Source organism: Streptomyces sp. 8L, from assembly GCF_020176795.1.
In the GTDB taxonomy this organism is placed as follows: domain Bacteria; phylum Actinomycetota; class Actinomycetes; order Streptomycetales; family Streptomycetaceae; genus Streptomyces.
This window is the reverse complement of sequence record NZ_JAIUKE010000033.1, coordinates 1-47,299: the sequence shown is the minus strand read 5'-3', so window position 1 is coordinate 47,299 and position 47,299 is coordinate 1. Positions and strand designations below refer to the sequence as shown.

Sequence of the window (47,299 nt, the reverse complement as noted above, 5' to 3'; positions counted from 1 at the left end):
GGCCGGGGCGGGCAGCAGGGAGGACAGGAACGCGTAGCGGCGCAGGCCGTCCGGGTCCTGGCCGCCGTCGTTCTGCGCGTAGTTCCACCAGGCCGCGACCTCGTCCCAGCCGGGCGCCGACAGGGAGCCGCCGAACTCCTGGACCGAGAGCGCCGCCGTGAGGCCGCCGAAAGCGAGCCGGTCGGCCAGGGGCCAGTCCGCGAGGGTGCCGGTGATGAAGCCCGCCATGAAGACGTCCCCCGCGCCGGTCGGGTCGAGCGCCTCGACCGCGATGGCGGGCACCTGCGCGGTCTCGCCGGTGCGTCCGTCCACGGCGTAGGCGCCGTCGGAGCCGAGCGTGACGACGGCGACCGGGACGTGCTCCGTCAGGGCGCGGGCGGCGGCACGCGGGCAGTCGGTGCGCGTGTAGCGCATCGCCTCGGCCGCGTTGGGCAGGAACGCCTCGCAGTGCTCCAGGTCGGCGAGGGCGCCCAGGTCCCACACCCCGGTGTCGTCCCAGCCGACGTCGGCGAACAGGCGGGCGCCGTTCGCGGCGGCGGTGGCGATCCACTCCTGCCGCCTGCCGGGGGTCAGGGACGCGACGGCGGCCCGCGCGCGGGGCGGGCACTCGGGCAGCGCGCCCTCGGGCGGCGGCGCCTCGTGGCCGTGCGAGACCATCGTGCGCTCGCCCTCGTACGCCATGGAGACGGTGACCGGGGAGTGCCAGCCGGGGACCGTGCGCGAGCGCGACAGGTCGATGCCCTCGCCGTGCGCGAGCGCGTCCCAGCAGTACTCGCCGTAGTGGTCGTCCCCGAACGCGGCGGACAGCGAGGTCCGCAGGCCGAGCCTGGCCAGCGCGGACGCCATGTTCGCGACGCCGCCCGGGCTCGATCCCATGCCGCGCGCCCAGGACTCGGTGCCGCGTACGGGCGCGGTCGCGAGGCCGGTGAAGATGATGTCAAGGAAGACGGTGCCGGTCAGGTACACGTCGCAGTCCGGGTCGCCGTGCGCGCGCCGCGCGCCCAGCGGGTCGATGCGCGGCTCCTCGCCTCCTCGCGCCGTCCGTGCGGCCGGGGCCGCCGGTGCGGTTGGGGCTGCCGGCGCTGGGGTTTCTCCGGTGCGTTCACGTGGGATCACGGCATGCTCCTGATTGCGTGCGTTCCCGCCAGTCTGCCCGATCCCGCTATCTGCGCCGGGGCAGCGGCACGCGCGTCAGGTCGGCCGCGACCGTGAGGTCTCCGGTGAAGCCCGCCGCGCGCGCCTGCCGCCCGAAGACGCCCGGGTCGTCGTAGCGCTGCGAGAAGTGCGTCAGGACGAGGTGGCGTACGCCGGCGTCGCGGGCGAGCGCGCCGGCCTGCCCGGCCGTCATGTGGCCGAAATCGACCGCCAGGGCCTCGTCCTCGTCGAGGAACGTCGACTCCGCGACCAGCAGGTCGCACCCGTCGGCGAGTACGTACGCGCCGTCGCACACCCGGGTGTCCATGACGAACGCGAACCGCTGGCCGCGCCGGGGCCTGCTGACGTCCGCCAGCCGTACGCCCCGCACCTCGCCCTCGCGCTGGAGCCGCCCGATGTCCGGGCCCTCGATGCCGTGCTCCGCCAGCAGGGCGGGGAGCATGGTGCGGCCGTCGGGCTCGGTGAGCCGGTAGCCGTACGCCTCGACGGGGTGCGAGAGCCGGTGCGCCGCGAGCGTGTACGCGGGTGTCGCGGCGAGCGTCACGAGGCCGTCGCCCGCGGCCGGCGCCTCCGCGATCGCGACGTTCTCGCGGTAGGACGTCGCGTACTTGAGCCGCTCGTAGAAGTGCTGCCCGCTCGCCGGATAGTGCGCGGTGACCGGGTGCGGTACGCGGTCGAGGTTGATCCGCTGGATCACCCCGGCGAGGCCGAGCGCGTGGTCGCCGTGGAAGTGCGTCACGCACAGCCGGTCGATGTCGTGGGCGGCGACCCCGGCGCGCAGCATCTGGCGCTGGGTGCCCTCGCCGGGGTCGAACAGCAGCCCCTGGCCGTCCCAGAGCAGCAGGTAGCCGTTCTGGTTGCGGCGGCGCGTGGGGACCTGGCTCGCGGTGCCGAGGACGACGAGTTCCCGCACGGACACGGTGTCCGCGCCCCGCTTATCCGGGCGGCCAGTTGAGGCCGCGCCCGCCGAGGACGTGGGCGTGCGCGTGGAAGACGGTCTGGCCCGCGCCGCTGCCCGTGTTGAAGACGACGCGGTAGCCGCCCGCGTCGATCTTGTCGCCGGCCGCGACGGCGCCGGCCTCGCGGAGCACGTCGGCCGCGATCTCCGGCTGCTCGGCGGCGAGGGTGGCGGCGTCCGGGTAGTGCGCCCTGGGGATGACGAGGACGTGCGTCGGCGCCTGCGGGTTGATGTCCCGGAAGGCGACCGTGGTGGCGCTCTCGCGCACGACCGTGGCGGGCACGTCCCCCGCGACGATCTTGCAGAACAGGCAGTCGGCCTGTGGTTCTCCCGCCATGATCCGGGCCCTCATCTCCTTCGCTCCGTATCCCCGGCATCGTATCGGGCCCGGCCGCGGGGCGTGTCCCCCGCCCGCGCGCGGCAGCGGTACGCCGAGCCCGACGGTCGCAGGCTCTGCGCTGCGCCCCGCCCGCGCGCGGCAGCGGCCTCAGGACCAGCGGCCGGTGCGGGTCAGCAGCAGGGCCAGCGCCGCCGTGCCTGCCGTGGAGGTGCGCAGGACACTGCCGCCGAGCCGGTACGGCCCGGCTCCCGCGGCGGCGAACACGTCGAGTTCCTCCGGTGACACGCCGCCCTCCGGGCCGACGACGAGCACCAGGTGCCCTATGGGCGGCAGTTCGGCCGTGGCGAGGGGCGTCGCGATGCCGCCGTCCTCGTGCAGGACGGCGGCGAAGTCGGCGCCGGCCAGCAGCCGGGCCACCTCGCGCGTCGTCGCGGGCTCCGCGACCTCGGGGAAGCGCAGGCGGCGCGACTGCTTGCCCGCCTCGCGTGCGGTGGCCCGCCATTTGGCGAGAGACTTGGCGCCGCGCTCGCCCTTCCACCGCGTGACGCAGCGGGCGGCGGCCCAGGGCACGACGGCGTCCACGCCGGTCTCGGTCATCGTCTCGACGGCGAGTTCGCCGCGGTCGCCCTTCGGCAGCGCCTGGACGACGGTGACGCGCGGCGCGGGCTCCTCCTCGGTGCGGATCTCGGTGACGTCGACGTCCAGCCGGTCCTTGCCCGCGACGGCCGCGACCGTGCCGTACGCGCCGGTGCCCGCGCCGTCGGTCAGGACGACCTCCTCGCCGACGCGCAGCCGCCGTACGGACACGGCGTGGCGGCCCTCGGGCCCTTCGAGCACGACCGTCCCCCGGCCCAGCGGGACGCCGTCCCCGACCACGAACACCGGCGCCGTCATGCCGTACTCCCCAGGCTCATCGCGGCGCGCGCCGCTTCCGTCTCCGCCGCGAGCACCTCGACGAGCCGCCCTGCGGGCATGGCCCGCGCCATCCGGTGTCCCTGGCCCGCCCACAGCGCCATGGCCTGCGGGTCCCCGGCCTTCGCCGCAGCCTTGCGCAGCGGCGAGGTCAGGTGGTGCACCTCGGGGTAGGCCTGCGGGGCGTACGGGCCGTGCTCGCGCATGAAGCGGTTCACCAGGCCGCGCGCGGGGCGGCCGGAGAAGGCGCGCGTCAGTTCCGTGCGGGCGAACAGCGGGTTCGTCATGGCCTGCTTGTGCGGCTCGGGGGCGGCGGACTCGTCCGTGACGAGGAAGGCCGTGCCGAACTGGGCGGCCTCCGCGCCGAGGGCGAGGACCGCGGCGGCCTGCGAGCCGCGCATGAGGCCGCCCGCCGCCACGATCGGCAGCGTCACCGCGTCCTTGACCTGGACGACGAGCGACAGCAGCCCGATGCCGGCGCCGTCCGTCGCGGGGTCGTCCTTGTGCGTGCCCTGGTGGCCGCCCGCCTCGATGCCCTGGGCGCAGACCGCGTCCGCGCCGGCCCACTGGGCGGCGCGCGCCTCCTCGGCGGTCGTGACCGTCACGATCGTGTACGTACCGGCGCGGTGGAAGCGGTCGAACACCATCCGGGGCGGGCAGCCGAAGGTGAACGACACGACGGGCACCGGATCGTCGAGCAGTATGGCGAGCTTGGCCTCGTAGCCGTCGTCCCAGCCGGTCTCCGGGTCGCCGAGCGGCGTGTCGTACCAGTTCGACTCACCGGCGAGCTGGCTGCGGTACAGGTCGACGGCCGCGCGGTCGGCGTGCCGGGTCTGCGGCATGAAGACGTTCACGCCGAAGGGCGCGCCCGTGAGCCCGCGCAGGTGCTTGATCTCCTCGTACATGCCGTCCGCCGTCTTGTAGCCGGCGGCCAGGAAGCCGAGGCCGCCCGCGTCGGACACGGTGGCGGCCAGCGGGGGGCAGGAAGCACCGCCTGCCATGGGGGCCTGCACGATCGGACACCGAAAGAGATCGGTCAGCGTGGAGGACATGCACGCATGGTGCCATGCCCGTACCAGACCGCCGAATCGCCCTCGCATCCGGCATATGCCGACGGAAGAGCCACCGGTCGAGGCCGTGCGTCACGACGGAAACGTCACATTTGCCGGAAGGGCACGGCACGGGACCACGGGCGGTGGGCGGGCCGGGTGGCGTGTCCGGGAACAGACCCCGCAAGCGGGCGCGGAACGGGGCGGAGAACCGGCGGTGCCGGACGGAAAACCACCGGGGGGGCGGCCCGTTCGGGCACGCGCGCCGGTGGTCTGCCTTCTGATTCGGCCCTCACAGGGACCCGCTGAGCCCCGGCGGGCCCAGCTGTCCCGGCAGCCTCAGCGGCCCCGGTGGACCTGGCAGCCTCAGCAGACCTGACGGCCCCATTGGGCCCAACTGTCCCGACGGCCCCACCGGGCCCAGTCGGACCCGGTAAACCCGGTGGGCCTAGCGGCCGTTGAAGGCGTCCTTCAGACGGGAGAACAGGCCCTGCTGGCCGGGCTGGAACTGGCCCGTCGGGCGCTCCTCCCCGCGCAGCTTGGACAGTTCGCGCAGGAGGTGCTCCTGCTCCGCGTCCAGCTTCGTCGGTGTCGTGACCTCGACATGGACGATCAGGTCGCCGCGCCCGCCGCCGCGCAGATGGGTCACGCCGCGGCCGTGCAGCGGAACGGACTGGCCGGACTGCGTCCCCGGCCGTACGTCGACCTCCTCCACGCCGTCCAGCGTCTCCAGCGGGCACTTGGTGCCGAGGGCCGCGGCCGTCATGGGGATCGTCACCGTGCAGTGCAGGTCGTCGCCGCGCCGCTGGAAGACCGAGTGCGGCAGTTCGCGGATCTCCACGAACAGGTCGCCCGCCGGGCCGCCGCCGGGGCCGACCTCTCCCTCGCCGGCGAGCTGGATCTTGGTGCCGTCGTCGACGCCCGCCGGGATCTTGACCGTGAGCGTACGGCGCGAGCGCACCCGCCCGTCGCCGGCGCACTCGGGGCACGGGTTCGGCACGACGGTGCCGAAGCCCTGGCACTGCGGGCACGGCCGCGAGGTCATGACCTGGCCGAGGAACGACCGGGTCACCTGCGAGACCTCACCGCGGCCGCGGCACATGTCACAGGTCTGGGCGGACGTACCGGGCGCCGCGCCCTCGCCGTTGCACGTGGTGCAGACGACGGCCGTGTCGACCTGGATCTCCTTGGTCGTGCCGAAGGCCGCCTCGCTGAGCTCGATCTCCAGCCGGATCATGGCGTCCTGGCCGCGGCGCGTGCGCGAGCGGGGCCCGCGCTGCGACGCCGTACCGAAGAACGCGTCCATGATGTCCGAGAAGTTGCCGAAGCCGCCGGCGCCGAAGCCGCCCGCCCCGCCGCCTCCGCCGTTGCCGGACAGGGGGTCGCCGCCGAGGTCGTAGACCTGCTTCTTCTGCGGGTCCGACAGGACCTCGTAGGCGGCGTTGATCTCCTTGAAGCGCTCCTGCGTCTTGGGATCGGGGTTGACATCCGGGTGCAGCTCGCGCGCGAGCCGCCGGAATGCCTTCTTGATCTCGTCCTGGGACGCGTCGCGGCGCACGCCGAGTACGGCGTAGTAGTCCGTGGCCACTTACGACTCCGCCAGGATCTGTCCGACGTAACGTGCCACTGCGCGTACCGCTCCCATCGTTCCGGGGTAGTCCATGCGGGTCGGTCCGACCACGCCGAGTTTGGCGACTGCCTCGTCGCCCGAACCGTAGCCGACGGCTACGACAGATGTGGAAGTGAGGCCCTCGTGGGCGTTCTCGTGCCCGATCCGTACCGTCATGCCCGGCTGGCCCGCCTCGCCGAGCAGCTTCAGGAGCACCACATGCTCCTCAAGTGCCTCCAGCACCGGCGCGATCACCAGGGGGAAGTCGTGCCCGAAGCGGGTGAGGTTCGCCGTGCCGCCGATCAGCAGGCGCTCCTCGGTCTCCTCGACCAGGTTCTCCAGCAGCGTCGCGAGGACAGTGCTGACCGTGGGCCGGTCCTCCGCCTCGAACGCATCGGGCAGGTCCTGCACCAGGCGCGGCACGTCGGAGAAGCGCCGGCCCACGACCCGGCTGTTCAGCCGGGCCCGCAGGTCCGCGAGCGCCACCTCGCCGAACGGCGCCGGGCAGTCGATCATGCGCTGCTCGACCCGTCCCGTGTCCGTGATGAGGACGAGCATCAGCCGCGCGGGCGCCAGCGAGAGCAGCTCCACGTGGCGCACCGTCGAACGCGTCAGGGACGGGTACTGCACCACGGCGACCTGCCGGGTCAGCTGCGCCAGCAGCCGCACCGTACGGCCCACGACGTCGTCCAGGTCGACGGCGCCCTCGAGGAAGTTCTGGATGGCGCGGCGCTCGGGCGACGACAGCGGCTTGACGCCCGCCAGCTTGTCCACGAACAGCCGGTAGCCCTTGTCGGTGGGGATGCGGCCCGCGCTCGTGTGCGGCTGGGCGATGTAGCCCTCTTCTTCGAGGACGGCCATGTCGTTGCGGATCGTCGCGGGCGAGACCCCGAGCCGGTGTCGCTCCGTGAGCGCCTTGGAGCCGACGGGCTCCTCCGTGCCGACGTAGTCCTGGACGATGGCGCGCAGCACTTCGAGTCTGCGTTCGCTGAGCACGGCGCACACCTCCAGCGGTCGTCGTTCGTCGTCCCTCGTCGCGCCCTGCGACCCCGTTTGGCACTCGATCCGGCGGAGTGCCAGCTCCTTCCGGGCCAGTGTACGGCCGAGGGGTGCACGCCTAGCAAGGCAGTGTTCCACGGGACCGTGCCACGGGTTCCCGCCGGGGCGTGAGAGGTTCCGTCCTGGACGTTCCGTACGGGGCGTACGAAGCGTACGGACCGGCGCGTGAGCCGACAGACGAAAGGGGAACGGCGCATGGGTGGCGCGCACGCGTCGGGCGGGGTCGCGGACGGCCGGCTCGCGAACGGCCGGCTCGCGGACGGCTGGGAGGAGCTGGCGCCGGGCGTCAGCCGGTGCAGGCTGCCGGGCTGGGACTGTACGGCGGGCCTGGTGGCGGGGCCCGCGGGGGTGCTGCTGGTGGACGCGGGCAGCACGCTGCGCGAGGGCGCGGCGCTGCGCGCGGCGGCGCACCGCCTCACCGGGGGCGCCCACGTGACCCATCTCGCACTCACGCATCCGCACTTCGATCATGTCCTCGGCGCGGGCGCGCTCATCGGCGCCGAGGTGGCCGGGGCCGCGGGCCTGGCGCGGGAGCTGGGCGGGGCCGCGGGCCGCGCGGCCCTGTACGCGGACGCGGTGCGCCACGGCGTGGCCGGGGACGAGGCGCGGGCCGCCGTGGAGGCGCTGGCCGCGGTGCCCTGGGCGCCGTCGCCGGGGCTTCCGGCAACCTCGCGGGCACCGCGCGTCCGCGAGGTCGCGGCCGGCGACCCGTACGAGCTGGACCTGGGCGGCGGCGTCCTCGCGCTGCTGGTGAACGCGGGCCCCGGCCACACGGCGTCCGACCTCGCCGTGCTGGTACGCGGGCCGGCCGGTCCCCCCGTGCTCTTCTGCGGCGATCTGGTGGAGGAGTCGGGCCCGCCGCAGGCCGGCCCCGACGCGCTGCCGGACCGCTGGCCCGCCGCGCTCGACGGCCTGCTGCGGCTCGGCGGCGAGGACGCGCTCTATGTGCCGGGCCACGGCGCGGTGGTGGACGCGGCGTTCGTCCGCGCCCAACGCCGGGACATCGCCGGGTGATCGGCATAGGGTCGGCCCGTGCGGAGTTACAGCCCTGATCTGACGCCCCCGTGGAAGCGTTCCACGCCCCTTCCCGAGGTTGCGGCCGAGGCCGACCTGGTCGTCGAGGAGGTGTCGACCGGATTCTGCGGCGCGGTGATCCGCTGCGAGAAGACCGCGCAGGGCCCGACGGTGACCCTGGAGGACCGCTTCGGCAAGCACCGCGTCTTCCCCATGGAGCCCGGCGCGTTCCTGCTGGAGGGCAGGCCGGTCACCCTCGTACGCCCGGGGACCGGCGCGGGCGCGGGCCCGAAGGCGCCGTCCAGGACCGCGTCCGGCTCACTCGCGGTGCCGGGCGCCCGCGCGCGGGTGGCCCGAGCGGGCCGCATCTACGTCGAGGGGCGGCACGACGCGGAGCTGGTCGAGCAGGTCTGGGGCGACGACCTGCGCGTGGAGGGCGTGGTCGTGGAGTACCTGGGCGGCGTGGACGACCTGCCCGCCGTGGTCACCGACTTCGCCCCCGGGCCCGACGCGCGCCTCGGTGTGCTGGTCGACCACCTGGTGCCCGGCACGAAGGAGTCCCGGATCGCGGCGGAGGCGTCCGGGGACGACGTGCTCGTGGTGGGCCATCCGTACATCGACGTCTGGGAGGCGGTGAAGCCGTCGTCGGTGGGCATCGCCGCGTGGCCGCGCGTTCCGCGGGGCCAGGACTGGAAGACGGGTGTCTGCCGCGCCCTCGGCTGGCCGGAGAACACCGGGGCCGCCTGGCAGCGCATCCTCGCCTCGGTCCACTCCTACCGCGATCTGGAACCGGAACTGCTCGGCCGGGTCGAGGAGTTGATCGACTTCGTCACGATCGGCGGCCCGGAGGGCCCGTGAGCGACGGCGGGGCGGGTCTCCGCGGCAGCGCGGGTCTCTACGGCAGCCCGGGTCTCCATGGGCCGGGTCGTCGCGCGCGTGCCGCGCCTGGCCCTCGCGTACCGACCGCGCGTCAGTCGACCAGGTCCCTGATCACCGCGTCGGCCAGCAGCCGGCCGCGCAGGGTGAGGACCGCGCGGCCCGCCTCGTGCGGGGCGGCCTCCAGCAGGCCGTCGCCGACCGCGCGGGCCGCCGCGCGCAGGCCGTCCTCGTGCAGGAGGCCGAGCGGGACGCCCTCGCGCAGCCGCAGTTCGAGCATGACGCGCTCCACGCGCCGGTCCTCGGCGGTCAGCAGCTCCCGGCCCGCGCCCGGCGCCCGGCCCCCGGCGAGCGCCGCCGCGTACGCGCCGGGGTGCTTCACGTTCCACCAGCGGACGCCGCCGACGTGGCTGTGGGCGCCGGGGCCCGCGCCCCACCAGTCGGCGCCGCGCCAGTACAGCTCGTTGTGCCGGCAGCGCCCGGCCCCTGTGGTGGCCCAGTTGGACACCTCGTACCAGGAGAAGCCGGCGGCGGACAGCGTCTCGTCCGCGATCAGGTAGCGGTCGGCGTGCTCGTCGTCGTCCGTCATCGGGATCTCGCCGCGCCGGATCTGGCGCGCGAGCCGCGTGCCCTCCTCCACGATCAGCGCGTACGCCGACACGTGGTCGGGGCCCGCGCCGATCGCCGCGTCGAGCGACGCGCGCCAGTCGTCGTCGCTCTCCCCCGGGGTGCCGTAGATCAGGTCGAGGTTGACGTGGTCGAAGCCGGCCGCGTGGGCCTCGGCGACGCACGCCTCGGGGCGGCCGGGGGTGTGGTTGCGGTCGAGGACGCGCAGCACGTCCTGTCGGGCGCTCTGCATGCCGAACGAGACGCGGTTGAAGCCGCCCTCGCGCAGGGCCGCCAGATAGGCCGGGTCCACGGACTCCGGGTTGGCCTCGGTCGTGATCTCCGCGTCGTCCGCGAGGCCGAACTCGTCGCGGATCGCCGCGAGCATCCGTACGAGGTCGGCGGCGTCCAGCAGCGTGGGCGTACCGCCCCCGACGAAGACGGTCTCGACGGGGCGGGGGTCGTCGCCCAGGACCTTGCGGGCGAGGCGGACCTCGTCGGTCAGGATGCCCGCGTAGTTGTCGCGCGAGGCGAGCACGCCGCCGGAGCCGCGCAGCTCGGTCGCGGTGTACGTGTTGAAGTCGCAGTAGCCGCAGCGGCTCGCGCAGTACGGGACGTGCAGGTAGAAGCCGAGGGGCCGGCCGGCCGCGCCGTCGAGTGCGGACGGGGGCAGCTCGCCGGTCTCGGGCACGGGGTCGCCGTCGGGCAGTGCGGAGGGCATGCCCTCCATTGTCCCGTACGCCCGCGCGTTCCCCTGCCGCTTCGCCTGGCTGCGGGGCCGGCCGCCCGGGCCGGCGGGCGCGCTGTGGTCCGGGTCACTCGGCCTGGAACACCAGCAGTGCCAGGTCGTCGTCCGGCGGCGCGCCGTCGAAGGCGTGCACCACCTCCCGGATGCGGTCGGCCACGGCCTGGGCCGTGAGCCCCGTGCATCCGGCGAGGGCCCGGGCCAGCCCGTCGGCGTCGTCCAGCATCCGCCCGCCGGAGCGGCGCTCGGTCACCCCGTCGGTGACGCAGAGCAGCGTGTCACCGGGCTCCAGGTCGAAGGTCTGGCTCTCGTACGGGGAGTTCTCGGCGATCCCCAGCAGCAGCTGCGGTTCCGCGGCGGGCCGTACGGTCCCGTCCGGACGCAGCAGGAGCGGCAGCGGATGCCCGGCGCTGGCCACCGTGCAGCGGGCGCCGCCCGCGGGGAGCGGCACGAGTTCCCCGTACAGCAGCGAGAGGAAGCGCGGGTGGTAGCCCTCCGAGGCGCCGACGGCGGGCAGTTCGCTCAGCGGGAGTTCGCTCAGCGGCAGCCCGGCCGCCGCCGCCTCGCCCGCAGCCATGGTCTCCGCCGCGCTGGCGGCGGCCATCGCGGACGCGGCCTCCGCGGCCTCCGTCGCGTCGTCGAGCAGCAGCCGGTTGAGCCGGTCGAGCACCTCGCCGACCTGGTAGCCCTCGCGTCCCAGCAGGCGCAGCCACGGCCGGGCGAGGCCCGTCACGACGGCCGCCTCGGGGCCGCTGCCCTGCACGTCGCCGAGCATGAAGCACCAGCGGTCCTCGGGGCAGTGGAACACGTCGTAGAAGTCGCCGCCCGCGAGCCCCTCGTCTCTCGGCTCGTACACCAGGCCGCTGGCGACGCCGGGGATTCTGGCGACCTGGCTGGGCAGCAGGGCGCGCTGGAGGACGCGGCTGATGGTGGCCTGCCGGGTGTAGCGGCGCGCGGCGCCGATCGCGAGGGCCACCCGGCGCGCGAAGTCCTCGACCAGCTCGATGATCTCGTCGGGGACGGGCGCCTTGCCGGGTCTGCCCAGCAGCAGGGTGCCGACGGGTCTGCCGTTGGTGACGAGCCGGCAGGACAGTGTCACGGCCGGGGCGTCCGCGGCTGCCGCGGAGCCGGGCCCTGCCGGCACCGCGTCGACGGATGCCGCTCGGGTGGCGGGCGCCACTCCTGTGCCGGAACCGGGGCCGGGGCCTCCCCTGTGGGCGGCGCGTGCCGAGTTCCCCGCTTCGGGGGCCGGGACCTCCACAGGGCCCGGGTACGGCGGGTCCGCGGGTCTGGGCGGCTGCTTCTCCAGCAGCGCCCGCAGCGCGTCGAGCCGCGTCTCGTCCGCGTGCCACACGCCCGCGAGCCGGGCCGACGTCCCGGAGCCGTCCAGCCAGACCGCGCACCACTCCGCGAGCCTCGGCACCAGCAGCTGCCCGGCCAGCGCCGCGACCATCTCCTCGTCCAGCTGCCCCGCCAGCAGGTCGGACGTCTCCGCGAGGAACGACAGGGCGCCGTGCCCGCGCCAGTCGGTCTCGGTGTGCGCCCGCGGGCCCGGCTCGTCGTCCCGGCCCTCCTCGTCGACCCGGACGGGCAGCCTGCCCGAGGTGCCGGTGCCGTCGAGCGCGATCCTGGCCCAGACCGTCTTGAGCCCCGTCCGGTACGTCACGCCCCACCGCTCCGCGAGCGACGCCACGATCTGGAGGCCGCGGCCGTACTCGGCCGTGTAGGGCCCGGAGCGCCCGTACGGCGTTCCGGGGTCCGCGGGCGCCCGCGAGGGGTGGTGGTCGGAGACCTCGACCAGCAGCCCCGGCGGTTCCTCCTCGGCGCCGAGCGCGGCGGCCCAGCCCGCGGGGGGCCGCTCCGTCAGCCGGCAGCGCACCTCCACGGTCGTACCGGCGTGCACGACGGCGTTGGTGACGAGTTCGTCGGCGATCAGCGCGGCGTCGTCGGCGATCAGGTCCGTGCTGTGCCCGCCGGGCGGGCACAGGGCCCGGTGGACGGGGGGCCCCCCCCCCGCCCCGGGGGGGGGCCGCGGGGGTTCCGGGGGGGGGGGGCGCCGGGCGCCGCCGCCCCGCGCGGGGCGGCGGGCCGCCGAGGCGCCGGGGGGCCCCCGGGGGGCCCCCCCCCGGGCCCGGTGGACGGCCGCCACCGGCCCGGACGCGTCGGGGCCCGTGGCGGTGTCGGTGTCGGTGTCCGTGTCGTTGGGAGCGGGTGGCTGGGCGTCCGTGGGAGCGGAGGCGCCCGCGCACTCCCCCGCGGCCCCGGTCTCGCCCGCGCCGCCCGCGGGCGCGCCGCAGAAGGCGCAGGCGCCGAGCAGACCGAGCCCGGTCCACTCGGCGAGGGCGGCGCGTACCAGCCGCCGCGCCTCCGCCGGGGCGACCGGGTCGCTCTCCAGGCTGATGCGGACGAAGGGCGGCGGCGCGCCCGCGCCTGGTCCTGTCCCGTGCGAGGCGTCGGGGTCGGTCGCACGCTGGATCGGAATGGGCCCCACTGCGGCTCCCGCGTCCGGTTGTCTGCTGCGTGTTCGATGCACCGGTCACGGCACGCCGTGTCGGTTGATTCGGCAAGGGTCGCAGACGGAGCGGCGCCGTGCACGGCAAGTCATCGAAAACGGGCGGGACAAGGGCAGAGATTACGTACCGGGCGGCCATCGGAAGGCCCCCGCCCCCGGGCCCGGCGCGCCCGTGGGCGTCCGAAGCCCGAGGGAGCCGCCGGGCGGCCCTCCTGCACGTCATGCCTCGCGGGTCCCCGCGGATACCTCACGCCTCGCGGGTCCCCGCGAACACCTCACACCGCACGGGTTCCCGCGTACATCTCACGCCTCGCGGGTTCCCGCGTACATCTCCTCGATGAGGTCGTTGTACTCGCGCTCCACCACGGGCCGCTTGAGCTTGAGGCTCGGGGTCAGTTCCCCGTGTTCGATGTCCAGGTCGCGCGGCAGGAGACGGAACTTCCTGATGGCCTGCCAGCGCTGGAGCCCGTCGTTGAGGCGCTGGACGTAGCCGTCGATCAGCCGCTGCGTCTCGGGCGCCGCCATGACATCGGCGTACGGCTTCCCGCCGAGGCCGTGCTCGGCGGCCCAGTCCATGATCGTGGGCTCCTCCAGCGTGATGAGGGCGCTGCAGAAGTTGCGGCCGCCGCCGATCACCAGGATGTTCGAGACGAACGGACAGACCGCCTTGAACTGGGTCTCCACCTCGGCGGGCGAGATGTACTTGCCGCCGGACGTCTTGATGAGGTCCTTCTTGCGGTCGGTGATCTTCAGGTACCCGTCGGTCGACAGCTCACCGATGTCGCCCGTGTGGAACCAGCCGTCGGCCTCCAGGACTTCGGCGGTCTTGTCCGGCAGCCCGTGGTAGCCGACCATCACCGCCGGGTTGCGGATCAGGATCTCGCCGTCGTCCGCGATGCGTACCTCGGTGCCCGGCATGGGTTTGCCGACCGTGCCGGTGCGCAACGCGACGCCCGGGTTGACGAAGCAGGCCGCACTGGTCTCGGTCAGCCCGTACCCCTCCAGGACCGGCACACCCGCGCCGGAGAAGAAGTAGCTGATGTCGGGTGCCAGGGCCGCCGAACCGGAGACCGCGGCCCGCAGCCGGCCGCCGAAGGCCTCCCGGATCTTCGCGAACACGAGGGCGTCCGCGACCTTGTGCTTGGCGGCCAGGGCGAAGGGCAGCGAGTCGTTGCCGGTCCGCTGGAAGTTCTCCTGCGAGACCTTCGCCGACTCGCGGGCGACCCCGGCCGCCCACTGGAAGATCTTGTACTTGGCGGCACCGCCGGAACGCGCCTTCGCCGCGACGCCGTTGTAGACCTTCTCGAAGATCCGCGGCACGGCCGCCATGTACGTGGGCCGCACGGCGGGCAGGTTCTCGATGATCTTGTCGACGCGGCCGTCCACCGCGGTGACGTGCCCGACTTCGATCTGCCCCGAGGTCAGCATCTTGCCGAAGACGTGCGCGAGCGGCAGCCACAGGTACTGCACGTCCTCGGAGGAGATCAGGCCCGTCCCGGCCATGGCCTTGGCCATGTACGACCAGGAGTCGTGCCTCAGCCGTACGCCCTTGGGCCGCCCGGTGGTGCCCGAGGTGTAGATCAGGGTCGCGAGCTGGTCGGCCTTGAGCGCGTCGATCCGCTGCCTGACGACGTCGGGCCGGGCCGCAAGCTCCTCGGCGCCGAGCTTCTCCAGGGCGTCGAGGGACAGGACCCAGCCCTCCGGGTCGTCCGCGGCGGGCTCGGCGTCCGCCGCCTCGATCACCACGACATGGGCGAGGTCGGGCAGCTCGGCGCGGTGCGCCCGGACCTTGGCCAGCTGGGCGGCGTCCTCGGCGATCAGCACCCGGCTGCCGGAGTCGGAGAGGATGAAGACCGACTCGTCGGCGTTGGTGGACGGGTAGATGGTGGTGGTGGCCGCGCCGGCGCACATCACCCCGAAGTCCGCCAGAATCCACTCGATACGCGTCGAGGAAGCCAGCGCGACCCGCTCCTCGGGCCGCACGCCGAGCGCGATGAGGCCGGCCGAGATGCCGTAGACCCGCTCAGCGGTCTCGCGCCAGCTCAGTGAGCGCCACTCGTCCGGGCCCTGCCCCGACGCGGGGGGTACGGGGTAGCGGAACGCCTCGGCGTCGGGCGTAGCGGCGACGCGCTCAATGAAGAGGGTCGCCACGGAGGGCGGCCGGTTCTCGATCAAGTTCTGGGTGTCGCTCACGGCTTCCTCCGGAACCGTACGGGTCGTACCGCACGATGCATCTGGTCCTGAGACGTTTGGCGTTCAAGGCGTTCATGACGTTCACGTAACCGGTCGACGAGTAGCTACCGATCGGTAATCAGACTAGGGCCCAGGTCGCACGTGCGTAAGAGGGGCGACATTTCCCACACAGCGTGAGCGGCAGGAGACCACAAGACACACGCCCGACATACGACCGGAGACCGCGCGTACGTACGCCGGGCCACCGGGAGGAGGAGTACGTACGAGCACGTACGGGGACGTGCGCGGGGGGGGCAGACCGAGGCACGTACGGGGCGCGCGGGCACGAGGGAACCCGTACGGCAGGACGCACGGCAGCGGGACGCCCACGGGAACACGTACGGCCGGGCCCCCGTGGTGTCCTGCGCCCACGGGGGCCCGGCCGGCTCCCGGCGTACCGCCTCTCGTTTCCCGGCCTGGCGCTTCGTCTTCGTCCGGGCGGCCCGGCGTTCCCGGCTATGCGGCTGTGCGGCTTCGCGACTTCGCGACTTCGCGGCGTCCTACTTCTTCGCCTTGCCGGAGCCGGAGTCGTCGCTGGAGAGCACGGCGATGAAGGCTTCCTGCGGCACCTCCACGCTGCCGACCATCTTCATCCGCTTCTTGCCCTCCTTCTGCTTCTCCAGCAGCTTCCGCTTCCGGGAGATGTCACCGCCGTAGCACTTCGCCAGCACATCCTTGCGAATGGCGCGGATCGTCTCGCGCGCGATGACGCGGGAGCCGATGGCGGCCTGCACCGGCACCTCGAACGCCTGCCGGGGGATCAGCTCGCGCAGCTTCGCGACGAGCCGCACGCCGTAGGCGTACGCCTGGTCGCGGTGGGTGATCGCGGAGAAGGCGTCGACCTTGTCGCCGTGCAGGAGGATGTCGACCTTCACCAGCTGGGCGGACTGCTCGCCGGTGGGCTCGTAGTCGAGCGAGGCGTACCCGCGCGTCTTGGACTTCAGCTGGTCGAAGAAGTCGAAGACGATCTCCGCGAGCGGGAGGGTGTAGCGGATCTCGACCCGGTCCTCGGAGAGGTAGTCCATGCCGAGGAGGGTGCCGCGCCGGTTCTGACACAGCTCCATGATCGAGCCGATGAACTCGCTGGGCGCCAGGATCGTCGCCCGTACGACCGGCTCGAAGACCTCGTCGATCTTGCCCTCGGGGAACTCGCTCGGATTGGTGACGGTGTGCTCCTTGCGGTCCTCCATCACCACCCGGTAGACGACGTTCGGCGCCGTCGCGATCAGGTCGAGGCCGAACTCGCGCTCCAGGCGCTCCCGGACCACGTCCAGGTGCAGCAGTCCGAGGAAGCCGACGCGGAAGCCGAAGCCGAGCGCGGCCGACGTCTCCGGCTCGTAGACGAGCGCGGCGTCGTTGAGCTGGAGCTTCTCCAGGGCGTCGCGCAGCTCCGGGTAGTCGGAGCCGTCCAGCGGGTACAGGCCGGAGAAGACCATGGGCTTCGGGTCCTTGTAGCCGCCGAGCGCCTCGGTGGCCCCCTTGGACAGGGAGGTGATCGTGTCACCGACCTTGGACTGCCGCACGTCCTTCACGCCGGTGATCAGGTAGCCGACCTCGCCGACGCCGAGGCCGTCGGCCGGCAGCATCTCCGGCGAGTTGGCGCCGATCTCCAGCAGCTCGTGGGTGGCGCCCGTGGACATCATCCTGATGCGCTCGCGCTTGCTCAGCCGGCCGTCGACGACCCGGACGTACGTGACGACGCCACGGTACGAGTCGTAGACCGAGTCGAAGATCATCGCACGGGCGGGGGCGTCCGCGACGCCGACCGGCGCGGGGACGTCCGCGACGACCTTGTCGAGCAGGACGTCCACGCCGAGGCCGGTCTTGGCGGAGACCTTGAGCACGTCCTCCGGCTGGCAGCCGATCAGGTTCGCGAGCTCCTCGGAGAACTTCTCCGGCTGCGCGGCCGGCAGGTCGATCTTGTTGAGCACCGGGACGATGGTGAGGTCGTTCTCCATCGCGAGGTAGAGGTTGGCCAGGGTCTGGGCCTCGATGCCCTGCGCCGCGTCGACCAGCAGGATCGTGCCCTCGCAGGCGGCGAGCGAGCGGGACACCTCGTAGGTGAAGTCGACGTGCCCGGGGGTGTCGATCATGTTGAGGATGTGGGTCCTGCCCTGGTCCCCGCCGCTGCGGGGCGCCCACGGCAGCCGGACCGCCTGGGACTTGATCGTGATGCCGCGCTCGCGCTCGATGTCCATGCGGTCGAGGTACTGGGCGCGCATCTGCCGCTGCTCGACGACACCGGTCAGCTGGAGCATCCGGTCGGCGAGCGTGGACTTGCCGTGATCGATGTGCGCGATGATGCAGAAGTTACGGATCAGCGCCGGGTCCGTACGGCTGGGCTCGGGCACGTTGACAGGGGTCGCGGGCACGCAGGGTCCTGATTCTTGAGGAGCGCCGCCCCGCCGAGGCCGCTCCCGGTACGGAGGGTCTCCGCACGGCTGCCATCGTCGGGGCGCGTCGTCTCGTCTCGGGTCGACATCGGATCGGATCGATACGCAGCCTCCATCGTCCCATGAAGGACGGGCCGCGACCGATTTGGGCCGGTCATACCGGTGCTGCTACCTTGGACAGCTGTGTCTCGTGCCTTCGCGCACGCGGCACTCCTCCGAGGAAGGCCCCGGACAAGCGTCGGGACGGTCCTCGGAACATCCTCAGTTACATCATCGAACCTGCAAAGGCTCTTTCGTGGCGAACATCAAGTCCCAGATCAAGCGGAACAAGACGAACGAGAAGGCGCGCCTGCGCAACAAGGCCGTCAAGTCCTCCCTGAAGACCGCGATCCGCAAGACCCGCGAGGCCGCTGCCGCGGGCGACGTCGAGAAGGCCACCGCGGCCGCCCGCGCCGCCTCCCGCGAGCTCGACAAGGCCGCGTCGAAGGGTGTCATCCACAAGAACGCCGCCGCCAACAAGAAGTCGGCGCTGGCGTCCACCGTGAACGGCATCCAGGGCTGAACGGTCCCGTTCGTGCTTGGTCCGACCGCCTGACCGCCCGGCCGCCCCGGCCGGTCCCGGCTTCCGGTCGGCCGACCGACTGATCGACCCGGATCGACGACCACTGGTCGACGACCGACCGCGTGAAACCGGACGGGACCCAGCGGGCCCCTCTCTCCCGCTCCCGGCCGGCAACGGGAGCCGCACACCGAACTGCGTTCGCCACGCGGGTGCGGCTCCACCGATGAACCAGCGGTAACAGCCTTACCAGCTGCAACGGTCTTACCAGCTGCCAGCCACCCGGCTACCGGCACTGGCTACCGGCTGTTCCGGCTGTGAGCTGTACGAGCTGTATGAGCTGCACGCGAGGCCCCGGCCACCCCAGGCCGGGGCCTTCGCCATGCCGGGGCCCGCTCCCCCGTCGGACAACCCGCCGCCCGGGGGCTCTCGCGGCCGGGCGCGCTCAGCGGCGGGGGCGGGCCGCGCGTGCGATCGCGACGACCGCCTTCTCCAGGGCGTACTCCGGGTCGTCTCCGCCGCCCTTCACCCCGGCGTCGGCCTCGGCGACGGCCCGCAGCGCGACGGCGACGCCGTCCGGCGTCCACCCGCGCATCTGCTGGCGCACCCGGTCGATCTTCCAGGGCGGCATGCCCAGCTCGCGCGCCAGGTCGGCGGGCCGCCCGCCCCGGGCCGAGGAGAGCTTGCCGATGGCCCGCACGCCCTGCGCAAGGGCGCTGGTGATCAGCACCGGCGCGACCCCCGTCGACAACGACCAGCGCAGCGCCTCCAGCGCCTCGGCCGCCCGGCCCTCGACGGCGCGGTCCGCCACGGTGAAGCTGGACGCCTCGGCGCGGCCGGTGTAGTAGCGGCCGACGACGGCCTCGTCGATCGTGCCCTCGACATCGGCGACCAGCTGCGACACCGCGCTCGCGAGCTCCCGCAGATCGCTGCCGATGGAGTCGACCAGCGCCTGGCAGGCCTCGGGGGTGGCGGAGCGGCAGAGCGCCCGGAACTCGGACCGCACGAACGTCAGCCGCTCGGCCGGCTTGGTCGTCTTCGGGCAGGCCACCTCGCGGGCCCCGGCCTTGCGGGCCGCGTCCAGCAGCCCCTTGCCCTTCGCCCCGCCCGGGTGGAGCAGCACCAGGGTGATCTCCTCGACAGGCGCACCGAAGTACGCCTTGAGGTCCTTGACGGTGTCCGCGGACAGGTCCTGCGCATTGCGTACGACGATGACCTTGCGCTCCGCGAACAGCGAAGGGCTCGTCAGCTCGGCGAGCGCGCCGGGCTGGAGCTGGTCCGACGTCAGATCCCGCACGTCCGTGTCGGCGTCGGCGGCGCGGGCCGCCCGCACGACCTGCTGCACGGCACGGTCGAGGAGCAGGTCCTCCTGCCCCACGGCGAGCGTGAGGGGGGCGAGCGGATCGTCGCTGGTTGCTTTCTTGGTGGCCATCGCTGCCAGCATGGCACGCCCCACCGACAGCGGGCGCCCCGGACCGCGGTGCCCTGTCCAACGGCCCCATCGGCGCCATCGCGTCCCCCGGCGCACCCGCACCGTGCTCACCGCGCTCATCGCGCGACGCTCACCGCGTCCGGACCCGGTGACCTTGGGTCACGGCGCGGCCCCGGTCACCAGGGCCGCTCGACCCAGCCGTCCCAGGCGGCGACGTACGCGTCGAGTTCCGCGGGGTCGATCCGGCCCTCGGGGTCCGAGACGGCCACCAGCCACTGGGCGTCCTCGGCGTCGTCCTCGCCGGCGAGGGCGTCCCGTACGAGCTGGGGCTCCCGCGTGGTGCCGAAGCGGTCGGCGAGCCGGTCGGCCGCCTCCTGCGCGGCGTCCCGGTCGGGCAGCACCAGCAGATGTGTCACGTCGTCGTCCATGCACCGCGCCCGTCGTCCCGGTCGGCCGGTCCGCCGGCATGCGCCACATCACGCACACACGTCACGCGGTACGCCCGTCGGCCCGGGCATCCGGCCTGTTCTCCGCAGTCTCCTACTTGAACTGGAGTTCCGTGCCCTTGGGCACGATCTGTATCTCCAGCTCGATCTTGATGCTGGAGCCGACGACGGCGATGCCCCGGGCCAGCATCGTCTGCCAGTTGATGGTGAAGTCCTCGCGGTGGAGCTCGGCGGTGGCCTTCACGGCGGCGCGTGTCTCGTTCTCCATGCCGACGCGCACACCGCCGTAGGCGGCGTCGAGCGTGACCGTGCGGGTGACACCGTGCAGGGTCAGGGCGCCGGTGATCAGCCAGCTGTTGCCGCCGCGGTGCTGGAAGCGGTCGCTGTAGAACTCCAGGGTCGGGTAGTTCTCGACGTCGAGGAAGTCGCCCGAGCGCAGGTGGTTGTCGCGCATCTGCACATTGGTGTCGATCGACGCCGCGTCGATGACGACGTGCATCGCCGAGTCCTCGATGGACTCACCGATCCGTATCGCGCCGGCGAAGTTGTCGAACCGGCCGTAGACATGGGCGAGTCCGATGTGGCGGGCCACGAACCCGATGCGGGTGTGGGCGGCTTCGATCTCCCACTCGCCCGCCGCAGGCAGCGGAAGGGAGGGCGCGGCCTGGAGCGTGATGTCGCCGAGGGAGGCCAGCTTGCCGCCCTCGGCGACCGTCGCGCTGGCTCGGTAGGGGCTGAAACTGTCGGCGGACACGGCGACCCGGTACTCGCCGACGGGCACCATCGCCGCCAGGCCGCCGAAGGGGTCGGTCTCCCCGGTGACGACCTTGCGGCCCTGCGAGTCGGTGACCGTGAACTCCGCCTGGCCGACAGGCTCGCTCACAGGGTCGAGAACACGGCACGTCAGCAGCCCCGCGTCGGCGGGCACGGAGAGTCCGGAAAGCGGGTTGTTCTTCTGGCTCGCGGTCTTCCGCCGACCGAACAAGCTGACCATTTTAGCTACCCCTGTGCTCTGGACTCCTCAGGGCGCCCTGCCCTCAGACCCCTGAACGGATTGGCATTCGACCACTCTTGAACTGTTCCAGGCAAACGTACGGACCGGTAAAGAATGGGTTCGTCCGCTTCCCTGACGAGCAGATGATTGCAGACGTGTCTCTCACGGCGACGACCGGTCCGCCAGACGGGATACCGCGCGCAGGCCGCTTCCGCTCCCCGTGACGGCGATGTCGCCGTCCTTGTCCGTCCGCAACACCACCGCGCCCCAGGCCCGTAGCAGCCCCACCGTGGTGGGCGAGGGATGCCCGTACGGGTTGCCCTTCCCGCACGAGATCAGCGCCAGCCGTGGCCGCAGGACACGCAGTAGACGCGCGTCCTGGTACGCGGAGCCGTGGTGGGCGACCTTCAGGATGTCGACGGCAGGCACCGGGGGCCCGCCCCGCAGCAACGACCGCTGTGCGGCGGGCTCCAGATCGCCCGGCAGCAGCAGCGTGGGGCCGTGATCGACCGTCACGTACAGCGTGACGCTGGAGTCGTTGGGCTCGCCCGTCACGGGGCCGGGCCCGGCCCTGGGCCAGAGCACCCGCCAGGTCAACGGCCCCGTGGTGCGCCGCTCCCCCGGGGTGACGCGCACCACGGGAACCCCTGCGGCGGCCGCCGTCCGCCGCACGAACGCGGCCTCGCCCGCCGGCTCCGCGAAGGTCGTCGTCTCGATCTCACCGACCGAACGCCCCCGCAACACGCCCGGCAGCCCTGTGACATGGTCCGCGTGGAAGTGCGTGAGCAACAGCAGCGGAACGCGTGTCACGCCGAGCTGCCGCAGGCAGCCGTCCACCAGGGCGGGGTCCGGCCCGGCGTCCACCACGACCGCGCTGCCCGGGCCGGCCGCCAGCACCGTCGCGTCCCCCTGTCCCACGTCGCACATCGCGTAGGACCAGCCGGGCGGCGGCCAGCCCGTCATGAACCGGGCCATGGACGGCGGTCGCAGCAGCGCCAGGAGCAGCAGCACCGCGCATCCGGCGGCCGTCCAGGGCCTGCGCCCCAGCCCGCGCGCGGCGAGCAGCACGAACACCGTCACCAGGGCCAGCAGCGCCCCGCCCGGCCAGCCACCCGGCCAGGTCAGCTCGGCGCCCGGCAGCGCGGCCCCCGCTCTGGCCACCCCGGCGATCCATCCGGCGGGCCACCCCGCGCACCGGGCCAGCACCTCCGCGGCCGGCATCGCCACCGGAGCGGCGGCCAGCGCAGCGAAGCCGAGCACGGTGGCGGGCGCGACCGCCAGCTCCGCCGCGAGGTTGCACGGCACGGCGACCAGCCCGACCCGAGCCGCGAACACCGCCACGACCGGGGCGCACACGGCCTGTGCCGCGCCCGCCGCCGCCAGCACCTCCGCGAGGCGCACCGGCACTCCGCGCCGCACGAGCGCGGCACACCACCGGGGCCCGACCGTCAGCAGCGCGCCGGTGGCGAGGACGGACAGCGTGAACCCGTAACTCCGCGCCAGCCAGGGGTCGTAGAGCACCAGGCCGAGCACGGCGGCGGCCAGCGCGGGGATCAGCGACCTGCGCCGCCCGGTCGCGAGGGCGAGCAGCGTCACCAGACCGCACGCCGCGGCTCGCAGCACGCTCGGTTCGGGCCTGCACACCACGACGAACGCCACCGTGAGCCCGCCGCCGAGCGCCGCGGTGGCCCGCAGCGGGACCCCCAGCCGGGCGGCGAGGCCCCGCCGTTCGGCTCTGAGCGCGAGCGCGGGCGGCCCGATCAGCAGCGCGAGGATGACGTTCAGGTTCCCGCCGGAGACCGCCGTCAGATGAGCCAGGTCCGTTGCCCTGAACGCCGCGTCCAGCTCGGGCGGGACCCGGGACGTGTCGCCCACGACCAGTCCCGGCAGCAGCGCCCGCGCGTCGGCGGGGAGCGGGTCCGTCGCCCGCCGGAGCCCCGCCCGCAGCGCGCCCGCCGTGCGCTGCGCCCAGGACGGGCGGCCCGTCACGACCGGCGGGGGGCCCTTGGACACCGGCCACAGCAGGGCGGCGTGCCCGGGGTCGTCCTCGAACGGCGGGGCCAGCCTGCCCGCGAACCGCAGCCGCGTCGACGGCAGCAACCGCCTCCAGGCGCCGAGGTGTTCATCGGGGTCGACGAACACGAGCACCGGTGTCCTGACCTCCGTGACCGGCCCGGCCCGCGACGACACCCGAATCACGTCGGCATCGAACATGAGCTGCTCGGGGGCCAGATGGTCCCCGGTCACCTTCCGGCGCACCGGCCGGGGATCGGTGCTGAGAATCACCTCGACCTCAGCCCGCCCGTACCGCTGGGCGATCTCCGGCACGGGGCCGCGCCGGACGTCCGCGGCATGCAGCCCGCCGGACGCGGCGCCCGCCGCGGCGCAGCACAGGACGGTCATCGCGACCAGGCACCACACCCGCGACCGCCACGCCCAGAGCGCCGCCGCCGATACCAGAGCCCCCGCGGTGGCGACGGCGGCCCAGACACCGGGCAGGCCGACCGCCAGGGCCGCCGCTCCCCACACGGCCAGTGCCGGCGGCACGAGCCGCAGGTCGGCCGGCCCCTCCTGCCGCGGATCGGGGTCCCCGAGACGGCTGCCCACCAAGGCGCGGTCCCGGGCGCGACCCGCAGGGCGTTCGGTGATGCGGTCCCCGATACGCCTCGCGGCGCGACCGCCCGTGCCTTCCGCGGTGCGATCCCAGGCGCGCCCCCCGGGGCCTTCCGCGGTGCCGTCCGTCACGCTCGGCGTCGCCCCTGGTGCCTCGTCCGGTGCCCTCCGTCCTGTCACAGCGTCACCAGCGCCTCAAGGTCGGCGAACCGGCGATCCCCGATGCCGTTGACCTCGCGCAGTTCGTCCACGCTCCGGAACCCGCCGTTCTGACCGCGGTAGTCGAGGATGTGCTGCGCCAGCACGGGGCCGACGCCCGGCAGTGTGTCGAGCTGCTCCAGCGTCGCCGTGTTCAGACTGATCGGCGCGCCGGGCGCGGGGGGGGCGGCGGGGGGGGGGGGGCCGGCCGGCGCGCCTCCGGCCGGGGCCGCACCCGCGGGCCCGCCGACGACCACCTGCTCGCCGTCCACCAGCACACGCGCTCTGTTCACACCCGCGAGGTCGGTACCGTCCTTCGGCCCGCCGGCCGCGCGCATCGCGTCCTCCACGCGCGATCCGGCGGGAAGCCGCAGTACGCCGGGGTGGCGCACCGTCCCGCTCACGTCGACGACGACCACACCGGCTCCGGAGGCCGGGCCGGACGCCCCGGACGGCGCAGCCGACACGGAAGAGGGAGCGAGCGGGGACGATCGCAAGCCCGCCGAGGGCCCCGGACGAGCGTCGGGCAACTCCGCCGCGCGGGCCTGCCGGACGGCTCCCGCGGCCTCCGGGGCGGTGACCGCGCGCGGCCGTGCGACCCAGAAGTGCTGGACGGCCAGGACCGCGGCCACCACGAGCACGGCGCCCAGAGCCGCCAGCGCCTTCGGCTCGATCCCCACCCGCAGCCGCACCCACAGCGGAAGGCGGTCCCGCAGCGCGGACACATACCGCTCGCGGCGACGCATCCTCCCCGTGGGCGGCCCGGCGGGCATCCCGGCAGGCCCGGCCGGCGGCGGCTCGCGCATTGCCTCGGTCCGTGGCACGACGGACACCTCGGGCGCCGCAGGTGCCGCATCGACCTCCGGCCATGGCTCCGGCGATGGCTCCGACGCCGGTGCGGGAACCGACGGCCCCCGCCCCAGTAACGCGGTGGCGCGGTCCCGCGCCGCGTCCGGCGCGGGAGACGGCTCGGCATGGCCGGGCGCACGGCCCGCGTCCCTGGGCGCGTCCCGCAGCGCGTCCCTGCCCGTCTCCATCTCCGTATCCGCATCCGCATCCGTAGGCATCTCGGCAGGCGCAGCCGCAGCCGCTGATCGTGTCCGCGCGCGGGCGAACGCGCGGGCACCGTGCCGCGCGGAGGCGCGCCCGTCAGAGCCCGGCGCGCGGCCGGGACCGCTGGAAGGGGAGCGCGTAACGGATCGGACAACAGAACGCGATACCAGCGAAGACTCGATCGGAGGCGAGGACGGAGACGGGAACGGGGACGAAGACAGGGACGGACACGGGAACGAGCGGGAAGTCACCTGGCGAACACGGAGCGTGGTCATGCGTCACACGGTAGGCATCCGCGTCACATCGCGATGATCTTGATCGGAATCGGTGGACAACTCCACGATTGTGGATAACGCGGCCACTCACGCGAGTGAACAGCCAGGCCGCCACCGACGCCCGCGCCGCACCGCGCTGCCCTCCGCGCCGCCATCCCCGCGGCAACGCCACGCCTCCGGGCGCCTGGCCATGGACGCCCGCTCCGCGCCACGCTGCCCTTCGCGGCGCCACTCACGCGGCAACGCCACGCCCCCGGGCGCCTCCCCGCCGGCACCTCCGCAGCAACACCCCGCCCCCTCGGCGTCACCCCCGCGGCGAGACCACGGCGCCCAGCAGTCCGGGCCCGGTGTGGGCGCCGATCACCGCTCCGACCTCGCTCACATGGAGTTCGGCGAGTCCCGGGACCCGCGCCGCGAGCTGTTCAGCCAGGGCGGCGGCGCGGTCCGGCGCGGCCAGATGGTGCACCGCGATGTCCACCTCGCCCGCCCCCGCGCGCTCGACCACGATGTCGCGCAGCCTTCCGATGGCCTTGGACGCGGTCCGCACCTTCTCCAGCAGCTCGATCCGCCCCTCGTCGAGGTGGAGCAGCGGCTTCACGGCGAGGGCCGAGCCGAGCAGCGCCTGCGCGGCACCGATCCGCCCGCCCCTGCGGAGGTAGTCGAGCGTGTCCACGTAGAAGTAGGCGGAGGTCGCCCTGGCCCGCTTCTCGGCGGCGGCGACCGCGTCGTCGAGCCCGCCGCCGGTCTCCGCGGCCCGCGCCGCCGCCAGCGCGCAGAAGCCGAGGGCCATCCCCCCCACGCCGGTGTCCAGGACCTGTACCGGTACCGGAGCGTCCTTGGCGGCCAGCACCGCCGCGTCGTACGTCCCGGAGAACTCCGCGGAGAGGTGCAGGGACACCACGCCCGTCGCCCCGGCCTCCGCGGCCTTCCGGTACGCGGCGGCGAACGTCTCGGGACTGGGCCGGGACGTGGTCAGCGAACGGTGCTTGCGCAGCGCCTCGGCCACGGCGCCGGCCGAGATTTCGCTGCCGTCCTCCAGCGCCTCGTCGCCGACCACGACGGTCAGCGGCACCGCCGTGATGCCGTGCCGCCGCATCGTCACGGGGGGCAGGTAGGCCGTGGAATCGGTGACGATGGCGACATGGCGGGACATGCCCCGGAGGTTACCCGCAGCCGTGGCCGCCAGACGGCCCGGGCCTCGGGAAACCGGAAGGACCGGCCCCGGCCCGGCGCCGCGAGCCGGCAGAGCCCCTCTCGTCACCACGCGCGGACACACCACCGGCACCGCGAGGGCGTCGCACCGGCGGAGGACACCGCGTGATCCGTCAGTTCGACGCCTCCGGCCGGGCCGACTTGCGCCACGGGTTCTTCGTCCAGCGGTGGGTGCCGTCGAGGGGGCGCCCGTCGGCGGGGCCGAGCGCCTCGGGTCCCGGCGCTCCGGCTGCTCCAGCTTCTCCGGTCGGAGCGGTCCACGGCTCCCGGCCGCGCTCCGCCGCCTGCCGGCCGGCCCGCGCGGGGCCGTCCGCTCCGGCCGCCTCGTCCACCGGGGCCCAGTGCCGAAGCGCCCCGGACTCCACGTCGATGTCCGCGCTCAGGGACGACAGGTCGTCGTCCGCGAACTTCCGCGCCCGGTCCCTGACGGCCCACCGCAGCGAGTCCGCCGCGTGCGTGATCTGCTCGGTCCTGTCCCGCAGCTCCTGCACACGCGACCCGACCCGCGCCCGGTCCGGGTCGCGCTCCGCCTGTTTGAGCTGGCCGTCCAGTTCGTGCCCGTGCGCGCTGAGCCGCTCGAAGAGCCGTACGGACTCCTGGAGCGACGCGTCCGCCTCGACGCCCGTGTACAGCGCGTCCTGGGTGGCGCGCATGGATGTCCGCAACCGCAGCCGCAGCTGTGCCAGCTCGCCCGTCAATCCCGGCTGCCCGAAGCTCTTGGCGCGCAGGGTCGTGTCCTCGACCGAACGCCGCGCCTGGGCGATCGTGCGGTCCACGCCGCGCTTCGCCGCTCCGACCGCCTTGACCGTCGCGTACGCGCCGAACAGCACGGCGACGACGAAGAGGAGCACCACGATCAGGAGCACGGCTTCCATGGGTGGCCCTCCGAAAGGTCACGGTTCTCAGCGGTCCCTCCCACGGTAAACGCAGCGGGGCGGTCGGGGGTTCCTCCCGAACCCCCAACCGCCCCGTAAGGGAGACCCTGACGACTCCGACATGTCAGGGCGGTCCGCTACGCCGGAACGATGTTCACCAGCTTCGGCGCACGGACGATCACCTTCCTGATGCCCGCGCCGCCCAGGGCCGCGACCACGGCCGGGTCGGCCAGCGCCAGCGCCTCCAGGTCCGCGTCCTGGACCGAGGGGGAGACCTCGAGGCGGGCCTTCACCTTGCCCTTGACCTGCACCACGCAGGTCACCGTCTCGTCCACGAGATACGCCGGGTCCGCCACCGGGAAGTCCTGGTGGACGACGCTGTCGGTGTGGCCGAGCCGGTGCCACAGCTCTTCGGCGATGTGCGGGGCGAACGGCGCGACCAGCAGGACCAGCCGCTCGGCGACCGGCCGTGCGACCGGGCCGCCGGTCTTCGTCAGATGGTTGTTCAACTCGGTGATCTTGGCGACCGCGGTGTTGAAGCGCAGCCCGTCCAGGTCCTGGGTGACGCCGTCGATCGCCTTGTGCAGCGCGCGCAGCGTCGCCTCGTCCGCCGCGGCGTCGGAGACCGTGACCTCGCCGGTCGTCTCGTCCACGACATTGCGCCACAGCCGCTGGAGCAGCCGGTACTGGCCGACGACGGCGCGCGTGTCCCACGGCCGCGACACGTCCAGCGGACCCATCGCCATCTCATAGAGGCGCAGCGTGTCCGTGCCGAACTCGGCGCTGATCTCGTCGGGCGTCACCGCGTTCTTCAGGGACTTGCCCATCTTGCCCAGCAGCCTGCTGACCTGCTCGCCCTCGTAGAAGTACGCGCCGTCGCGCTCCTCCGCCTCGGCGGCGGGCACCGCGATACCGCGCTTGTCGCGGTAGACGAAGGCCTGGATCATGCCCTGGTTGTACAGCTTGTGGAACGGCTCGGACGCCGAGATGTGGCCCAGGTCGTACAGCACCTTGATCCACAGTCGCGAGTACAGCAGGTGCAGTACGGCGTGTTCCGCGCCGCCCACGTACAGGTCGACGCCGCCGTGCGGCATGCCCGCGCGCGGCCCCATCCAGTACTGCTCGATGTCAGGGGCGACCGCCTGCTCGGTGTTGGTCGGGTCCAGGTAGCGCAGCATGTACCAGCAGGAACCGGCCCAGTTGGGCATGGTGTTGGTCTCGCGGCGGTAGCGCCTGACACCTCGTCCGTCGCCCAGGTCCAGGTCGACGTCGACCCAGTCCTCGTTGCGCGAGAGCGGCGTCTCCGGCTCGGTGTCCGCGTCGCCGGCCTCGAAGGTGCGCGGCGAGTAGTCGTCCACCTCGGGCAGTTCCAGCGGCAGCATCGACTCGGGCAGCGCGTGGGCGGTGCCCTCCTCGTCGTAGACGATCGGGAAGGGCTCGCCCCAGTACCGCTGGCGGCTGAACAGCCAATCGCGCAGCCGGTAGTTGATCGTGCCCTCGCCGATGCCCCGGTCGCTCAGCCACGCGGTGACGCGGGCCTTGGCGTCGACCACGCCCAGGCCGTCCAGGGTGATGTCGGCGCCCGTCGAGTTGACGAGCACCGCGTCGTACGAGGCGAACGCGTCGTCCCAGGTGGCCGGGTCGAGACCACGGCCGTCGGTCGGCTCGACGACGCAGCGCATGGGCAGTTCGAAGGCGCGCGCGAAGGCGAAGTCGCGGGTGTCGTGTGCGGGGACGGCCATGATCGCGCCTGTGCCGTAGCCCATCAGCACGTAGTCGGCGATGAACACGGGCACCTGCTGGCCGCTGACGGGGTTGACCGCGTACGCGCCGGTGAAGACGCCCGTCTTGTCCTTGGCCTCGGCCTGCCGCTCGACGTCGGACTTCGAGGCGGCCTGCTTGCGGTACGCGTCGACGGCGTCGGCCGGTGTCGCGTGGCCGCCCTTCCACACCTCGTGCGTGTCGGCGGGCCAGGCGGCCGGGACGATCTTCTCGACCAGCTCGTGCTCGGGCGCCAGCACCATGTAGGTGGCGCCGAACAGGGTGTCAGGACGGGTCGTGAAGACGGTGATGGCGTCGCCGCCGTCACCGACGGGGAAGTCGACGCGCGCGCCCTCGCTGCGGCCGATCCAGTTGCGCTGCTGGAGCTTGATGGCCTCCGGCCAGTCCAGCTGGTCCAGGTCGTCGACCAGGCGGTCGGCGTACGCGGTGATGCGCATGTTCCACTGGCGCAGCTTCTTCTTGAAGACCGGGTAGTTCCCGCGCTCGGAGCGCCCGTCCGCGGTGACCTCCTCGTTGGCCAGGACGGTGCCGAGCCCGGGACACCAGTTGACCGGCGCGTCCGAGGCGTACGCCAGCCGGTACCCGCCCAGGACATCGGCGCGCTCGGCCTCGCTCAGGCTCGTCCAGGCGCGGCCGTCGGGGGTCGGGCGCTGCCCGCTCTCGAACTGCGCGACCAGCGTGTCGATGGGACGTGCCTTCTGCACGGCGGGGTCGTACCAGGAGTTGAAGATCTGTACGAAGATCCACTGCGTCCAGCGGTAGAACTCCGGGTCGATCGTCGCGACCGCGCGGCGCTTGTCGTGGCCCAGGCCCAGCCGGCGCAGCTGCCGCGTCATGTTCTCCATGGCGGCCTCGGTGGAGACCCTGGGGTGGGTGCCGGTGGCCACCGCGTGCTGCTCCGCGGGCAGGCCGAAGGCGTCGAAGCCCAGCGTGTGCAGGACGTTGTGGCCCGTCATGCGCTGGTGGCGCGCGTAGACGTCGGTGGCGATGAAGCCGAGCGGATGGCCGACGTGCAGTCCCACACCGGAGGGGTACGGGAACATGTCCATGACGAACTTCTTGGGCCGCGCCACCATCGCGGGGTCTCCGGCGAGGTCGCCGCTGGGGTTGGGCGCCTCGTACGTGCCGTCCGCGTCCCAGAAGTCCTGCCAGCGTGCCTCGATCTCGGCGGCCATGGCGGCCGTGTAGCGGTGGGCCGCGGTGTTCTCCGCGCCGGCGGCAGCCGGGTTCGTCTCGCTCATGTCCTCAGAAGCTCCATCGGTCGTCTCTGCACGCGGGAATGAAAAAACCCCTCGCACAGGAGGGGACGCCGCGCTGACTCCGACCGGATCTCTCATCCGTCGGCACTGATCAGCGCGGCTCGCTAAGCAGAAGGCGTACGGCACGCATGTGGACAGGTTACCGCAGGGCGTGTAGGCGTCGCACTGGGCATGAGGAAGGGCCCGTCCGCGGTGGACGGGCCCTCTCCGTATCCGCGTGACGCGGATCACCGTGGACGTCGCCCGGGCACTCCAACCCCGACGTCCGCCTCGGGAGCCCCCATGGGCCCCGCCGGACGAGGCGAAGCCGAGCGGAAGCGAAGCCGAGCGGAAATGACAAAGGGCGAAGTGGCTCGCGCTTTCCGCGCATACACTCCGCCCTCGATCTTGTGGAGCTAAGGAGAATTGAACTCCTGACCTCCTGCATGCCATGCAGGCGCTCTACCAACTGAGCTATAGCCCCGTGCGATGCGCCAACAGTACACGGTGACCAGGGGGGATCACCAAATCCGCTTCCCGGGCGGCGGTCACGACCGGGGGCCGGCCGTCACGTACCGGGCCCGGTCACGCGTCCGGGCATGCCGGAGCCGGAGGGAAAGGGACCAGGCCCCCCGCGGTTCTCCACGGGCCCGGCCCCGGGTCAGGCTCTCGCGAACGAGTAGAACCGCTTCAGGGTGCAGTGCTCGTCGAGCAGCCGCCCGTAGATCGGCTCGCCCTCCAGCTCGCGGTACGTCTCGATCGGGTCGCCTTTTATGATCAGCGCCCGCGCGCACTCCTCGCACCAGTACTGGAAGTCCGGGTTGAGCGGGTCCATGTCTCTGACGATGGGCGTACCGCTGCCGCACCAGTCGCAGGTACGCCTGTGTGCGCCCATCACTAGCTCCAGCTGTGGCCGCAGGCCGTGCACACGTAGGAAACTCCACCGTTGTCGCCGAGCACTTGTGCCACATGGGATGAACCGCACGAGGGGCAGCTGAGACAGCTGGAGCCGGCCGCCGCGTCAGGCAGCGCATCGTCATCGATGCTGCTGGCGGACATCGTGCTCCTTCCGTTCCGGCCGTCCGTCCCCTCCGGCCGTCCCGATTCTGCCATGTCGGGGCCGGAGGGGTCAGCCGTACGGAAGTCCCCTTCGGCCGCTGACCACCGGGTCGTTACGCGCGGGAGATAGGCGCAGATAGCCGCAGAATCCAGGATGTACGGGGGTATCGGCACCTCACGCGCGGCGCCGCGCCGTCCCCGCGAGCGCGCCGAGGAGGGCGGCGCCCGCCATGACGAGCAGAGTCACGAGGAGGGCGTCGGACGCGCTGTGCGCCCCGCCGTGCGCCCCCTGGTGCGGCAGCAGCCCCAGGTAGAGGGCGCCGAGGCCCGCGACGCCGACGAGCTGCCCGGTCTGGGTGGTGGTCACCAGCAGGCCGCTCGCGTCGGCCGCGTCCTCGATCCGTACGGCCGCGAGCGCCCCGGTCAGGACGGGCGTGAAACCGAGGGCCAGGCCCGCGCCCAGCACGCTCAGGGCGGCCCACATGAGCGCCCCGCCCGCACCGTCCCGGCTCAGGGCCACGCCGAGCCCGGCGCAGGCGAGCGCCGTGAGGACGAACCCGCAGGGCACGACGGCCCGCCGCACGGCGGCCGGCCAGTGCCGCCAGGTCAGGCCGACCGCGCCGAACACGACGCAGGTGGGCAGAAAGGTGAGGCCCGCACGCAGCGCGCTGTAGCCGAGCGAGCCCTGTACGTAGAGCGTGAAGGTGAACAGGAAGCCCGCGTTCACCGCCATGATCAGCAGGATGCGCACGGCGGCGGCGCCGAGGCCGGGAGCGCGGAGCACGCCGGGCGCGATCAGCGGATGACCGCCGCGGGCCGCGAGCCTCGTCTCGTACGCGAGGAAGCCGCACAGGAGGACCGCGAAGCCGCCCAGCATGGCCCAGCACCAGGCCGGCCAGCCCCGCTGCTCCCCGAGGACGAGCGGGACGGTCAGCAGCACCAGGGCGGCGGCAAGCGCCACCAGGCCCGGCAGGTCGGACCCCCGGCCGCGCTCGGACGCCTCGTGCCGCTCCCTGGGCAGTACGCGGGCGCCCACGGCAAGCAGCACGGCACCGATCGGCACGTTGACGAGGAAGACCGGACGCCAGCCCGCGCCGAACAGGTCGGCGCTCACGAGCAGCCCGCCGACGACCTGCCCGGCTGCCGCGCCCGAGGCGAGGACCGCGGCGTACGCGCCGAGCGCCCGGCCGCGCCGCTCCCCGACGAAGTTGCGCTGGATGAGACTGAGGACCTGCGGAATCATGATCGCCGAGCCCGTGCCCTGGACGACGCGGAAGGCGATCAGCGCCCCGGTGCTCCCGGCCAGGCCGCACGCGAGGGAGGCGGCGGTGAAGACGGCGAGCCCGGCCAGGTACGCGCGGCCGTGTCCGAAGCGGTCGCCGAGGCGCGCCCCGGTGATCAGCAGCGCCGCGTACGCGATCGAGTAACCGGCGACGACCAGTTGCAACGAGGCGCCCGAGGCGTGGAACTCGGCCCGGATCGTCGGCGCCGCGACATTGACGATGAACGAGTCGAGCAGCGCCATGAACTGGGCGCCGAGCACGACGGCGAGGAGCGGGCCCTGCCTGACGGGCCGTCCGTTGTCAGTGCCGTGCCCTTTACTGGATTCACGTGCCCCGCCGGAGCGGCCGGGGCCGTCGGGCGCGGGGAGGGGTGTGGTGGCGGTGGTCATGGCGTCGAGCCTGTGACCGCGCCGCCGGGGGCGGGGAGAGCGCCCGATGCTGGTACTGGCAGCACCTGGCAGGGCGGGCACCTTGAGCGGAGGATGGAATCCATGGGCAGTGGGGGAAGCGGGGGCGCTGCGGGCGGCACGGAGACGGTGAGCGTGCCGCGGCACGCTCCGGGCAGGCGGCGCAGGCCGGAGCTCGCCGCGTTCCTGCGGGGCAGGCGGGCCCGGGTCACACCGCAGGAGGTGGGCATGCCGCCAGGGTTCCGGCGGCGCACGCCCGGGCTGCGCCGCGAGGAGGCGGCGCAGCTCGCCTACGTCGGCGTCACCTGGTACACGTGGCTGGAGCAGGGCCGCCCCATCAACGCGTCGCCGCAGGTGCTCGACGCGGTCTCGCGCACCCTGCGGCTGGACGGCGCGGAGCGCGAACACCTCTACCGCCTGGCCGAGGTGGCGTACGACGAGCAGGGCGGCGAGGCCTCGTGGCCCGAGGCGATCGGCGAGGAGGTCCAGTCCATCATCGACGCGCTCCACCCGCGCATCGCGACCGTCTACGACGGGCGCTACGACGTCCTGGCGACCAACGCCGCCTATCGCGCGGTCTTCCAGGACGCCGGCGCCGCTTCCGGGACCACGCGCGCCTCCGGTACCGGGCCCGGGGCACACGAGGGGTCCGGGTCCTGGCCGCGTGCGGGAGACGCGGACACCGGCGGACTCCCCGGCCGCCGGCGGGCCAACGCGCTGCGCTCGATGTTCCTCGGCCAGGGTGGCGGCCTGGACCTGGTGTACCCGGAAAGGGAACTGTCGCTGATGGTGGCGACGCTGCGGGGCGCGTACGGGCGCCATGTGGGCGAGCCCGACTGGGAGCGCTTCGTGCACGAGATGTCCGCGCGGAGCCCGTTGTTCGCCGAACTCTGGCGGCAGGGCGACGTGGTGCCGCCCGGTTCGCGTCTGAAGGGGTTCCGGCACGCGCGGGCCGGCGAGATATTTCTGCGGACTCTCTCGCTGAACGTGAACGACATGCCCGAGTGCCGGATCGTCACGTACACGGCGGTGGACGCGGAGAGCGCGCGCCGCGTGGACCGGCTGCTGGCGGCCGCCGCGATCCGGGCGGCCTGATCACGCGGGTTCCGTGCCGGGTCCACACGCTCCGCGCCGGGGGCCGGGCGTCCGGGCGTCCGCGGAGAGGCACAACGCGAACCGCCCCGGTCCGTGGTGGACCGAGGCGGTTTCTCCGGATCTCGCCGGAAAGAGTGTGGAGCTAAGGAGAATTGAACTCCTGACCTCCTGCATGCCATGCAGGCGCTCTACCAACTGAGCTATAGCCCCGCGTGTTCCCCGCGCTTGCGCTCCGCGCTGCGAACAAGAAGAACTTTAGCCTGCGTGCCGCCGGAAAGTGAAATCAGTCGTCGTCGCCCAGAACCGGCTCGGGCAGGCTGCCCGCGTTGTGCTCCAGCAGGCGCCAGCCGCGGATGCCTTCACCGAGCACGGACCAGAAGCAGTTGGTCAGACCGCCGAGGCCTTCCCAGTGGTGCGCCTCCAGTCCGAGCAGTCGGCCGATGGTGGTGCGGATCGCGCCGCCGTGGCTGACGACGACCAGCGTGCCGCCGTCCGGCAGGGCGTCCGCGTGCCGGAGCACGACGGGGGCCGCCCGGTCTGCGACCTCGGTCTCCAGCTCACCGCCGCCGCGCCGGATCGGTTCGCCGCGCTTCCAGGCCAGGTAGTCGTCCCCGTGGAGCTCGTTGATCTCGGTGTGCGTCAGCCCCTGCCAGTCGCCCGCGTACGTCTCCCGCAGCCCGGCGTCGTACAGCACGTCGAGGCCGGTCAGCGAGGACAGCTCGGCGGCCGTCGCGGCGGCCCTGCGCAGGTCGGACGAGATGATCGCGTGCGGCTTCAGCCGGGCGAGCCGGCGGGCGGATCGCCGGGCCTGCTGGACCCCGATCCGGGTGAGCTCGATGTCCGTGGTGCCCTGGAAGCGCCCTTCCACGTTCCACGAGGTCTGGCCGTGGCGCCACAGGACGATCCGGCGGTCGCGCAGCACCGGCGGCGGCTCCGGCGCGGCGCCGACTCCGTCCGCCGGGTTCGTACGGGCGCTCAGCTCGCGTCCTCGTCCGCCCTGGCGGACAGGGCGGCGTGCTCCTCGCCCTTGCCCTTGGTCTTCACGGCGTCCTCCGGCAGCGGCAGCTCGGGGCAGTCCTTCCACAGCCGTTCCAGGGCGTAGAAGACCCGCTCCTCACTGTGCTGGACATGGACGACGACGTCCACGTAGTCCAGGAGAATCCAGCGGGCGTCGCGGTCGCCCTCGCGGCGGACGGGCTTGGCGCCGAGCTCCTTCTGGAGCCGCCCCTCGATCTCGTCAACGATCGACTTGACCTGCCGGTCGTTGGGCGCGGAGGCGAGCAGGAAGGCGTCGGTGATCGACAGGACGTCACTGACGTCGTAGGCGATGATGTCGTGCGCCAGGCGGGCGGCGGCCGCCGGGGCGGCGGTCTGGACAAGCTGGATGGCGCGGTCCGTAGCGGTCACAAGCAGGCTTTCGTCGGCGGTCATGGAGACGTCCAGGATCTCACGGACGGCCGGCGCACCGCGCCCGCGCTCCGGCAGCCGGGTCCGCGGGGCCCGTGGGTGCCGATTCCCGCGGGCCCGCGGCGACCGGGGTTCGCGGTCCCGTCTCACGGCCTCCCGCGACGACCGGGCCCTCCCGGGCGCCCGGCGGCCCTGCGGCAAACCCCCCCGCCCCCCCCCCGCGCCCCCCGCCTCTAGTCGTCGCCGCCCAGCTTCGAGGGCTTGAAGTCCCCGCCGAGGACGACCGCTACGTCGGAGCTGCCCGCAGAGCCCTTCTTGACCGCCCCCGTCGTCAGACCGAGGGTCTTGGGCCCCTCCGTGGCCTCCTCCTTGTTCTTGGTGTCCGCGTACGTGACCGAGGACGTCTCCGCCCTGGCCGCGGTCCCGGTGTCGACCACGGTGTAGCCGCCGTTCACCAGCGCGACCCGCGCGGCCTCGGTCGCGGACGTGCCGCCCGTGGCGTTCTTCACGCCGATGCGTGGCACACCGTCCGTGTCGGGCGCCTTGACCGAGCCCCCGAGGAACTGCTTGACGTCGTCCTCGCCCGTCGAGCCGAGCGTGCCGTCCTCGCCGACCGGCAGGACGACCGTCTTGTAGCGGTCCGACTTCGCGTGGTCCGCGAGCTTCGCGAGCGCCGCGCCGAGGTCCTTGTCCGTGAGCGACGGGTCGAGGATCTGCGCGAGCGTCTGCACGGTGATCGTGGCGGCCTTCGGGTCGCTCGACATCTTCCGCAGGGTCGCCTGGATGACCTGGCCGAACCGCGCCAGCTGCTTGTCCGCGCTCTCGCCCGGCGCGTGGTACGTGGCGTAGGCGACGGCCGTCTTGCCGCTGAGGGTCTGGTCGTCGCCCCGGTGCACGAGGGGCGCCGCGCCCTTCTTCGTGTCGGGGACGTCGGTGTCGGTGTCCACCTCGATGTTGCCGACGAGGTCGACGAGGTTCTCCAGGTACGGGGTGTCCAGGCGCCAGGTGCCTGCGACCTTCGTACCGAGGAGGTTTCCGATGGCCTCCCGGGTGCCGTCCGAGCCGTCCTCGTCGACGGACTTGGCGAGTGTCGTGACCGTGCCGTCGTCGTTGGTCACGTTCAGCGTGTTGGGCAGCAGCACCGTGCTGCCCTCCCCCGTCGTCTCGTTGTTGACGAGCAGGGCCGTGGAGGTGGACTTGTCGGACGTGTCGTGCAGGTGCACGACGATGACGTCGCGCTTCTGGGGGCCGCCGGGCGCCGCCGCCTGCTTCTTCGCGGGCGCGTCGAGGCCGGGCAGCTTGCCCGCGTACCAGAGGTAGCCCGCTCCGCCGACGACCACGACGGCGAGCACGACCAGCAGGGCGACGAACCGGTTCTTGCCGCGCCGCCTGGCCTCCTCGCGCCGCTCCGTGCGGCTCTCGGTGAACTTGAGCCAGTCGATGACGTCCTCGGAGTCCTCGTCGGGCTCCTCGATGAACGAGAACTGCTCGGTGCGGTAGCCCTCTTCGGGCGCGGAACGCTGTCCGGGCACGGCGGGCTGCCCCGCGGCCTGTTGGGGCGTCCGGCGCCGGGGCGCCTGCTGCTGGGGCGCCTGCTGGGGGATGTTCCACTGCTGCGTGCTGTCGACGGCCGGCTGCCGGCCGGTGTCGGAGACCGCCCCCTGCTGCCCGGTGTCGTACGCCGCCGGCTGCTGTCCGGTGTCGTACGCCGCGGGCTGCTGCCCGGTGCCGTACACCGTCGGCTGCTGCCCGGTCCCGTACACCGCCTGTTGCCGGCCGGTGTCGTACGCGGGGGGCTGCTGCCCGGTGTCGTAGCCCTGCCCGTACGAGACGCCTTGGTCCGGCCCCTGTGACTGGCCCGGGACCCGGCCCCGCTGCCCGTAGGGGTCGTACCCCGAGGGGCCGCCCTGCGCGGGGGGACCCGGCTGCTGCTGGTGCGGTACCTGCCCGTACGGGTCGTACCCGTAGCCCTGGGCCGGTCCCGGTGCCTGGCCCTGCGGGTCCTGCGGACCGCCGGGGACGGGGGGCTGTCGCCCGGTGTCGTAGCCGCCGTACCCCTGCTGCTGGTCTCCTGAACCCTGCGGCGGGGCCTGCTGCGCCCCGCCCTGCTGCTCGTACACCGGCCGGCCGTACTCGTCGTAGCCGACGATCCGCGGGCCGCCGTAGTACGGGTCGTAAGGGCCTGGACCGTACGGCTGCTGCTGGTCGTTCACCGGTGCCCCTCTTCGTGGGTGACGTGCCTCGGGCGCTCGGGCGCTCGGGCGCCCTGCCGCTCACGCGCGGTACAGCTGGCGCTTGTCGATGTACCGGACGACGCCGTCGGGTACGAGGTACCAGACGGGGTTGCCCTTGACGACGCGCTCCCGGCAGTCCGTGGACGAGATCGCCAGCGCGGGCACCTCCACCAGGGAGACACCGCCCTTGGGCAGGCCGTCGTCCGTCAGATCATGCCCCGGGCGGGTGACTCCGATGAAATGCGCGAGGGAGAACAGCTCCTCGGCGTTGCGCCACGTGAGGATCTGCGACAGCGCGTCGGCGCCCGTGATGAAGAAGAGGTCGGCGTCGGTGTGGGCCGCCCTCAGATCGCGCAGCGTGTCGATCGTGTACGTCGGCCCGCCGCGGTCGATGTCGCTGCGGCTGACCGAGAACTGCGGGTTGGAGGCCGTGGCGATGACGGTCATCAGGTACCGGTCCTCCGCCGGGGAGACCGCCTTCTGACTCTTCTGCCACGGCTCACCCGTCGGCACGAAGACCACCTCGTCGAGGTGGAAAAGCGCCGCCACCTCGCTCGCCGCGACCAGGTGGCCGTGGTGGACCGGATCGAACGTCCCGCCCATCACGCCGAGTCGGCGCCTGCCGGACCCGGCGGGTCCTCGCTGCTCTCCCATGCGCGTAGAGCCTACTGGCACGTGGGTTCGACCCCGCTCAGCGGTCCCGGTTGAAGCGGGTGGTGATCCACAGCAGCAGGAGCAGGCCGAACAGCGCGCCGCCACCGGTCAGGTAGGGGCTGAGGCTCTCGTGGTTGCTACCCTCCGCGAGGGTGGCGAGGCTTGCGGCGGTACCGGAGGGAATCATCTTCAACAGGACCTATCGATCGGGAATCGGATCGGTGACTTCGGGCACATCGTATGCGGGCCCGTTCGGCGGGCTCATGCCGACTCAGTCGTTGTTGCCGCTGTCGCCGTAGCCGCGCAGCAGGAACCAGGCGAGGAAGACCCCTCCCACGATCGCCACGACGAGCACGATACGCAGGACGGGCCCGGCCCCCGGCTGGTCCGACGCGGCGGCTGCGGCCATGAGTGTGCTGGTTGCCTGCATGACGGGTGCGCTCCTCGGTCTGTCACAAACCGCCTCCCGGGAACTCGTTCCCGGCCGCCGGTTCCGGCCCCCCGCCACACGGTAGCGCCAGGGCCTGAGCCGTGGTGCGGCAGGGGGACGTGCCGATGACCGACCGGTCGGCCCCTCAGGACGTGTGCGTCGCGCCCGGGGCCGGGTGCGTCGTCGGCGCCGGTTCGGCCGAACCGGTGAGCACCCCGCACAGCTCGCCCGACAGCCGTCCGGTGGCGTACGGGTTCACGCCCGCCGGGCTGCCCGACGGAGCCCTGGCACCCGCAAGCAGTGGCGTGAATGTGGTGGCCGCGCCCGCGGAGCACGCCTCGGGGCCCGCGCCCACCTCGCTCTCCACCAGGTGGGCCGTGTGCTTCTCCAGGTCGTCGAGGTCGAAGCGGAAGCTCAGTTCGCGCCGGACGGTGAACAGCGACGCCTCTGCCGTGGCGGAGCCCGCGGGCCGCAGCGTGTAGACGAACGTGTGGTCCGAGGTGACCTCCAGGGCCCGGTCGGCGGTCTGCTGGTACTGGAGTGTGCCGTGTACGCGGGTGTCGGCGGCGACCAGGCGCACCTTGGCCGGCGCGAAGGCGACCAGCCAGCCCGCCGGGTCGTACAGCCCGTCGGCGGCGGGCGCCGCGAACGAGCGGTCGAACTGCGGGATCTGCTCAGGGTCGAGGAGGGTCCGCACGGGCTGCCGGTCGCGTCCTGCGAGGACGTCGGCGTCGAGCGAGGAGGCCTCCAGGTAGTCCCTGGCGATGAAGAGGGCGGTGCGGATCTGGCTGTCCGTGAAGTCGGCCGTCCGTACGACCTTCGACGGAATCCTTATCCCCTCGCCGCCCCGGGCGAAGTGGGCGGCCGGGCTGTGCGCCAGCAGGTCCGCGGGGGTGCCGCCGGGGACCTGCCCCGCGGGCGCGAGCGGTACGACCGTCATCCGCAGCCGGCCGTGGGCGCCCCCCGGCGCCGGCACCCGGTAGGGCTGGCGGAAGCCCAGGTAGACGGCGGTGCCGAAGGCCAGCGCGATCAGGACGAAGAGGGCGAGGAGCCGGCGCGGGCCCCTGCCGGAGGCGTGGTGGGCGGTGCGTGTGCGAGCGCCCCGCACGCGGACGGCGTGCTCACGGTCCGTCATGCGCTCCCGGGCGGAGAACTCCTGGAGCCGGGCAGCGCGGACGAACGATTCGTCGAAGACGACCGATCTGTATTCGTCGTCGCCACCGGGGGGCCCGTCGGGAGTCCCTTCGGGCGGGTCTTCGCGCCCAGCCATATCTTCAGGGTAGGCCGTAGCAGGAGAAGGTAAACGCCGCGCTACCGGTCAGCTTGCGACAGAACCGGCCATAAATGATCACCTGGTGGGTCGCCGCCGGGCGGCGGGGAACGCGCGGGGTCCGGCGCGACGAAGCCCTGGCGGCGTCTCTCAGCGCGTCCTCGGGACGGCGGACACCGGCGGCGGGCTGGCCTTGCCGCGCGGGGCGCGCCTGCCGCCACCCGGCCCGCGGCTCGCGTCCGTGTCGCCCGAGGGGTCGGTGCGCGGGGCGTCTATGCCCGTGGAGGCGGGCTGCGGAACCTGGTCCTGCCTGCCGGCGCCGCTCGCGCCGCGGACCGCGGACAGGGCGAGCGCCACCATGCCGATCCCCATCAGCAGCGCGAGCAGCCACGCGATCGGCCGGTGCCAGCGCGCCCGGCCGCGGTAGGGCCGCAGCACACCCCCGTGCCGGCCGTACGGATGGGGTACGCCGGGATCGTCCTGGCCGTAGTGGCCGTCCTCGTCGAACTCGTCCGGGTGCCTGCGGCTGTACAGCTCGTCCCAGAGCTCGTGTTCCTCCTCGGGGACCTGCCTGCCGCGCCGCGACCGCGCCGCGTCCGCCTCGGCGCGCGCCTGGGCCGCCGCGAGCAGCCGTTCGACGGCCGTGGGTTCATGGAAGGCGGCCGCCCGTACGAATTCCTCGTCGAACACCACGGTCGCGAACTCCTCGTCCGCTCCGCGGTCGTCGTCGGGCTCCCGGCCGTCCTTGAACGGCCTGCCCCCCACGTCGTCCGGCACCACTACAGCGTAAACCGGCGGGGGCGGTTTGGGCAGGGAGAGTCCGCACTCTTCACCTCATCGACCGCTATGAGCCGCGCCACTCGCACACGGCCCGCACCGGCCCCGGCGGTCACCGTGTGTGACCGTCACCGGTGACGATGTACTTCGTGGACGTCAGCTCGGGCAGCCCCATCGGGCCCCGCGCGTGCAGTTTCTGCGTGGAGATGCCGATCTCGGCGCCGAACCCGAACTCACCGCCGTCGGTGAAGCGGGTGGACGCGTTCACCGCGACCGTCGTGGAATCCACCAACTGGGTGAACCGGCGGGCCGCGGCCTGCGACGTGGTGACGATGGCCTCGGTGTGGCCGGACGACCAGAGCCTGATGTGCGCGACCGCCCCCTCCAGCGAATCGACGACGGCCGCCGCGATGTCGTACGAGAGGTACTCCGTCTCCCAGTCGTCCGCCGTGGCCGGAACGACGTTCGCCCTGCTTGCCGCGCCGTACGGCAGGACGCGTTCGTCGGCGTGGACCGTGACGCCGGCGTCGGCGAGCGCGTCGAGGGCGCGCGGCAGGAAGTCCGCCGCGATGTCCTGGTGCACGAGCAGCGTCTCCGCCGCGTTGCACACACTCGGCCGGGACGCCTTGGAGTTGACGAGGATGGAGACCGCCATGTCCAGGTCGGTCTCGGCGTCGACGTACACGTGGCAGTTCCCTGTGCCCGTCTCGATGACCGGCACCGTGGACTGCTCGACGACCGTACGGATCAGGGACGCGCCGCCGCGCGGGATGAGGACGTCGACCAGGCCGCGCGCCCGCATCAGTTCGCGCACCGAGTCCCGGTCCTCGCCCGGCACCCGCTGGACGGCGTCGGCGGGCAGCCCGGCGCCGCCGACGGCGTCCCGCAGCACCCGTACGAGCGCGGTGTTGGAGGCGCTCGCGGACGACGAGCCGCGCAGCAGCACCGCGTTGCCCGACTTCAGGCAGAGCGCCGCCGCGTCGACCGTGACGTTGGGGCGCGCCTCGTAGATGATGCCGACGACCCCGAGCGGCACCCTGACCTGCCGCAGGTCGATGCCGTTCGGGAGGGTCGAGCCGCGCACGATCTCGCCGACCGGGTCGGGCAGCGCGGCGACGTCCCGCACCCCGTGGGCCATGGCGCGGACCCGCTCGGGCGTGAGGGTCAGCCGGTCGATCATCGACTCCTCTGTGCCGGCCTCTCTGGCCCGCTCGATGTCCTCCGCGTTGGCCGTGACGATCTCGTGGGTGCGCACCTCCAGCGCGTCGGCGACCGCGAGCAGCGCGTCGTCCTTGGCCGCGCGCGGCAGGGGCGCGAGGTCCGCCGCGGCCGACTTCGACCGGTAGGCGGCCCTGGCGACCGGAGAGAGGTTGTCGTAGGGCGAAAGCGAGGTCATGCCCGCAGGGTAATGGGCCCCGGGCGGGCCTTCCTTACGTATTCCGCACTCCGAGACATCGCACCTGCCCCGCGTACTGGGACGCCGCACGTGCCCCGCGTACCGGGACACCGCCGGGCGACCCGGGGCGGGCCCGCCGCGCTCCGGCCGCCGGCCGCCGCGGCCCGGCGGGGGCGCCGCTCAGAACGGGTGGATGCCGACGCGGGACGCCGGCGGCGGCCCGTACCCCTCCGCCACGCGCTGGTGGTACGTGTCCCGGTCGATGACCTCAAGGCCGACGATCTCCCACGGCGGGAGCCGCGCGCTCGACCGGTGCTCGCCCCACAGGCGCAGCGCCACGGCCGCCGCGTCGTGCAGGTCGCGGGCCTCCTCCCAGTACCTGATCTCCGCGTGGTCGACCGCGTATCTGCTGGTCAGCAGGAACGGGTGGTCGTGTGCGAGCTGTTCGAGCGCGCGGCGGACGTCGGCTATCGGAGCCCGTGCGCCGGAGACGCTGAGGGTGATGTGCCAGAGCCGGGACACCGGGCGGCCGTCACCGTCCGCGGGGCCCGCCTCGCCGGACGGCCGCTCCCCCGCGCCGTGCGCGCCGTCGCCCGCGAGGTCGTCGAAGTCCTCGCCCGCGTCGACGCTCGTGAGGACCGAGTCCGCGCTCATGGCCCGCCGGGCGTGTGTGCCGGTTCCGCGGGTCGCCGTGCCTGGACGCACTCGTCTCACCGGATGCCTCCTGTTGGTCATGGTGCTGCTGCCCGGTCCTTTGTCCCCACGTCAAAGTTGACCAGTCCTGGGCCTCTCTTGGGGGCGTTTTGAGGAACCTCTGAGCCACCGGGAGGCGATTGGGCTGTTTCTCAGCCCATCGGGGGCGGCGTCAGCGCTGGAGAACCACCAGATCGTCCTTGTGTACGACCTCCCTCTCATAGGCCGGACCCAGCTCCCGGGCCAGGTCGCGGGTGGAGCGGCCGAGCAGCTGCGGCAGCTCCTTCGCGTCGAAGTTCACCAGGCCCCTGGCCACCGCGCGGCCGCGGGTGTCGCGCAGCTCCACCGGATCGCCCGCCGCGAACTCGCCCTCCACCGCGGCGATCCCGGCCGCGAGCAGCGAGGTGTGCCGCTCCACCACGGCCCGCACGGCGCCGTCGTCCAGCGTGAGGGCGCCGCGCGGCGCCGAGGCGTGCGCGAGCCACAGCAGCCGCCCGCGCGACCTGCGGCCCGTGGGGTGGAAGTACGTGCCGGTGTCGCGGCCCGCGAGCGCGTCGGCGGCGCGGCTCGCGGAGGTCAGCACCACGGGGACCCCCGCGCCTGTCGCGATCCGGGCCGCCTCGACCTTGGTGACCATGCCGCCGGTGCCGACGCCGGCCCTGCCCGCGGCGCCGATGGTGATCCCCGCGAGGTCCTCGGGGCCGTGCACCTCGCCGACGCGCGAGGTGCCGGGGGTCGAGGGGTCGCCGTCGTAGAGCCCGTCCACGTCGGAGAGCAGCACCAGCAGGTCGGCGCGTACGAGGTGGGCGGCGAGCGCGGCGAGCCGGTCGTTGTCGCCGAAGCGGATCTCGTCCGTGGCGACGGTGTCGTTCTCGTTGACGACGGGCAGCGCGCCCATCCGCAGCAGCTGCTCCAGGGTGCGGTACGCGTTGCGGTAGTGGGTGCGCCTGCTCGTGTCGTACGACGTCATCAGGACCTGTCCGACGCGGACGCCGTAGCGCGCGAAGGACGCCGTGTAGCGGGCGATGAGCAGGCCCTGGCCGACGCTGGCCGCCGCCTGCTGGCGGGCCAGGTCGCGCGGGCGGCGCTCCAGGCCGAGCGGGGCCAGTCCCGCGGCGATGGCGCCGCTGGAGACCAGGACGATCTCCCGCTCGCTGTCCCGGGCGCCCGCGAGGACGTCGACCAGGGCGTCGACCCGGTCGGCGTCGAGGCCGCCCGCGGCGGTGGTGAGGGAGGACGAGCCGACCTTGACGACGATCCGGCGGGCCCCGGCCACCGCGTCCCGCCGGGAGCGGCCGGGCTCACGCGTCCGGTCCGCCGCCGCGCCTTCCGACGGGACCGCCCGCGCTGCCCCGGCCTCTGCTCCTGCCCCTGCTCCTGTCACGTGCTGTGCCCCTGCTCTCGCCGTCCGCCGCTTCGCGCCGGTCAGCGTACGCGCGCGGTCCCCGGCCGCGGACGCCTTTTCACCTGCTGGACAGGGACCGGGGCCGCCCGGAGCGCGTCAGCCGGTCGCGGTGCGCAGCTGGGCGCGGAACGCCGTGGCCTCCTCGTACGACGGCAGCAGGCCCTGGCGCTCGGCCTCCGCGAGCGAGGGCGCCTCGGCGTCCTTCGGCGACAGCAGCGGCTCGATGCCCTCGGGCCACTCGATGCCGAGCTCGCGGTCGAACGGGTCGATGCCGTGCTCGCGTCCCGGCGCGTAGCCCGCCGAGCAGAGGTAGACGACGGTGGCCTCGTCGGTCAGCGCGAAGAAGGCGTGCCCGAGGCCCTCGGAGAGGTACACCGCGTGGTGCGTCTCGTCGTCCAGCCGTACGGCCTCCCAGCTGCGGTACGTGGGCGAGCCGGTCCTGATGTCGACGACGACGTCGACGACCGCGCCGCGTACGCACTTCACGTACTTGGCCTGGCTCGGCGGCACGTCCGCGTAGTGGATGCCGCGCAGCGTGCCGCGCTTGGAGACCGAGCAGTTGGCCTGGGCGAGCGAGAGGCCGTGGCCGTCGGCCTCGCGCAGGTCGTCGGCGCGGAACCACTCGTGGAAGGAGCCGCGGTCGTCGGGGAAGACCTTCGGCTCGTGAATCCAGGCACCTTCGATGGACAGGGGACGCATGGGGATCTGCTTTCTCGCTCGCTGTGCTGGTGTGCGGGGCGCGGGTCACGCCCGCCGGAACGTGCGGCGCACCCTTCCCATGATCCGCCTCGGCAGTGACCTGGTCCGCCCGGCCCGTGCGGCCCGGGTCACGGCGGGGGCGGCCGCGAAGGCGGGCCTGCCGTCGGCGCGGACCTTGACGCCCAGCGGCAACGGGGTCCAGCGGGGCGCGCCGCGCCGCGCGGAGGGCACGCCGAGGTCCATCGTCCAGGCCGCGCGGGCGAGTTCGGGGCCGGGCAGCGCGGCGGTCAGGACGGCGCCGCCGTCGCCGGGCGCGACGGTCGCGGGGACCTCCTTCGGCGCGTCGCCCTTGCGGACGGGCTTGAAGCGGAGCAGCACCCGCTCCTCGCCGGCCGCGTGGAGCGGCACGGGGAGGCGGAGCGTGCCGTCCGAGAACGCCAGGTCCCGCGGGGTGAGCGGCGCGAGGTCCTTGTTGATCCAGTTGGTCGCGCAGTCGACGTCGAGCGACAGGTTGCCGTGGCCCTCGGTCCAGTACGGCATGACGAGGCGGCGCGGCTCGCCGCTCAGGGCGCTCCTGCGGGCCTTGTCGACGGTCTCGTCGCGCACGGAGCCGAGGCGGACGGCCTTCGACCAGCCGCAGGCGATGATCCGCACGTACACGTCCCAGATGCCGGGCCCGAGGGCGCCCCCGCCGGCCGCGGTCCCCGGGTCGATGGTGCCGAGACCGCGCAGCACCATGCGGAAGTCGCCGCCGTCCGCGGGCTCCCGGGCGGCCTCGGCGTCCGCGCCCTCACTCGCGAGGGGCACCCGGTCCACCGTGAAGTCGATCGGCTGGTAGAACTCGGCGGCGCTGGCGCGCTCCTTGACGACGAGGCCGACGCGCGCCTTGTCGACGGTGGCGCGGGTGCTCGCCCCGGCCGCCCGCAGCGCGTCGGCGGTCTCGGGGTCGAACGGCAGGTCGAGCTGCGGCTGACCGTCCTCGGTGCGGAAGCGCAGGGGCGCGCCGTCCACCTGGAACTCGGCGGTCAGGCCGAGGGCGAGGCGGCCCTCCTCGTCCCACTCCAGGCTGTCCAGACGCCCGGTGGGCTTGATCCCGGCCTCCCAGCGGGCGTACGGCTCCACGTCGGCGAACCGGCCGGTGGTGATCAGCGCGGCGACGACCTGCTGGGTGGGCTGGAGACCGGCCGCGACCCCCGGGCCCATCCGCTCGGTGACCACGGAGTGGATCTCATCGAACAGTTCCTTGCGGTAGTCCTCGGGCAGCTTGAGGAAGCGCTGGGCCCGCAGCCGCTCCACCATCTCGTTGCGCAGCCAGCGGCGGTACAGCTTGTCGCGCAGCCGGCCCGGCTCGGTGTTGTGTTCGACCACATCGAGGGCCTCGCGCAGGTTCTGGAAATAGCCGACGGGATCGAAGCGCTGGAAACCGGCGTTCGAGGCGTCGTCGCGCTTTACGTGGTAGTAGCACACATAGTCGCTGAGCACCGAGACGTTGGAGGCGAGGAGATACGCCTCCGCGACCAGCACGTGGTCCTCAAGGCGTCTTCTGCCTTCCTTGAACCGGATGTGGTGCTTGTCGAGGAATTCCTTGCGGAACATCTTGTGCGGCGTGAGGCTGTCGATGAGCGGGGCGTTGTCGACATTCGCCTTCGGGCGGTTCACCCGGAAGAGCTCCAGCGGAACGGGCCTGCCCTTGCCCGCCATCTTGCCGACGACGACATCGGCGGCGTTGGCCACGCCGTAGTCGTACATCCGCTCCAGCGCCTCGTCACCGAGCCAGTCGTCGTTGTCGACGTACATCACGAACTCGCCGCGCGCCCGGTCCGTTCCGACGTTGCGCGGGCGGCCGGACCAGCCCGAGGGCTCCTGGTGCACGACGTGCATGTGCGGGTGCTCGGCGGCCAGCTCGTCGAGCCGGGCCGGTGTCCCGTCGCTCGACCCGTCGTCGACGAAAATCGCCTCATAGGCGTCGTCGGGGAGGCTCTGCCGCAGCAGAGAGGCGATGCAGTCCTCGATGTACGGACCTGGGTTGTACACCGGAATGACCACGCTGACCTTGACGGACATGCACCAAGCCCCAACTCGTCGATAAAACGCACCCCGATGTCCGGGGCCGCGCAGGGAGCCAGGATATAGGCATCGTCCGTGTGGCTGATATGTGATGGAATTGCAAAAGCCACCGGAATGACGTCCGGTGTTTCCTCTGCGTTTCTTGTGGTCCGCGGTCGGCGCCGGGTGCGGCGGGGGGGGGGGGGGGGGGGGGGCGGCGGGCGGCCCCCCCCCCCCCCCCCCCCCCCCCCCCCCCCCCGCCGGGCCCGGCCGACCAGCGGGGGCTCGGGGCGGGCCCGGCGCGCAG

The 47,299-nt window shown here is 73.3% G+C and carries 38 protein-coding genes and 2 tRNA genes; 4 read left to right on the top strand and 36 right to left on the bottom strand.

Going from position 1 to position 47,299, the window contains the following annotated elements; all coding sequences use genetic code 11:
* The 7 genes from LCE31_RS04505 to hrcA all read right to left on the bottom strand — a co-directional run.
* A partial coding sequence (locus tag LCE31_RS04505; protein WP_374118404.1) for a carbohydrate kinase family protein occupies positions 1-1,116 on the bottom strand: 1,116 nt, incomplete at its 3' end.
* Positions 1,117-1,162: 46 nt separating this feature from the next.
* Entirely contained in the window at positions 1,163-2,074 is a 912-nt protein-coding gene (locus LCE31_RS04500) for a ribonuclease Z (protein WP_225012639.1), read from the bottom strand.
* Positions 2,075-2,090: 16 nt separating this feature from the next.
* Complete coding sequence (locus LCE31_RS04495) at positions 2,091-2,450, bottom strand: histidine triad nucleotide-binding protein (protein WP_225012638.1); 360 nt, start codon at positions 2,448-2,450, stop codon at positions 2,091-2,093.
* Between the two features lie 150 nt (positions 2,451-2,600).
* Entirely contained in the window at positions 2,601-3,347 is a 747-nt protein-coding gene (locus LCE31_RS04490; protein ID WP_225012637.1) for a 16S rRNA (uracil(1498)-N(3))-methyltransferase, read from the bottom strand.
* A complete protein-coding gene (locus LCE31_RS04485) occupies positions 3,344-4,417 on the bottom strand; it encodes a nitronate monooxygenase (RefSeq protein WP_225012636.1) in 1,074 nt (357 codons plus the stop codon). Before LCE31_RS04485 ends, LCE31_RS04490 begins: the two co-directional genes overlap by 4 nt.
* A 445-nt stretch (positions 4,418-4,862) precedes the next feature.
* Entirely contained in the window at positions 4,863-6,002 is a 1,140-nt protein-coding gene (gene dnaJ, locus LCE31_RS04480; RefSeq protein ID WP_225012635.1) for a molecular chaperone DnaJ, read from the bottom strand.
* Complete coding sequence (gene hrcA / locus LCE31_RS04475; protein ID WP_225012634.1) at positions 6,003-7,019, bottom strand: heat-inducible transcriptional repressor HrcA; 1,017 nt, start codon at positions 7,017-7,019, stop codon at positions 6,003-6,005. It abuts the gene before it with no gap.
* A gap of 258 nt (positions 7,020-7,277) precedes the next feature.
* Between hrcA and LCE31_RS04470 the strand changes: the two genes are divergently transcribed.
* Both LCE31_RS04470 and LCE31_RS04465 read left to right on the top strand, forming a co-directional pair.
* Positions 7,278-8,096, top strand: a complete 819-nt coding sequence (locus tag LCE31_RS04470) for an MBL fold metallo-hydrolase (protein WP_225012633.1) — start codon at positions 7,278-7,280, stop codon at positions 8,094-8,096.
* Between the two features lie 18 nt (positions 8,097-8,114).
* Positions 8,115-8,954: a DUF3097 domain-containing protein gene (locus LCE31_RS04465; protein WP_225012632.1), complete on the top strand. Its 840-nt coding sequence runs from the start codon at positions 8,115-8,117 to the stop codon at positions 8,952-8,954.
* 112 nt (positions 8,955-9,066) lie between these two features.
* Here the strand turns inward: LCE31_RS04465 and hemW are convergent, their stop codons facing one another.
* From hemW to lepA, 4 genes are all read right to left on the bottom strand, one after another.
* A complete protein-coding gene (gene hemW / locus LCE31_RS04460; protein WP_225012631.1) occupies positions 9,067-10,299 on the bottom strand; it encodes a radical SAM family heme chaperone HemW in 1,233 nt (410 codons plus the stop codon).
* A 94-nt stretch (positions 10,300-10,393) separates the two neighbouring features.
* Positions 10,394-12,310 (bottom strand): ATP-binding SpoIIE family protein phosphatase, encoded by a 1,917-nt coding sequence (locus LCE31_RS04455; protein WP_263631404.1) that lies wholly within the window; start codon positions 12,308-12,310, stop codon positions 10,394-10,396.
* 828 nt (positions 12,311-13,138) lie between these two features.
* Positions 13,139-15,028: an AMP-dependent synthetase/ligase gene (locus tag LCE31_RS04450; protein ID WP_225012629.1), complete on the bottom strand. Its 1,890-nt coding sequence runs from the start codon at positions 15,026-15,028 to the stop codon at positions 13,139-13,141.
* A 539-nt stretch (positions 15,029-15,567) separates the two neighbouring features.
* Entirely contained in the window at positions 15,568-17,439 is a 1,872-nt protein-coding gene (gene lepA / locus LCE31_RS04445; protein ID WP_225012628.1) for a translation elongation factor 4, read from the bottom strand.
* Between the two features lie 316 nt (positions 17,440-17,755).
* On the opposite strand from lepA, the gene rpsT reads away from it, so the two are divergent.
* Positions 17,756-18,022 (top strand): 30S ribosomal protein S20, encoded by a 267-nt coding sequence (gene rpsT / locus LCE31_RS04440; RefSeq protein ID WP_225012627.1) that lies wholly within the window; start codon positions 17,756-17,758, stop codon positions 18,020-18,022.
* Positions 18,023-18,464: 442 nt separating this feature from the next.
* On the opposite strand, the gene holA is transcribed toward rpsT, so the two are convergent.
* The 11 genes from holA to LCE31_RS04385 form a co-directional block, all read right to left on the bottom strand.
* A complete protein-coding gene (holA, locus tag LCE31_RS04435) occupies positions 18,465-19,451 on the bottom strand; it encodes a DNA polymerase III subunit delta (protein ID WP_225012626.1) in 987 nt (328 codons plus the stop codon).
* 176 nt (positions 19,452-19,627) lie between these two features.
* Positions 19,628-19,879: a hypothetical protein gene (locus LCE31_RS04430; protein WP_225012625.1), complete on the bottom strand. Its 252-nt coding sequence runs from the start codon at positions 19,877-19,879 to the stop codon at positions 19,628-19,630.
* Between the two features lie 112 nt (positions 19,880-19,991).
* Entirely contained in the window at positions 19,992-20,891 is a 900-nt protein-coding gene (locus tag LCE31_RS04425; RefSeq protein ID WP_374118402.1) for a YceI family protein, read from the bottom strand.
* Positions 20,892-21,053: 162 nt separating this feature from the next.
* On the bottom strand, positions 21,054-23,501 hold the full coding sequence (locus LCE31_RS04420) for a ComEC/Rec2 family competence protein (RefSeq protein ID WP_225012623.1): 2,448 nt from the start codon (positions 23,499-23,501) through the stop codon (positions 21,054-21,056).
* A 179-nt stretch (positions 23,502-23,680) separates the two neighbouring features.
* Complete coding sequence (locus LCE31_RS40750) at positions 23,681-24,448, bottom strand: ComEA family DNA-binding protein (RefSeq protein ID WP_308042188.1); 768 nt, start codon at positions 24,446-24,448, stop codon at positions 23,681-23,683.
* A gap of 886 nt (positions 24,449-25,334) precedes the next feature.
* Positions 25,335-26,183 carry a DegV family protein gene (locus LCE31_RS04410; protein ID WP_225012622.1) on the bottom strand — a complete coding sequence of 283 codons (849 nt, stop codon included), beginning with the start codon at positions 26,181-26,183 and terminating at the stop codon, positions 25,335-25,337.
* A gap of 172 nt (positions 26,184-26,355) precedes the next feature.
* Positions 26,356-27,117 carry a DUF4527 domain-containing protein gene (locus tag LCE31_RS04405; RefSeq protein ID WP_225012621.1) on the bottom strand — a complete coding sequence of 254 codons (762 nt, stop codon included), beginning with the start codon at positions 27,115-27,117 and terminating at the stop codon, positions 26,356-26,358.
* Positions 27,118-27,254: 137 nt separating this feature from the next.
* Positions 27,255-30,140: a leucine--tRNA ligase gene (gene leuS, locus LCE31_RS04400; protein WP_225012620.1), complete on the bottom strand. Its 2,886-nt coding sequence runs from the start codon at positions 30,138-30,140 to the stop codon at positions 27,255-27,257.
* Positions 30,141-30,548: 408 nt separating this feature from the next.
* Positions 30,549-30,621 (bottom strand) — tRNA-Ala (locus LCE31_RS04395).
* 177 nt (positions 30,622-30,798) lie between these two features.
* Complete coding sequence (locus LCE31_RS04390) at positions 30,799-31,032, bottom strand: hypothetical protein (RefSeq protein WP_225012619.1); 234 nt, start codon at positions 31,030-31,032, stop codon at positions 30,799-30,801.
* A gap of 339 nt (positions 31,033-31,371) precedes the next feature.
* Entirely contained in the window at positions 31,372-32,868 is a 1,497-nt protein-coding gene (locus tag LCE31_RS04385) for an MFS transporter (RefSeq protein ID WP_225012618.1), read from the bottom strand.
* Between the two features lie 102 nt (positions 32,869-32,970).
* On the opposite strand from LCE31_RS04385, the gene LCE31_RS04380 reads away from it, so the two are divergent.
* Complete coding sequence (locus tag LCE31_RS04380; protein ID WP_225012617.1) at positions 32,971-33,981, top strand: helix-turn-helix transcriptional regulator; 1,011 nt, start codon at positions 32,971-32,973, stop codon at positions 33,979-33,981.
* A gap of 137 nt (positions 33,982-34,118) precedes the next feature.
* Here the strand turns inward: LCE31_RS04380 and LCE31_RS04375 are convergent.
* The 14 genes from LCE31_RS04375 to LCE31_RS04310 all read right to left on the bottom strand — a co-directional run bounded on the left by LCE31_RS04375 (position 34,119) and on the right by LCE31_RS04310 (position 47,010).
* Positions 34,119-34,191, bottom strand: a tRNA-Ala gene (locus tag LCE31_RS04375).
* Positions 34,192-34,264: 73 nt separating this feature from the next.
* Positions 34,265-34,903, bottom strand: coding sequence for a histidine phosphatase family protein (locus LCE31_RS04370; RefSeq protein ID WP_225012616.1), 639 nt, complete (start codon positions 34,901-34,903; stop codon positions 34,265-34,267).
* Between the two features lie 53 nt (positions 34,904-34,956).
* Complete coding sequence (gene rsfS, locus LCE31_RS04365) at positions 34,957-35,388, bottom strand: ribosome silencing factor (RefSeq protein ID WP_225012642.1); 432 nt, start codon at positions 35,386-35,388, stop codon at positions 34,957-34,959.
* A gap of 233 nt (positions 35,389-35,621) precedes the next feature.
* The gene (locus tag LCE31_RS04360) at positions 35,622-37,601 is read right to left on the bottom strand and encodes a LytR C-terminal domain-containing protein (protein ID WP_308042187.1); all 1,980 of its coding nucleotides are present in this window, start codon (positions 37,599-37,601) and stop codon (positions 35,622-35,624) included.
* A gap of 60 nt (positions 37,602-37,661) precedes the next feature.
* On the bottom strand, positions 37,662-38,276 hold the full coding sequence (gene nadD / locus LCE31_RS04355) for a nicotinate-nucleotide adenylyltransferase (RefSeq protein WP_225012615.1): 615 nt from the start codon (positions 38,274-38,276) through the stop codon (positions 37,662-37,664).
* Between the two features lie 37 nt (positions 38,277-38,313).
* Positions 38,314-38,463 (bottom strand): hypothetical protein, encoded by a 150-nt coding sequence (locus LCE31_RS04350; protein WP_225012614.1) that lies wholly within the window; start codon positions 38,461-38,463, stop codon positions 38,314-38,316.
* A gap of 84 nt (positions 38,464-38,547) precedes the next feature.
* On the bottom strand, positions 38,548-38,706 hold the full coding sequence (locus LCE31_RS04345; RefSeq protein ID WP_225012613.1) for a hypothetical protein: 159 nt from the start codon (positions 38,704-38,706) through the stop codon (positions 38,548-38,550).
* 145 nt (positions 38,707-38,851) lie between these two features.
* The gene (locus LCE31_RS04340; RefSeq protein WP_225012612.1) at positions 38,852-39,976 is read right to left on the bottom strand and encodes an SCO2583 family membrane protein; all 1,125 of its coding nucleotides are present in this window, start codon (positions 39,974-39,976) and stop codon (positions 38,852-38,854) included.
* 150 nt (positions 39,977-40,126) lie between these two features.
* Complete coding sequence (locus tag LCE31_RS04335; RefSeq protein ID WP_225012611.1) at positions 40,127-40,753, bottom strand: SCO2584 family spore wall biosynthesis protein; 627 nt, start codon at positions 40,751-40,753, stop codon at positions 40,127-40,129.
* A gap of 112 nt (positions 40,754-40,865) precedes the next feature.
* Complete coding sequence (locus tag LCE31_RS04330) at positions 40,866-42,149, bottom strand: glutamate-5-semialdehyde dehydrogenase (protein ID WP_225012610.1); 1,284 nt, start codon at positions 42,147-42,149, stop codon at positions 40,866-40,868.
* 180 nt (positions 42,150-42,329) lie between these two features.
* Positions 42,330-42,863 (bottom strand): hypothetical protein, encoded by a 534-nt coding sequence (locus tag LCE31_RS04325; protein WP_225012609.1) that lies wholly within the window; start codon positions 42,861-42,863, stop codon positions 42,330-42,332.
* Between the two features lie 151 nt (positions 42,864-43,014).
* A complete protein-coding gene (gene proB, locus LCE31_RS04320; RefSeq protein ID WP_225012640.1) occupies positions 43,015-44,118 on the bottom strand; it encodes a glutamate 5-kinase in 1,104 nt (367 codons plus the stop codon).
* A 225-nt stretch (positions 44,119-44,343) separates the two neighbouring features.
* On the bottom strand, positions 44,344-44,946 hold the full coding sequence (locus LCE31_RS04315; RefSeq protein WP_225012608.1) for a dTDP-4-dehydrorhamnose 3,5-epimerase family protein: 603 nt from the start codon (positions 44,944-44,946) through the stop codon (positions 44,344-44,346).
* Positions 44,947-44,991: 45 nt separating this feature from the next.
* Complete coding sequence (locus LCE31_RS04310; RefSeq protein WP_225012607.1) at positions 44,992-47,010, bottom strand: glycosyltransferase family 2 protein; 2,019 nt, start codon at positions 47,008-47,010, stop codon at positions 44,992-44,994.
* Between the last annotated feature and the right edge of the window lie 289 nt (positions 47,011-47,299).

Excerpts from the sequence above, each read along its gene's own strand:
- LCE31_RS04495 (WP_225012638.1), bottom strand. The coding sequence starts at position 2,450 with ATGGCGGGAGAACCACAGGCCGACTGCCTGTTCTGCAAGATCGTCGCG.
- LCE31_RS04490 (WP_225012637.1), bottom strand. The coding sequence starts at position 3,347 with ATGACGGCGCCGGTGTTCGTGGTCGGGGACGGCGTCCCGCTGGGCCGG.
- LCE31_RS04485 (WP_225012636.1), bottom strand. The coding sequence starts at position 4,417 with ATGTCCTCCACGCTGACCGATCTCTTTCGGTGTCCGATCGTGCAGGCC.
- LCE31_RS04470 (WP_225012633.1), top strand. The coding sequence starts at position 7,278 with ATGGGTGGCGCGCACGCGTCGGGCGGGGTCGCGGACGGCCGGCTCGCG.
- hemW (WP_225012631.1), bottom strand. The coding sequence starts at position 10,299 with ATGCCCTCCGCACTGCCCGACGGCGACCCCGTGCCCGAGACCGGCGAG.
- holA (WP_225012626.1), bottom strand. The coding sequence starts at position 19,451 with ATGGCCACCAAGAAAGCAACCAGCGACGATCCGCTCGCCCCCCTCACG.
- LCE31_RS04430 (WP_225012625.1), bottom strand. The coding sequence starts at position 19,879 with ATGGACGACGACGTGACACATCTGCTGGTGCTGCCCGACCGGGACGCC.
- LCE31_RS04425 (WP_374118402.1), bottom strand. The coding sequence starts at position 20,891 with ATGGTCAGCTTGTTCGGTCGGCGGAAGACCGCGAGCCAGAAGAACAAC.
- LCE31_RS40750 (WP_308042188.1), bottom strand. The coding sequence starts at position 24,448 with ATGCGTCGCCGCGAGCGGTATGTGTCCGCGCTGCGGGACCGCCTTCCG.
- LCE31_RS04410 (WP_225012622.1), bottom strand. The coding sequence starts at position 26,183 with ATGTCCCGCCATGTCGCCATCGTCACCGATTCCACGGCCTACCTGCCC.
- LCE31_RS04405 (WP_225012621.1), bottom strand. The coding sequence starts at position 27,117 with ATGGAAGCCGTGCTCCTGATCGTGGTGCTCCTCTTCGTCGTCGCCGTG.
- leuS (WP_225012620.1), bottom strand. The coding sequence starts at position 30,140 with ATGAGCGAGACGAACCCGGCTGCCGCCGGCGCGGAGAACACCGCGGCC.
- LCE31_RS04390 (WP_225012619.1), bottom strand. The coding sequence starts at position 31,032 with ATGGGCGCACACAGGCGTACCTGCGACTGGTGCGGCAGCGGTACGCCC.
- LCE31_RS04385 (WP_225012618.1), bottom strand. The coding sequence starts at position 32,868 with ATGACCACCGCCACCACACCCCTCCCCGCGCCCGACGGCCCCGGCCGC.
- LCE31_RS04380 (WP_225012617.1), top strand. The coding sequence starts at position 32,971 with ATGGGCAGTGGGGGAAGCGGGGGCGCTGCGGGCGGCACGGAGACGGTG.
- nadD (WP_225012615.1), bottom strand. The coding sequence starts at position 38,276 with ATGGGAGAGCAGCGAGGACCCGCCGGGTCCGGCAGGCGCCGACTCGGC.
- LCE31_RS04350 (WP_225012614.1), bottom strand. The coding sequence starts at position 38,463 with ATGATTCCCTCCGGTACCGCCGCAAGCCTCGCCACCCTCGCGGAGGGT.
- LCE31_RS04345 (WP_225012613.1), bottom strand. The coding sequence starts at position 38,706 with ATGCAGGCAACCAGCACACTCATGGCCGCAGCCGCCGCGTCGGACCAG.
- LCE31_RS04340 (WP_225012612.1), bottom strand. The coding sequence starts at position 39,976 with ATGGCTGGGCGCGAAGACCCGCCCGAAGGGACTCCCGACGGGCCCCCC.
- LCE31_RS04330 (WP_225012610.1), bottom strand. The coding sequence starts at position 42,149 with ATGACCTCGCTTTCGCCCTACGACAACCTCTCTCCGGTCGCCAGGGCC.
- LCE31_RS04315 (WP_225012608.1), bottom strand. The coding sequence starts at position 44,946 with ATGCGTCCCCTGTCCATCGAAGGTGCCTGGATTCACGAGCCGAAGGTC.
- LCE31_RS04310 (WP_225012607.1), bottom strand. The coding sequence starts at position 47,010 with ATGTCCGTCAAGGTCAGCGTGGTCATTCCGGTGTACAACCCAGGTCCG.